Origin of the sequence: Acaryochloris marina MBIC11017, assembly GCF_000018105.1 — a bacterium.
Classification (GTDB): domain Bacteria; phylum Cyanobacteriota; class Cyanobacteriia; order Thermosynechococcales; family Thermosynechococcaceae; genus Acaryochloris; species Acaryochloris marina.
Window position 1 is genome coordinate 57672 of record NC_009930.1, and the last position, 57671, is coordinate 115342.

Genomic DNA, 57671 nt, shown 5'->3' on the forward strand with positions numbered 1-57671 from the left:
TGTCTCTATCAACCTATACTGCTGCCTTTACCGATCAAGGGCAAGGAGCACCATTGATCTTCTTGCATGGTTTCCTAGGTAGTAGCGACTGCTGGCATCGCATCATCCCTGAGTTACAGATAGCTTACCGCTGCCTGGCACTTGATCTTTTAGGCTTCGGTGGCTCTTCTAAACCGCGACTACGCTATAACATCTGGCATCAAGTCGAGTTTTTGCAACAATTTATTCAAACCTTAGATCTGCAAAATTTCCATTTGGTTGGTCATTCCTACGGTGGTTGGACAGCGGCAGCTTATTCCCTTGCCTCAACAGGGCTTGGTTGGACATCACAGGGTTGGTCCTCCTTTACACCAATTTCAACCTCGATTCCACCTCCGACTTCCCTAAATTTGATTGCACCAGCAGGAATTCGAGACGATAGCTTTGCTGGTCGCTACACTTACATGAAGCCTTTATTATGGGAGACCCCGTTGGTTGATTGGGGATTAAAATTGATTGCTCCCATGGCCAGAGTTGTCAACCAGCAATCGGCATTTCAAAAAGTTTTTCAGGCTCGTCAAGAACTTTTGAGGCAGCCAGTCGCCAAGTCTTTTCTGGTAGATCGCTGGCGGCCTGAAGATGCCATAGATACTGTTGACCAATATTTACAGCAGTTACAGATTCCTACTCAGGTCATTGCGGGTCAGCAAGACACCACTATTCCGCTCTGGCACTGTCAAACCTATGCCGAGAAAATAGCGACATCGACCATTAATGTTATCCCCAATGCAGCTCATGATCTAATCCAAACTCATAGTTTTGAAATTGTCCGAATTATTAACCGTTTTTTGGAACAGTTTCAGAACCGGGTAGCGGGTTAGCAGTCATAATGCCTGAGTTAAGACAACTTAACAATTACTATCTTTTTCCTATCTACTCCATCTTTGACTAGAACGGCTCCGTAGAGTGAGTCTCCCTTTTTCGACTCTTCAATTGCCATACGCATGAAATCGCCATCGTTCATAGTTGTCTTCAGAAATGCTATGAAGCAATATGTCTAGACAGACCATAAATTGGTAAACGTATTTACAAAGCATGCTCTTAAACTATTCAAGCAATATTTGAATTGAAATATTCACTTTATTAATGAGACTTTGCATTTATCTGAAGTAAACATTCAAAAGAGTTTCAGAGTGAAATAATTGCATGTAAGTAATAATTAAAGTATATATCTTGATAAGAATATGGAACTCAACAAGGAGTATGTTCGAAAAATTATTAAATGGTTGAAACTTGCTTACCCTGAACTACCATTCACTATGTATGACATTGGTGTCAGATATGGAATCCATTACTTATATATCGACCTGCTGAGCTTAAACCATTTTAAAGTAATTGGTTTTGAAGTAGACAAGAAGGAGGCAGAAAATCTTACAAAAAATAGCAAATCAGGTATTTCAGAAGTATGGCCATATGCTGTTGCTAAATCAAAAGGAAGGAGGAAAATATATATTACGAAGCATCCAGGCTGTTCTTCATTTTATCCCCCAAATCAAGAACTCTTAAGTCAATATTCGTCATTTGATTTCTTCAAAATATCTGAAACGAAATTCGTAGAGACCATCTCAATTGATGATTTCATAGAAGGACATGAAACAACTGCACCAGATTATTTAAAGATAGATGTACAAGGTGCTGAATATGAAATCCTTGAAGGTAGTGAATTAGCCTTAAACAATATCACTGGAATATTTTTAGAAACTCAATTGAGGGAAATATATTTAGGTGCCCCGCTTTTCCCAGAAATTCATATGTTTCTCAACAATTTAGGATTTAGGCTAATCTTCTGTGAGTATAATGCTGATCTTGGCGGAGAACTGATAGAGTTTGACGTAGCTTATGTGAGAGATTATAAATCGGTTACATCGAAAAAAGATCTACTCAAGTTGGTCTTATTCTGTTGTATTCATAAAAATATTGATTATGCAGTTAATGCAGTAAGAAATTCATCTCTTACAGATTCTGAAAAGCAAGAAATACTGAATTTATTTTCACGACCTTTGCAACCAGAGAAAATGCTTGTCAAATCAGACAGTCCATATATTAGCAGTAATATTGAACTTAGGAAAATTCATGAAGACTGGTGGATTAATAAGCCCTAGAGTATCTGTTGGGTAGCAAATTAAGGATGGCAATTGAGATAATCAGAGGGTACTAGGAAGTATGTGGACATCCCGAATCTGTGACACAGGACTAAATCCAAGGATTGAGCAGTTTGACTCCAGTTCCTTGAAAGTCATTCGTATTTCTGGTGACGAGAGTAAGGCCATGTTCTAAAGCAGTTGCTGCTATTAACGCATCGTAAGCAGGCATTGGATCTGGTACGTGAAGCTGAGCAGTCCTGATGGCGATACTCGTACTGATGGGAATGATGCGTTCAGCATAGTTATTTAGTACATGATCCGTTAACCAAAGACGTAGCACTTGGCCCTGCTTTTTATCACGGCGTTCAGTAAGGAGTACCCCTCGCTCAATTTCAAATACAGAGATTGCAGAAATGTAGGTTTGTTCTCCAGGTGTGCTGGTTGCCCATATTTCAACCTGCTTGTTGGCTTTTCTAGAAGCAACTTTACGGAGTTCAGAGATAACATTAGTATCCAGTAAGAACATCAAGACAAATCTACCTCTCTCAAGGTTGAATCCGCATCCCGTACTGATTCAAACTCAATCTCAGCACAATCAGGCATCGCTAACAAATCAGCTACGCTTTTAGACGAATGGATTAACTTATAGTATTGATCCACCGTTAGCAACACATGGGCAGGTGTTCCCCGATCTGTGATGAAGACAGGCTCTTTTTCAGCAGCCCGTTTAGCTTTGCCCACATCTTGATTAAATTCTCGACTAGAAATGCTTTGCATATGCCCCTCTGCAATGTAGATATGTAACTACATTATAAATCCTTACCAGATGTATAGAGAGACACCAGAGTGTCAGGCAGGGCATCCTAAAGGAAGAATAATATTCAGATAAGATTTCAATCATTAACAATGAGTGCCAATCAACCCGTCCCTTTGCTTTACAGTGGTCAAGTCGGAGACTATTTTGGAACGGAGTATGAAGGGCTGCCAGCCAATGTGCATCCCAGTATTAATGACGTTGGGGTGCAACTTATCCACCGCGATTTAATCTATCTTGGTGTTCTCACTTGTTCAGAGTTTTCCCAAGTTCAAATTTACGCATTCGCTACTCCAGATCGACAGACAGTCGTCTCGGTGATGGCAGGTGTATCTGAATTATGTGGAATTGATTGTGTTTGTAAGTTTGAAGACGGTAGTTTTCTGACCACAACGACAACTCAAATCGCTCATAACGCCTACGATGAGCAGAGACTATTCCGTATTTCTTTCCCAGAGCTTAATGCAGTAGAACTTTTGGAACAACATCAGAGTTTTGCTCAAGAATTTGAGGATCGATGTGGTGGTGTTCAGGCGATCTTCATTGATCTACTATCACTCGCTCAAATGGTCGATGAATATACGCTCAGGCAAAGATCTAATCCTGGTCATGGAATTCTTCAGTTCACGACAAGCGTTGCTCAAGCTGGGTTTACCCAGATGATGATGGACGATAACAATGAAGATGATTTGGATGAAGGCGACGATGATAATGTAGATCAAATTGAATACGATGAAGAAAGTATTGCTCCTTTAATTCAGGCAATACTTCAGGATGATTTAGACCAAATAGAAACGCTTTTAGCCCAAGGTGCAGAATTAGATCCCAAAGATTGGCAAGAAGAAGTGCCACTTGTAGCGGCGGTCTATCGACAAAATCCCAAGGTGATCCAACGACTTATTGCCGCAGGAGCAAATCTGGATAGGCTTGACCTAGCTGTGGATTGTAGTCCGGTTGGTATGGCCATTAAACAAAATAGCCCTAATTTGGTTACACTCCTATTACATGCAGGAGCTTCACCAGATTCTGGGGATCTATCTTGGACCGGATTAACTCTGGCCATTAACCAAGACAACTTACCGATTTTAAAAATACTTCTTGAGGCAGGGGCTGATCCCAATGCTGACATGGAAGATTATGATCGCGCCATTATGCATGCAGCATCTCAGGGCAACTTAGAGATGGTGCAGCTACTTGTAACTCACGGCGCAGACGTCAGTGCTTGGAGTCAAGGCGATACCGCCATTATGAGTGCAGCTCATAATGAACATAAAGCTGTGTATGAGTATCTGTATCCATTGGTTGATGATGAAACCCGTCGCTATGCTGATAAACATGGACAGGCAGTAATGGCTAAAGCAGCTAAGCGTAAAGCCCGCTTATCCAATAAAGGAGCTGAAAAGCTTGGAGATGCGGCCTTGTATGGGAAATTAGCTCAAGTTAAGCAACTCTTGGCGGAAGGTATCAATCCCAATGTCATTACTGAATGTGGCAAAAGCCCTCTTATGATGGCTGCTATGTATGGCCACAAAGTTGTGATGGCCGCTCTGTTAGATGCAGGTGCTGATCCTAATCTAGGTAGTGATGAAGAATATGCAGAAGGCACGACGGCACTGATGTATATTGCCAACAGCTTCTTTGCGACCAATCGAGTAGAGGTAATTCAGTTTCTTGTCGAGCATGGTGCGGATGTAAATGCAAAAAATCACAAAGGCCAAACGACACTGATGGTCGCTGGCGAAAATGTGGATGTAGTGAAAGCATTAATTGAAGCAGGAGCAGATGTTGATCTCCGAGACAATGAAGGTAATACAGCGATGATGCTTGGGAGTTGGGCAGTACAGCAATTACTTAAACAAGCTGGTGCGTCAGAAGAGGGCTTGAATGATATAGCCCTAGTTAAAGCTGCCCGTAAAGGTGATCTATCTATCATCGAAGTCCTTTTACAAGAAGGAGCCAATGTAAATTATGGCGATGGTAGTGCATTAGTCGCTGCTACTGGTTCTGGGCACTTAGCCGTCGTTGATCGCCTCATCAAAGCAGGAGCTGATGTAAATTTAGGCTGGAGAAGTGGATTTACACCTATTGCTGACGCTGCTTACTCTGGTAACTTGGAAATAGTAGAGCGACTACTCAGTGCTGGGGCCGATCCTTTTCAGAAAACCCATGATGAGGAATTCCATGATGCGTTGGGTTACGCTGAACTTGGACAGGCTGAAGGACACCATCGAGACAAAGATTATGGAGCCATCATTGAACGATTAAAACGCTAACAACTTTAATGTTGACAGATGTGAAAACTATCGTCCCAGCAGTGTGGCAGTATCCAGTATCCCTCGCCTAAACCCTTCATTGATCTTAACCATGATCGATATCAGGGGCTTTTACTATTCCAACACCTCATCATTTTCTTAGGGATGTTCTTAGATCGTCACTTTAGGATATAGACCATCTTTAAACACACAGCCTTCAAGAATGTGCTGGCCCAGCTCATAGATTAAATCCAACGCATTACAAGATGCCTTCACAATTGCCGGGGTGCAGTTGGCCGCAAGGTAAGCATAAATAAATTGCTTCACTTTATTTAGACCCTGAGCTTTATCAGAGAGCTATCCTATCAAGGAGTATACTTTCTGGGAAATAAACGAATCGCACAAAAAATGATCATTACTTTGGCATCACTTAAAGGTGGGAGTGGAAAAACTAGCTTAGCCGTTCATTTGAGTCACGCTATATCTTTAGAAAAGAAAAAAGTATTATTAGTAGATGCAGATCCCCAAGCTAGCGCGCAGAATTGGGCCGCTGCAAGGGAGACTAAACCTCCTTTCACTGTAGTGGGTATGGCCAGAAACACTCTCCATCGTGACCTACCTGATTTGTTAGATAATTTTGATCATGCTGTAATTGATACCCCACCAAGGGTGTCTGCCCTCGCTAGAACATCAATTCTGGCTGCTGACTTAGTAATTATACCTGTTCAACCTTCTAGTTATGATGTCTGGGCTGCGGCTGAAACTGTTGCTTTGCTTGATGAAGCTAAAGGATTCAAGCCAGAATTGAAAGCAGTTTTTGTAGTGAATAGAGTACTAACTCGTACTTTAATATCTAAAGATGTAGTTGAAGCACTAGCTGAATATGACGTTCCGACATTATCGAATAAGATTACTCAGAGAGTCGCCTTTGCTGAAGCATCTTCAGGTTATACAGTTCTTGAATCTGAGCCCAAAAAATCTGCTGCCAAAGAGATCAAAGCATTAAGCAAGGAAATACTGAAATTTCTTGAGTTAAAGAGATGGTGAAGAAGAGTAGGATTGCGAGTAAACCAAATATTCCTAAGAGTGCTGATGAGTGGGTGAGTGCTGGAGGTCTTGATCCAGACTCTAAATCAACTGCTAATGAGAATGTGGCAAGTTGGGACTTTAGTTTAATTCAAGATAGAGACAATGATACTAGGGAAATAAATCAGTCTCATGTTGAATCTTTAGCAGATTCAATAGCAGTTCTTGGTTTAATTGAGCCTCTCGTAATTGATAGAGATGGGAAGCTACTTGCTGGGGGACATAGAAAGGTCGCTATTTCACTACTAGCAGAACTAAATCCATCTGCTTACAAGACACACTTCCCAGACAATCTTGTTCCTGTTCGTGTAATTAATATTTCTTCTGACGAAAACCCTGATCATGCTATTGAAATCGAGATATCTGAAAACGAACTAAGGAAAGATTATTCTAAAGCAGAGATATTGGCTATTGCTGAAAGACTTCGAAAGGCTGGATATAAGGATAATCCTGGAAGACCTAAAAAAGGGGAAAAGCGACTTAAACCTGCTTTGTCTACTATATTTGGAAAATCTATTCGAACTGTTGAACGATATCTTGCCGAAGAAACCCCGTCAAATGGCGAGGTTTTGAAATTAAGCACCAATGTTCACTTAAAGAAAGCCCTAACTCATTTAGATACATGGCATAAAACAAGAGGCAGGACAAAGAAAGAACAGGCTCTAGCAAAAAAACTACTTGAACTTAAGCCACTGATGGAAGAAATTTTGGATGCTAAATCTTAGAGTAGGGTCTCGTAGAATATATCACCCATAGACATCACCTAAAACTGTCTTATCAGCAACAGGTTTAATCAATACCAAGCACTGTCAGGCTTATTAGTGCAAGAACTGACGTTGAAAAAAACTAGCAATAGCTGAAGATACTCTTGGTCCACTCACATCTAGTAGCATCGAGTGCCCAGACTCATCAAACCAAGCAGTTTCAATCTCAAATGGAATGTTTTCTTGCATCATTCCTAGCACAATAGGCGGCACCATTAAATCTTTATGGGAATGGACTGCAAATACAGGACATTGAATATGGGATAACCTACGACGAGCATAGCCACTTAGTTGCCAGAGTGTTCTCAAAGCTTTGGAGTGATAAAACTCATAGACGGGTAAATAAAATGGTTCTTGAGGTGGAGCTTCTATGGAAAAGCTTGCCCAGCTTAAAAGCGGAATCAAAATCTCGGCTTTTCGAGATAATCGTAAGGCTGGTGCAGCTACGGCACAGGCATCTATCAATCCTTCGGAAGCCATAGTTAGCGAGATCGCACCGCCCATTGAAAATCCGAACATACCGACCTTAGAATAATGCTCCCTTGCCCGAGCAATTTCTTGTCGAGCTGCGGAGAGCATCCCTTCCGGTGTGATGTTAGAGAATGCTTGCTCTTGTTTATGTCGCTCTCGATAGCCATGCCCTGGTAATAAGGGGGCTACTACGGATAAACCCATGTTTGAGAGTGTAGAGATTGCTGGAGACACATCATAAGGATTTCCGGTAAAGCCATGCACGCATATAACCACTGCATCACCATTAGGCTTGGCCTTGCAGAACTGAGGCTTTGCGTCAGGCATCAACAGTTTTTCAATATCTGATGAGAGAAGGTCAAATCCTGAGAAATATGATGGCTGGTGCATAATCTCAACATCTCATTGAGTTAAAGCAAGGTTTGTTGGGTAGTTAAAATGATTTTAGTTGGTGCGGGTGTTACTCCAAATTTTAGAAATAAAACCTGTCCTCATGACTCAATACCCATTAAGCACGGACTTCGATTTCATATCCGGTAAACTTCCGAATATTGATGACACCCGAATCAAATATTAAATACTGTCCCTTAATACCCATCAAAATTCCACTCACTAGTGGTGTTTTGTCAAAATTAAACGAGGATATTTTTTTCGGAAATCTTTTGACTGGGTAGTTTATCTTCGTGACTGTGGCATCTAACTGATGTATCGCATTTTCACCGTATTTCTTTAAAAGCGCAAAGATGGTTTCTTGAATCTGCGGTCTAACCTCATGAGCTTTCTCATCCAATGGAATCGGATCGTTATTACCCTTTAGCATGGCTCGCCAGTTTGTTTTATCTGACATGAGTTGAGCTAACTTAACTTCAACTAAACCAGAAATATGTCGCGACTTTACTTGGTAGATGGGTAATGCTTCCGTAGCACCTTGATCAATCCAACGAGTGGGAATCTGTGATTGTCGCGTGATACCCACCTTCAATGCTGAAGTGTTGGCAAGGTAGACGACATGATCAACCATACAGTTGTGTTGACCCCATTCTGGTTCTCTACAAGTTCCCATATGAAAGTGACATTGCTCAGGTTTCAAGATGCATATATCACAAGCAGCAAGGCTTTTCATACATGGATAACAGTACCCTTGCGAAAAACTTTTACTTGTTTTTCGCCCACAATTTTGGCAATAGATTTGACCTAAAAACTCTAATTCAAGATTTTGATTGAGCAGTGGATTGAGTTGTAGCGATTGATCGCCCACTGGTAAGGTATATCCAACAACCTCATTGAGTTTCGTTTTCATTTTGCGCAAGGTACCTTGCATAATCAATGTTTCCACTCTGTTTCAAAAGTCGGGCTATCCTTCCCGACGTTATATCAAAGATTGTGATTTGGGTTGCCACCACTAGCATATATTGCATTGCACTTATAAAGACATTGATCAGCAAGCTGCAACCAAGGATTCGTCTTGGGCTAAAGTTTTCTGAAGTTGCTCTACCACTGGCCTTGCAGCTCTATGCTTTGCCGTCTTTTTACTAGAGGCAATGCCACTACCGATAATAACTTCGTCATCAACCTTGAGCCGACATTCACAGTGAAAGCCTTGCTCATGCTCCACAATCTCAAACTCTGCCTGTGGCCACTGAAGGCCCTGGCATAACTCCATGAGCAGACTCAGACAATTGTGCCCTTCCTGGTACTGCCTTAATTTATGGATCACGGGTGGAGGCTTAGGTGCAGACGGTTGGGGAATCGGAGGTGCTTCTCTATGCTCTGGATGAACTAAAGTACCTTCAAACTTAGCCTTGAGCCAAGCTAAACAAGCCTGATGTTTTGCACCCGTTTTATTCATAGAGATCCCCGGTTTAGCCGTCGTCCATAGCTGTTCGCCAATGAGAATCTCTAACCATGTCATAAAAGGTGGTTCCTGACTGACTTCAACATAAGCAGAACTGTGCCAAGCTTCTATTTGATTGAGAGCAATACTGACAATGCTGGCAGCATCATAGAGATGGTCTCCCAAGTACTCCAAGACCTGCTCTTGTAACTGCAGCTCATCCCCCAACAAGAGCAAGACAAATAAATCTTCCACGGTGACATTGCCAGACTGTAATCGAGTTTCAGCCTCAGCTTTAAGGTTTTCTCCTTGTTGATCTTCTAGGGCAAATCGGAGCAGAAGCGAGAACTCTCCTTGGGGCAGCTGGGCAATGATCTCGGGTGATTGTAGCTGAGCTTCATAGAGTTGTCGCTGCTGGGCTTTGCAATAGGTTTTATGAGTCTCCTCCTGGGCTTGAATTGTTGCTTCAATATGTTGGGAAAGCGCTTGTATGTCTTCTATGGAATAGGGATAGGATTGCCCCTTCAGGTGAGCTTTGACCATACGATGGTTGATTAAGTCTGGATATCGACGAATCGGGGAAGTGAAGTGGCAATAGGCAGATAGATTTAGGGCAAAATGCCCATGGGGTTCAGGGCCATACTCAGCCGGATTTAGCCAACTCATTAGGACGCGACGAGTATCCTCCTCAGATTGAGCATTGACGAGAGCTGCAAACTGATGGGTTTGTTCAGGGCCAATGGCTCGATGCATGTGATTCCGATAAATGGCAGGGATATTGTGCTGGTCTAACCATTGAGCCATGGCCGTATTCGCCAGAATCATAAACTCTTGAATAATCAGATAGCTCTGATACCGAGCGAAGTCCGTGGAGAGGAGATTCCCATTTTCATCTAGGTAATACCCTTCTGGCAAAGTGAGACCATCAAAATTCTTGGATTGGATTCGTCTTTGATAAAGCTGTTCTGCCCATTGCCAACACCGATAGATAAAGTTGGAGTCCGGTCGGCTGATATCCATGAGGGCTTCATCCGCTTGTTCATAAGTGAAGCGTTTATGGCTACTCAACCGGGATTCATAGACTTCAACGTTCTGAATCTCAGCGGATTGATTCAGGGTGATCTCTAGGGTGATCGTGGGTCGAAGTTGATGTTCTAGGAGACTGAGCTTATCTTCAGATAAACACCGAGGCAGCATCGGAGTGTTGTTATGGCGAAAGTACAAGGTTTGGATGCGTGACCTTGCTTCTTGATCGACGAGGCTTCCGGGTTGCACGAGTTCGGCAACATCAGCGATATGGACTGAAAGGGTTGTGAGATGCTCTTTTTCTTCAATCCAGATGGCATCATCCAAGTCTCGGGAGTGTGCTCCATCAATAGTTATCCCTGGCACTTGTGGCCGTTGATTGATGGAGGTGTGAAGGGCAATGGTCTCTGCTTCTTCAATAACAGACTTAGAGAAGGGTTTTCGAGGCATCTTGGCTAAAAGGTTGGATTCTCATACACTTTAGCGACAAAAACGGAATTGAAAGCATCATGCGGGTAATTGGACCATCTCCCGAATATTTCCCTTTACACCACCAACACCTGCAGTGAAGTTACGATCTGGGTGGTGTAAGTGCATTGGTAAACCATTCTTGGGCGCAATTGTGATGATTCCATATCGGTCAACAGAGACAGATGGTACAAACTCCATCCGAAAGGTTTGGAGCATAATAGACAGTACGATTTTGAGTTCCATCATTGCAAAAGCTGCTCCCATACATAGGCGTGAACCCGCACTAAACGGCATGTACTCCCACATATCAGGGTTGATTCGCTCCCATCGGCTTGGGTCAAAGCAATTTGGATTCTCATAGAGGTCTGGCATGTGGTGGGTGGCATAAATACTGCAATACACCTCTGTTCCAACTGGTAGGGAATATCCGCCCAAATCCACGATCTGATTGTTATACCGCCAGGTGAAGGGAGCTGGTGGGATCAGCCGTAAGCTCTCCTTGATCACGCGTTCGAGGAGCGGTAACTGGTCCAATTGGTCTAGGCGGGGAGGATCTCCTTGCAGAACGGCACCTAATTCATCCATCAGATCAGCCGCAATGTCAGGATGCTGAGAAAGTAATAACACCGTCCAACCGAGAGCAAGAGAGGTCGTCTCATGTCCTGCCGCAAACAACGAACCCACATGTCCTAACAACTCGGTTTCGCTCAAGCTTATTCCTGTCTCTTCATCCCGCGCCTGGATTAACATGGAGAGGACATCATTATCCTTAGACTGGCGTGCTCGTTTCGCTGAAATAATGCCCCTCATTTCCCTGTCAAAGCAGGCAATCAAATTTAGAAACCTTCGATAAGGTAAACCTCCAATGTCGTAAGGCATCAACGTCGTCAAAGGTTGGGAAAGGACTGCTAATGCTTGCTCCAGCAGGTGACCAACCCCTTGGCCCGCTTTACCGCTATCTTCGCCAAAGAGCGTCTTGGTGACAATCCGCATCGCAAGTAATCGTGTCTCTTCAACGAGGTTGACCGTGGTGCCAGGGCGCAGATGTGACAAGGATGATTGAGTGATATTAACCATATCTTGCCAATAGCTTTGAATGTGGCGGGTGTGAAAGGCAGGCATCATCAGCCGACGTTGAAGGCGATGTTCATCACCATTGACGCCCCAGAGGCCAACCAGAAAATGCTTGAGTGGCTGCTTCCGGTTTGAGACTGCTTCCATCGGATAGAGCGTCATGGAAAGAGGCGTCAGATTCCATTGAGAATGAGGTGTGCGGGCTTGACGAATTAAATCAGGCCCGTGGACGATAACAGTACCTGGACATTTTTCAAAAGGCGTGAACAGATTGGTCCCCCCTTGTTCGCACAGGGAGACCATTGGGCCATAGTCTTGAAATAGCTGGTTGGAGTAACCGATGGGATCTTGGGTAAATCGAAAGGTATTACCTGTTGTCCCAACTATAGGTGTAGATTTTGGTCCCGGAACGGTCCAGGCCATCTCTGTGTTGGTATCTGTAGGTGGTTTGATATTCGCCATATTTCCACTTGAACAATACGGTTGAACCAGAGTTTATCGACTTGATCTAATGAGTAGGAGCATTGAACTTTTCCAATTCTCCATTGAGTAAGTTAGAAATCCATACTTGTGATTGCAGGACCTTAAACTAGGGTACTTAAGAAGCTATACGCTGAAAACTAAGGAATGGATCTATGGATTTCCATTGTTTCTAATTTGCCGAGGCGGGACAGTTCCGCAAGCTAGTAACCCGGAAAGGGATCCGGTAGCTAGATGGCGTCAACTTAAATGATAAAACTGGGGAGATATCCGCGATGCACAGTACTCAAGAGTCTTTCAGAATAGTTCCTCTGAAAGTCAAACCAGAAGGAAAATCTGATTTTTTTAATCAAGAAACAGTCAAGGTATGCTTTGGGGATCGTTTCATTTCGAAAAATGAAAGACAAAGAGGTACTGGCAAAACTAAAAATGTATATAGATTAGCTAAGGCTTGAATGAATGCTCTATGTGTAGGATTAGTAGTTGGTTCTAAGAGTGGGTATCCAAGACCAAGAGAAAGTCCGATAATTACATATAAAAAAGTCACTACAAGTAAGAGAGAAAGATATCCTAAAGCAATTGAACGATTGTTCTTAAAAGGAAGTGCTTTCATTGCGTAGAAGTATAGGAAGTTTTCAAATGCTACTAAGAATAACAAAATCTGAAAACCGACATAAGGGAGGTAATGGTTTAGGAAATTTACTTCAGGACTCCAGACAAAGACAATTCTGAACCAGACAGTTAATAATATTTCAAGTGGCAGAAAATACAAAGCAATTAGAAAGGTATACCGAGGTGCTCTATTTTCGCGATAGGCATCCTGAATCCTTAAGAAGTTGAAGATAACATAGAGAAGAAAAGGAACCTCCCAAAATGGTAGAAGCATAGCTGAAACAGTTCGACTAGGCTCATGATCAATCACATTGCAGGCATGGTTGAACCCAAATATTTTATAAATGACTATAGTTTCTGGATCAACATCAACAACTGTGTTTGTTAAAACATATCCAATCACAAGTAGTGTGATTAAAGAGACATAAGCAATAATCCTGAGAATTTCTGGATTAAATTCCAAACTAAATGAATAATTTGGAGATGATTTCTTCCTCGAGTTCATGGCACCCATAATATTCCTTGAGACAATAAAATAAATAAGGCCTAAGGCTTTCTATAGTTGTACTGGATATATTCATACTAGCCTTTAGAATTAAGATATAATTGTCCCATTATTTGTAATTTAGAAATTCATATTGTCTCCTAGAAAATAAGTTATGTATCGGCTTGAGTCGAGGTAGACAATTTTTTCTCAAGAGATTGATAATAAGATTTATATTTAAGAATAATAGGGATACAAGTCTAAATTTTTTATCACAAGCGTAACCATTTCATCTGAAATCAACGAATCATAAGCTATAAGCCTGGATATTAGCCCAAGATTAAATCGGCTAGAATTCTCATTGACCATTTTGATCGACGGGATGGCAGAATTAATGGTCTTGACCAAAGTTTGTAGACACTTGAAAAAGGTCAACAAGAGAATATTGGATAGTACTTGCTGAATTCTAACTTGAGCACAGAATAACTTTTTGGTGTTCGCAGGCAGCCTTTCGGTGGCAGTATGCATTGCGGTAGTCCAGGTCGGTATGAAGTCCCATGAATGACTCAAGATTAGGATAGGACCCGATCGCAACTAAATCCCAGTCTTCATCCTGACCCAAGAACACTCCCTCATAGGGGCCAACCAGAAGAAACCGGCCACCCACCCTCTCCATCGTCGAGATGCTGATCGATGCGTATTGATTGAATGCGTCTTGACCTGAGATGTTTTCGCTGATCTGATGATTATCTTGAGGGTATTCCGCAATGGATCTGAACTTGAAGAAGTTAATCAGCGTAATGGGCTGATTCGCTGGTCTTTCGAGAATCAGCCGCCACTGATCGGCTTTAGGGCTTAAGTCATCGTGTCCATCTCCATACCAAACACATAGTTGTTGTACGCTTTCATCAATTTGAGAATTGACCTGCATTGCAAAAGCTCCCTGTACACTTTGGTCTATATCATGAATCAATTGATTGCTACCCTATTCGAGAACATGGCCACCTGAGCAATTGAGAACGGTGCCAGTCATATAGGCTGCCAAATCAGAGGCGGCTAAGACCATGACACCTGCTGTCTCTTGGGCTGATGGTAGTCTTTTTAACGCCGTCTTGTTTTGTTCAATAAAGGCTTGCATCTGTGCTCGGGTCAACTTCAGATTCTTACCCATTTCTGTGAACGTATAGTTGATGGTTGGCGATTCTGGCATTGCCTCTGATCGCACACCAACCACCCGAATACCGTCAGGCCCCCATTCGTTAGCTAGGGATTTTAAGAGTCCTTCCGTAGCGGCATGGGAGGCAGTAAGGGCTGGACTCCAGGGTGATCCGACTTTTGATAAGGTCGAAGTGATAAAAATAATCACGCCCTTATGTTGATGGGCCATGTGTTTATATGCGGCTTTTGCCGTCACAAACTGAGTTGCAGTTGCCGTTTTTTGAGGGATCAAAAATTGTTCCAGAGAAACGTCCACGGCTGGCTTGCCGTGATTGAAGTCGGCAGGATTGGAGCCAGTCAGGTTTGTGACAATATCAAGGGTGCCGGTCTCAGCGACGACTGCGTCTAAATAGGTTTGTACCTCATCTTCGTTCAAGGCATCGACTTGCGTCACCTCCTTGATATCGGATTGCCCAGAGCCAGAAACCCCATTCAGGCTAGAGGCAAAAACATTTGCACCTTGTTCGGCATATGCTCTGGTGACTTGCTGACCGAGATGGCCTCCAGCACCAAAGATGACCGCTGTTTTGTTGGCCAATAAGTTGTTGTTCATTTTTTGTACCTACTTCAAAAATTCAGGTGCTCCATGCTCGCGTTTGGCCCCCTGAAGATAGTGCGTTTTGTGATCTACTCCCTGGAGCGTCAGACCCACCAGTGCCCGCCACCCGCATGGAGAGCCACTGATGGTGTGAACTGTTAACGTCATTGACTGACCTTTGTTTCAGTGAGTGTCACTAGCAAGAATCATAGCTGTTTAGTTTTTAAATTCAAGTAGGCAGTTTTATCGCATATACTCATACAAATAGTACTTAGTCTAAAAATTAGAGTAAGCATGGTTTCTCAAAACAAGGCAAGCGAAAAAGTCCTAGAACCCCCTATCCCTATTATTGAGGGCGTTTGTCCGATGCCAGATATTGCTCAGCTTATTGGCGGCAAGTGGAAGCTGATCATCTTACAAATTCTGATTTTTCAAGGAACCAAGCGCTTTGGCGAACTGCGAAAGCTGATCGATGGAATCACGCAAACAATGCTCACCAATCAGCTCCGAGCCTTAGAACGCGATGGTCTCGTCAAGCGCAAGGTCTATCCTGAAGTTCCGCCCCGCGTGGAGTATTCAGCAACAAAGCGCGCGCTTGATCTAGAGGAAATGTTTCACGCTATGCATGCATGGTGGGAAAGAAACTGTTGAGACCAATTGTTCTCTGTCTCTTCTGATAAGGCCATTTCATATGTTCCTCAGGGATATGTCGTTCATAGACATCCCACCCATATCCCCTGCCCATAGAACCCTCCTCGCTGTTCCACCCGAAAGCCCCCTAAAAGCACCCCGATCAACACAGCCACAGGAGCCAGACCAAGTCCTCGTACTAAGTCACCGAACAACACAGCATCCTCTTTACCCTCAAGGAACTCTCGAATCGCACCCACCCATGCCCCCACATCTTCGACATGGCTGATCTTCAGTGCCACTTCCTCCCCACTCTCCAGCTCATCCACAAACTCCAGCACCGAGTCTTTGCTAACCTCACCCACGACCGACTCAACAGACTTCCCCGTGAATCCTTGGCGTCGCTTCCGTGACTTCGGCTGACGACAAAGATCTGACACATCCAAAAACATGGTCTGCTGAACCATCCCAGCTAAGAAATCCTCATCCAGCACTGGACCTTCAGAGTTGTATCGTTCCTCCCAACCCTGGATCATCAACTCTGCCCGCTGAAGACAAACCTCAGCCATATCCTTGATCGCATCCCCAGCTACCCTGAGCTGTTCTTGGGGAGAACGACCTTGCAAATGCTGATCCAACGATGCACACATCAAGGAAATATCAGCCTGCTCTGGTTCATCCAAAGCAGAAGCCAAAGCACTGACAAAATCTAGCTCAAGCTGAGTGTACATGGCGCTTATCCTTTAGCGGACATTCCGTGATCTCACACTCAGTTGGCTCCAAGCGGATCGGGGGTTCAAACTCCGTGATTCCGAATCGTTCTCGTAGTACCCTCAGTACTTCCCGCAAATATCGATTGACTTGAGTATTCGTCATGCCCATACAGTGTATAGGCTCAATATCGGCTAACTTCTCGCTCCCTTGCCAGACACTCACGGCTAGGGCATGGAGATGAGCATCCTTGGGCTTCTCCTTATACAGATAGAGTTGTGCCACAGGTGGGGCTTGGACTGGAACCACGATAGTTTCAACGGTTTCAATCTGTTGATGGGCCACTTTAAGATCCCGATAAAGCCCCCGTTGTTTATCGTTATTGGCTTTGCGATTCCGGTAATGAGAGCGCTTGCGAGGACAAGTCTTAGGATTCCAGCAAGCCGTTTCAGTTCCCGGACCATGCAGCCGGATCGCCTCTTGCTGAGAACGTTGTGAACAGTCCAGACATTTTTTGTTGATTGGACGAGCCACGAGAACAACATTTAGAACGACGACAATTAGACCAAACTAGATGGGAAGATTCTTGGGTTCTTCTCCATCTCCATACGCCATCAAGCCACTTGCAAGGTTTGAGGCTGAGGTAGCTCCTTCCCTTCCTGTTCGTACCAGAGACAGAGGGAATCAATCATCTCTTGCCCGTGTTGAGCTGCCTCTGAGTAAGTGGCCCCATCCGTACAGGGCTGGTTTATTTCTGGGAAGTCCGGTAGGGAAACCACATAACAGGAATCTTCATCGGACCACTGAATCAACATTTGGAACTTGCGGTTATCCATCAGGTTTCTCTTTTAAGGTTTTCAGTGCAGCGTCAACTTCTTTCTCTATATCGGGGTGCATCATCCCCATCCTTGCGAGCAATGACGATATAAGTGTCCAGTGCTGGATGCTTCCACTTACTGTGACTTCCCTTTCCGGGTTGAGCAGAAAAGCCTGCCTTGAGCAGCATGGCCTTGATGTCACGGATTTTTTTGGGCATGGCAGCTCAACCAACTGTCCTATCTAGTTTACAGGCTAGCCAGGGATAGTGACCGTTTTTTATGTAACTTTTAATGTAATCCAGATAAGAGCAATTATTTGGAGTAGGAATTTCCGCAAAATTACCTCTGCTGTCAGAGCAAGGGTTTTGAAAAGTCAATTCTATATTTGGACGACACTTCTGGAATTAGCATCATGAATCTTATGTATCTAAATTAGTGATCACTTGAGCATATTTTGTAGTGCAATCTATGTCGTGTATTAGATGTCGTGTACAACCCTAATCTCTGACATCCCGCCAGCCCATCTAGTTGAGTTTGATATGGAGATATCAGCGCTGAGCAAGCCTAGAATTCCCCACTTCCAAAACGGTTTGATTAGAGAACGGTTGAGGAGCTCCACCCCAACCGTTCTGGGATTTAGAGGGTAAAGTTGGCCTCATCAATGGAGGTGATGCTGTCAAAAGTGATTCGACCACCGCCCAAGGAAGCAAGATTTAACCGTAAGTTACCTCCCACTAATCGAGCATTGGCATCGTTAGAGTCAATAACACCATCACCATTGGTATCAATATCCGAGATGCCGATGGCAAAGCTACTCAAGTCGATCTGGTCGGCATTGCCATTGAAGTCCACGACAGTATCTCGGCCAAAGTCTCCGGCAAAGATAAAGGTATCATCCCCACCATTCCCCTGAAGCAGGTCGTTGCCTGCCCCACCGTTGAGGCTATCTGCTCCACTACCACCAACGAGGGTATCACGACCATCCCCTCCTGTGAGGACATCATCATTCCCACCCCCGAGAAGGCTGTCATTACCTGAACCACCATTGAGGGTATCATTCCCACGGTTGCCTTCAATTATGTCAGCACGGTTAGACCCAGTAATGTTGTCATCACCACCGCGACCTTGGATAGTCGCATTCGTCAGATTGATATCGGTAAAATCCCAGGTTTCTCCCACAGTTCCAGCCCCTCGAATGTTAAAGGCTAGATCCCCTTCACGGTTAATGACTTCAATCCCAGAAGTTGCATCAAAGGTGGCGGTGAGGCCATTAAAGTTCTCCACTAGGGAGGTGATTCTATCGGTGCCAGTGGTCCCTGTATCTTGGTAGATATCCCGGTCATCACCAGCATCCCAGAGGTAAGTATCTGCCCCATTGCCGCCATCTAGAATATCTGAGTTGTTACCCCCATCTAAGGTATCTCTGCCATTGCCCCCATTGAGGGTATCTAGACCATTACCTCCATTTAGGCTATCGGCACCGGACCCACCATTGAGAATGTCATCACCATTACGACCCTCTAGGGTGTCTCTACCACCATCACCATTAAGGATGTCATTATCTCCTCTTCCAATGAGGGTGTCATTTCCACCCCGACCGTTGATGGTATCCGCTAGACCAGTCCCTAGGAGGAAATCGGCTTGGGAGGTGCCCTCTAATAGTTCATTGAGGCCATTGATGGTAATGGTGACGGTGCCCGCGCCTGTACCATCAAGGGAAGTAACGCTGAAGGTTTCAGTGAGGCTCTCTCCCAAGCCTAATTCCTGAATCGCTGCTTGGGTATTGTCTGCCGTGTAGTTCCAGAACCCGTCAGCATCTACGGTGAAGGTGCCGTAGGTACCTATCAAGGTTTCTGCGGTTGCAAAGGCTTCACCTGGATCTGAATCTGTGACAATTACTTGGCCGGAGGTAGTTAGGGTATTGGGGTCATCATCTTCGGTGACGGAGCCAGAGTCATCTGTGACGGTGGCGATGTCATTGGTGCTCCCCACAGTAATATTGACTGTTGCAGTATCAGTGCCCCCATTGCCATCACTGATGGTGTAGGTAAACGCATCTGATCCTGTGTAGTTGGCATCAGGGGTATAGGTATAGGTGCCATCGTTGTTATCCACCAGGGTGCCATTACTCGGAGTGGTAACGCTATCAATGGAGAGTGTATCTCCATCAATATCGGTGTCATTGCCTAGGAGTAGAGCAGCATCAATAACAACGGCAACATCTTCATCGGTGGTGACCGTGTCATCGGCAGCAATGGGAGCATCGTTGACGGGATTCACGGTAATGTTGACGGTGGCCACGCTGGTGCCACCATTGCCATCACTGATGGTGTAGCCAAAGCTGTCTGTGCCAAAGAAGTCAGGATTTGGGGTGTAGGTGAAGTCTCCATTGGCGGAGATAGAGACGGTGCCATTGCTTGGATCCGTGTTGTCAATAACGGAGAGAGTATCCCCATCAAGGTCTGTATCCAGTCCTCCGCTGCTGCCGTCTAAGACATTGCCCGTGATGGCAACATCTTCATCGGTGGTCACGGCATCATCTACTGCAACGGGTGGATCATTGGTGCTTCTCACAGTAATATTGACTGTTGCGGTATCAGTGCCCCCATTGCCATCACTGATGGTGTAGGTAAACGCATCTGGTCCTGTGTAGTTGGCATCAGGGGTGTAGGTGTAGGTGCCATCGTTGTTATCCACCAGGGTGCCATTACTCGGATCCGTAACGCTACCAATGGAGAGTGTATCTCCATCAATATCGGTGTCATTGCCCAGGAGTAGGGCGGCATCAATAACAACGGCAACATCTTCATCAGTGGTGACTGTGTCATCGGCAGCAATGGGTGCATCATTGACAGGGTTGACTGTGATGTTGACGGTGCCTGTATCAGTGGCAGTGCCATCCGTGACGACGTAGTCAAAGGAGACTGAACCGTTGTAATTAGCATCTGGGGTGAAGGTGATATCCCCAGTGGCTGAAACATTGACGGTACCGTTGGTGACGGCTATCGATTGAGCAGTTCCTGGGGTTAGTGCAATCCCTACAATCGATTCAATACTCAGGGTATCGCCATCGAGGTCTGTGTCGTTGCCTAGTAAGTCAAGGACGGCTGTGGTTGTATCTTCGGCGATGGTGAAGGCATCATCTACTGCGACGGGCGGATCATTACTATTCTCAAATCTGAATTGGGTACCATCTGATGAAGTTAAGTTAATTCCTAAATCATCAGAAGTAAAATCGATAGTGTTGACTAAAGTAATTAATAAAGTTCCCTCACCAAAGCTAGCACCATCCTGGGCATGAAATTGAGTACGATCATTGAATGAAACAACATCAACACCTTGAAAACCATTGAAGCTCAGAATATCTCCACCCACACCTCTAACAAATTGATTAATGGTATCTGTGCCATCCCCAAGGTTGTAAGTAACTGTATCGGTATCGGTATCAGCGCCTAGATTAATTAAGTCATCCCCAGCCCCCCCATCAATAACATCATTACCACCAAACCCATCTAAGGTGTCATCTCCATCTCCACCATTGAGTGTGTCAGCATTGGCGTCGCCTTTTAAGGAATCAGCTTGGTTGGTACCTGTGATATCAAAATTCTCAAAGTTAGCATTGACGGAAGTTGTGTTGCCTCCAGTAATAAAGGAGGAGCTCATAGTGATGCCTGAGGAGATTAAATCCGAAAAGTCTGCAACTAAGAGATCTGTACCCTCTCCTCCATCTGCAGTGTTTGATCCTAAACCGGCATTGACGGTGTCATTCCCTTCTCCAGCTCTAATGACATCATCACCAGCACCTGTGTTGATGACATCATCACCAGCACCTGTGTCGATGCTATAGTCTCGGAAGTTGACATAGTTAATCGTATCGTCGCCACTACCAGTTAACAGGTTTTCAATCGTTTCGATATTGGCAATGGATAAGCCACCTGTATTGATGGTTTTGCTACTCGTATCATCAATATTGAGCGCGTCAGTAGTACTCGAGAAATCTGCCTCGATGAGTAAGTCATCCCCAGCCCCCCCATCAATAACATCATTACCACCAAACCCATCTAAGGTGTCATCTCCATCTCCACCATTGAGTGTGTCAGCACTGGCGTCGCCATTTATGGAATCAGCTTGGTTGGTACCTGTGATATCAAAATTCTCAAAGTTAGCATGGACGAAAGTTGTGTTGCCTCCAGTAATAAAGGAGGAGCTCATAGTGATGCCTACGTTTAATTCCGAAAAGTCTGCAATTAAGAGATCTGTACCCTCTCCTCCATCTGCAGTGCCTGAACCTAAACCGGCATTGACGGTGTCATTCCCTTCTCCAGCTCTAATGACATCATCACCAGCACCTGTGTTGATGACATCATCACCAGCACCTGTGTCGATGCTATAGTCTCGGAAGTTGACATAGTTAATCGTATCGTCGCCACTACCAGTTAACAGGTTTTCAATCGTTTCGATATTGGCAATGGATAAGCCACCTGTATTGATGGTTTTGCTACTCGTATCATCAATATTGAGCGCGTCAGTAGTACTCGAGAAATCTGCCTCGATGAGTAAGTCATCCCCAGCCCCCCCATCAATAACATCATTACCACCAAACCCATCTAAGGTGTCATCTCCATCTCCACCATTGAGTGTGTCAGCACTGGCGTCGCCATTTATGGAATCAGCTTGGTTGGTACCTGTGATATCAAAATTCTCAAAGTTAACATGGACGAAATTGAAATTTGAGCTGCCTGCAGTAATAAATGAGGAGCTCATAGTGATGCCTACGTTTAATTCCGAAAAGTCTACAACTAAGAGATCTGTACCCTCTCCTCCATCTGCAATGCCTGAAGCTAAACCGGCATTGACGGTGTCATTCCCTTCTCCAGCATCAATGGTGTCATTCCCACCACTAGAGGTGATGATGTCATCTCCGGCACCTGAGCTGATGATGTCATCTCCTGCACCAGACTCGATATTATTGTTACCATCACCACCATCAATAGTGTTATTACCATCACCAGCATCAATAGTGTCATCTCCGGCACCAGACTCGATAGTATCGTTACCATCACCAGCATCAATAGTGTCATCTCCGGCACCAGACTCGATAGTATCGTTACCATCACCACCATCAATAGTGTTATTACCATCACTACCTACGATAGTGTCATCGCCACCACCGCCGATTAGCGTATCAGCATTAGTTCCCCCTATCAAAGAATCATTTAGATTAGTTCCAGTAATATCAAAATTTTCAAATTCAGAGCTGCTATAAAATTCAGTATTTATAAATTCCTGGAATGAACCTGGTGGGTCATCTTGAATTAGTGCACTCGAACCACTGGTAGTGACGTTAACACCAAATTCAACCAAAACTTCGGTTGGAACCCCTAGCAAATTTGTTAAAAAAATTGCCCTTACCCCTTGTGAGTAATCAGCAATCAGCAGGTCAGTACCTTCATCGCCATTAACAGAATCAGTTGGAATAGGGTTATTAATGGAATCACCAAACCCAAAACCACTGCCACCCCCAACTATAGTGTCATTTCCACTACCCCCATCAATGCTGTCAATACCTGTACCCCCATCAATGCTGTCGTTTCCAGCACCACCATTAATCGTGTCATCTCCGCCACCACCCAAAATAGTGTCATCGCCGTTACTACCATTAAGGACTTCATCTCCAGGCCCACCAATAATTTCAGCCTGTTCAATTTGAATTAATTGACCATCTAAATTGATGATTGCGGTATCATCCTCGGCTTTCAATTGCTGTAATGCAGATGGACTCAGCTCCTGTCCCAACACCAAAGCAGAAAAAATTGCCCCTTCATCCCCAGGACTGTCCACAGAATTCAGTTGAGAATCAATAAAATGACCAATCTCTTCTAGCAAGACTTGAACAATGGTTTCAGGGTTCGCGGCATTGAAAGATATAAGTTCCTGAGATAAATAAATCGTGTTGGTATCGGTCGAAAAAGCTCCATTCGCACCGTTAATCTCAGCAGCTACCCGAATTTCAATATTAGGTAGTTCACTGTAGTCACCATCAGCCCATGCTTGCTGCAAGTCTGCCGCCGCATCATTGCTGAAAGTACTACCAAACGCCAACTGAAGCTTGTCTAGGAAGTTATCGTCAAGGGCAAATGATTGAAGACGTTTGAATGTTTCTGACATCACTACTGCAGAAAGCTCAGTCCCCATTGCTTGATAATTACTTTTCATGAATTATTTCCTAAATTAATTTAGTGCTAATGAGAAATTAAAGATCTTACTTTCGGGTTAGAACTCCGGATTCTGACAACGAGTTAGCTTTGAGGCAGCAAAAACTCTAACTACAGCAATTCCCATGAATATTTATTCCGCTTCCTTTAAACTTCCATTAACCGGGTAAATTGCCGATATACATTGATTATGAACTGGAGGACTCGGGTCTCAACGGACATAGTATTTATTCCAGAAAATACATATTAGAAATAAAGACAGCCCAAGATTACTCCCGTAAAACCAGCAAGATAATTTAGTACTGTTAATAGCAACAGCACTAAAAAAATTACGAGGACAAAAATAATTTCAAAAACCTCCGGGTTACTGATATTTCAGCACCTTCAGCCCTTAAATAAGCCTCGATTACCAATCCAATAAAGAGAGAGAACGACGCTCCTAAAGTCTGCTCTTTGTCTCTGGCTTGGGCGATGGAGATAACCTATCCTTAATGCCTTAACAAGCATTAAGGATAGGTTATCTATGGGGTTAAGAATTCAGAAAAACTCTGATAAAATTCGCATAAATAGCATGACAATGTTCGATTTACTAACAGCAGATAAAAAAGAAACACACATTTAGTACTCTATTTTGCAAATGGGATGTAATAATCACCAAATCATTCCAAAGTATCAAGAACCCATCATTATTGAGTATATCGCTCAGAAAACTCTGAAAATCATATCGAATTCTAATTGAACAGTTAAACGAAAGAGATAATTAATTTTATTTCATTGCTAATTATTTAATTACGGATTGTAGGCTATCTTACATTGACCTAGGAAATAATCGAGTAACTAAAGGTATCCAAAAGTAACCTCTTGAGAACCAGGAGATGTTAATTAATGTTTCTTCGTTCTTCAAAAGTCACTAGAATACTTGTGAAGAGATTAACAATATATGGATAGACTTTGCCTAAATTATGCCCTTTACCCCTGAAGAAGCTGTTATTTCCTTAAATAGAATCCTGTCAGCGAAAAATATAGATTTTAGGCTGAGTGACGTCCAATCTCTTATTTTCTCGGGGTGCTGGGAAAATAAATCCTATGCCCAAATAGCGATGGATTCAGGGTATGAGGCGAATTACATCAAGAAAGTTGGATCTAATCTTTGGCAACAACTCTCCACCGTCTTTGCAACGAAAGTCACGAAGAACAATATCCGGGTGATCCTAACAACGCACCTACAAGATACTCATAACCTTTCCCTTCCCGCTGTCACCCCTGATCATCACGCCCCCCATCTAGACTGGGGAGATGCCAATCCCCTCTCCACATTCTGGGGCCGTCAGCAAGAATTGATGACCCTTGAGCAATGGGTAACGCAGGATCGATGTAATCTCATTACCATTCAAGGCATTGGCGGTATTGGCAAATCAGCCCTTGCGGTGAAGTTGGCCCACCAGTTACAAGATCAGTTTAATGTCGTGATCTGGCGCAGCCTTAAAAACTTACCCCCCTTAACGGAGTTGATGGCTGATCTGCTTCTTGGGGTCTCTCACCAACAATTGACTGAGATCCCAAATACGCCATCAGAGCTGATTTCGCTGTTTGTGAACTATTTGCAGCAACAGCCCTGCCTGATTGTTTTGGATAATGCAGAAAGCCTGCTCCAGACGGGGGAACAGTTTGGCACCTATCAACCCGGTTATGAAGACTATGGCAAGTTCTTACGGCAGATAGGTGAAGCAGTCCATCAGAGCTGTCTGCTATTGACCACTCGGGAACTCCCAGAAGAAATCGCCATCCTGGCCGGAGAGTTGCTCCCGATTCGGGTTCTGAAATTGGCGGGGCTGGGGACGGCCTCTGCCCACCAGTTATTAGAAGCTAAGGGATTGATGGGAACACCTGAAGGGACAACCGCTTTGATCAATTTTTATCGAGGTAATCCCTTAGCGCTGAAAATCGTAGCAACGTCGATTCAAGATATTTTTGCGGGGAATATTGCAGAGTTCTTAGACCAGGGCAACATTGCTTTTAAGGGGATTCAGCGACTACTCCACCAGCAATTCCAGCGCTTATCTGACCTGGAAGTAAAAGTGATGAACTGGTTGGCCATCCATCGAGAACCGATGACGCCCAAGCAGCTATTAGATGATTTGACTGAAAGCTTTTCCCCAGGGCTCCTCTATCAAACTCTGGAAGCGTTGAGTCGGCGATCGCTGATTGAGCAGGGTATCCCGATTCAGCATGAAACGGAGGCACCCTCCCTTGGGTTCACGCTTCAACCGATGGTGATGGAGTATATCATTGACCAGCTGGTTGCTGAATTTAGTCAAGATATCGTTAACCATCAATTCAGCTCCCTCAACCAATATGCCTTGGTCCAAGTTATAGCCCATGAATATGTTCGTGAAACTCAAATTCGTTTGATGGTTGAACCTATTCTGCAACGCTTGGAGAAAACCTTTAAAGATTCAACCCGATTGGTGCAGCACCTCAAGCAATTCTTGGCCCAGATGCAGACCTCTTCTCTCACAATCCACTATGCTGCGGGGAATGTTCTGAATCTCCTGCGCCGTTGTGAGGCGGATATATCTGATCTGAATCTATCTCAGTTAACCATTCAGCAAGCTGATTTGCGGTCCTTGAAATTGCACCGGGTCAATTTTGCTCAGGCTGATCTAAAAACGACGCTGTTCTCTGAAACTCTGGGCAGTATTTTTGATCTAGCTTTTAGCCCTGAGGGTGATGTTTTAGCCATTGCGACGAATGAAGAGGTAAAGCTATACCATTACCCTCAGCTTCGTGAGTTTGCATCTCTGGTTGGCCATCGGATATTGGTCTGGTCCTTGGCTTTTAGTGAAGATGGCTTGCTCCTGGCTAGCAGCGGGATCGATCATACGATCAAAATCTGGAATGTCAGCACAGGGCTCTGCCTCCATACGTTAGAAGGCCATCAGGCTGGCGTATTTTCTGTTGCTTTTGAACCACAGGGGAGCAAAGGATCTGAAGATTATATCCTTGCCAGTGCAAGTCACGATGGCAGTGTGAAATTGTGGAATGTCAGCCAACAAATATGTCTCCAAACCCTCCAAGTGGAGAACAAGCTACCCCGCAAGGTTTCTTTTGACAGCATTGGCGAGAAATTTGTAGTGGGTTATGTGGATGGGAGTATTCGTGTTTCGAACTCAGCCTTGAGTGAAGAATGTTGGCTCCCCTCCGATATTGGAAGCCCAGAGTCTCCTCTCAGTTTCAACCCTTCAAATCAGACGCTTGCGATGGGGTATGGGAACGGGCTCATTAAGCTCTGGAATGTGTCGCTCCAGCAATGCGAGAACGTCCTCGAAGGCCATACCAGCCCCATTTTGTCATTGGAATATTGTGCGAATGGTCAAATTTTAGCCAGTGGTTCGGCAGATAATACGGTCCGACTATGGGACGCCCAAACTGGGCAGTGTCTTAAATGCTTACTGGGTCACTTTTCTAGAGTATCCGCTATTGCCTGGCACCCTAGTACTAGGTCTCTGGTAAGCGGTAGTGAAGACAGCACGGTTAAGGTTTGGAACAAGCAGTCAGGACAATTAATGAAGCATATCTATGGTCATAACGATTGTGTCTGGACCATCGCCTTCAGTCCAAACCAACCGATCATCGCGGTTGGAAGTAACGACCGAGGGTTGAGAATTTGGGATACCCAAACAGGGCAATGTTTGCACGATCTAGCGGGCCATACAGGGCGAGTTAAAACCGTGGCGTATAGTGCTGATGGCCAGTTGTTAGTTAGTGTCACGTATGGCTACGAGATCAAGGTATGGGATCCAGAAGAAGGGAGGTGTTTACAGACGCTTCAGACCTCGGGGAAATGGTGTTGGGACACGGCTTTGAGCCATGATGGGAGGACCCTTGCTATGTCTGGGGGAGATAATGAGATCCAACTGAAGAATCTGGGTACAGGACAACAGTTGGCCCCTCTCGTTGGCCATCAAGACTATTCCCTTGGAATCGCCTTTAGTCCTGACAGTCAGCGAATTGCTTCAACTAGCTGGGACCAAACGGTCAAGCTATGGGACCTATCAACTGGCGAATGTCTCCAAACTATTCCTGACGATGATTGGGCATGGACGTTGGCCTATCACCCCTTTGAGCCACTGGTAGTGACAGGGTGCAATGGGGGCACTGTGAAACTATGGGATATCACGAATGGACAGTGCCTAAATGTTCTAAAAGGACATCAAGGGCTTGTTATGACCGTCTGTTTCAGTCCTGATGGTCAAACTATCGTCAGTGGTAGCGCAGATCGCACTATCAAACTTTGGGATCGGCATACTGGACAATGTCTTCAAACTCTTGTAGGTCATGCTGATGGCATTTTTACGGTTGCTTTTTCATCGTTCAATCAGACTTTGGCGAGTGGTAGTGTTGATGAATCAGTTAGGATATGGGATTTCAAGTCAGGGGAATGTTTGCAGACCTTACGCTTCCCCAGATTGTATGAAGATATGAATATAAGAGAGGCTCGGGGGTTGACTTCAACTCAAATCAACCGATTGAAGAAGTTAGGCGCAACTGTGTAGGGTAAACATCAGTATGTTTCAACGAAGAATTTGGAAATTGTACTAAAAGCTCTCGAAATTATTTGATTTTTAATATTGTGGTCTGTGGGTGCCATTGCGCCTCAAACAATTCGCGCCAACATAAAATATTGGGGCCATATCTTATGTTGACGCGAAACAGCTGCTCAGTTATTTGGAGTACAATCTCCATTGATGGCATCCCAACCCGTTACAGCGTCTTGCTCCTAGACTTTCCCAAATGACCGTCCCCGAAGTAAAGCTCATCGTATTGGCAGACCAGGCCGCCACTCCCATTGATGCTGCCAGGTCCCGTACCCAACCTCCAAAAAGTACCCCAGCAGATCTACGACGGACGCGAGTGGAAGAGTTCATGAGGTCTCGCGAAATTAGCTCCAACACCCGCAAAGCCTATGAGCGGGACTTGAAGCAGTTCATGGACTGGACGGATAAGGGTTGGCATGAAATTTCAGCCAGGGACTTGGATCGGTACAAGAACCATCTGAAGGTGGAACCCAATCAAAGAGGCCAACTCCGAAAGAATGCAACCATTAACCGCAACTTGGCCGCATTACAGAGCTTCTTTAAATGGCTAACCGTTCGGGACTACATCACTAAAGATCCAACTTTGCTCCTAGAAAAGCTCAAGGCCGATCCCGTGCTGCCCCAGGAATTCAGCCAGGATGAGGTGGATAATCTCTATCAGGCTATTTGCGATCGCGGCTTCCATACGTTCCGAGATCGGGCCTTACTGCACCTGATTGATCATGGGCTGAGGGCATCGGAGATTCACAGGTTGAACGTTGGGGACTATGACGGGCAGCGCATCATCATCCGAGTTGCTAAAGCTGACAGTGTGGGTACGGTGCCACTGCTGAAGAAAGCTCGAAAAGCCATTGATCAGTACAAGCAGTGGCGAGAGCAGCAGGGGGATGTACTGGGAAATGATTCACCGTTGTTTGTCTCCCACTCCAACAACAGTAAGGGGCAGCGATTGCAGTATTGGGGCATTTACAAGATCTTCAAGGCCATTGCTGATATTGCCGAGGTGGAGAATGCCCATCCACACCGGGGACGGCATACCCTAGCGACTCGGCTGGTGATGAAGGACATGGATTCCGTTCTGGCTCGACGGATTACCCGGCATACTTCGGAGCAGTCTTTTGTCCGGTATTCGGATCGGGGGATTGAGCTGAAGGCAGAACAGGAATTCTATGAGGTACATGGGGAGGTACCAGGGGATGGAGTGGCTGCTGATAAACCGGAGAGTATCCAAATTGAGGCCATTGGTGAATAATCAATGACGTGGCCCAAGATTAGTTTTTATAGGGATACCACTGAATAAGATATCCATTCTTTCTCAACTGGAAGTCACCCTAGTTATTCAACTCTTTCTTGAGAGGGTTACCGTCCTGGCGACTATCAGTAAGAAAATCGGGAATTAAAAGTGGATAAAATGTGACGTAATGGAACATTTTTAATTTAAAAAAATTAAAAAATAAAGAAATAACCGAATAGAATCGTAAAATAGAAATACTCTGAATATCACCTATCAATCAACAAGTTAAGATCAGCGTTTAGCATTGATATTCTCAGAGGATCTTGAATACCGAAGCCATTATTGAATAAGAATTTAGGTCTTGTTTCTCCATGAACTTTGAAGCCCATTAAATATAAAAACTTTGAACGTGTAGATCCTGCTATTGGATCGTGCCTAGCTTATAAACTTCAGATAAATATTATTTGAGAATTATAAACTAACAGCCAATAAAATTGCAGGTTTAAAAGTAAGTCTCACAATGGATTTCAGAGTGTAAACCTAAGGCTTCTAATTTATATTTACTAGAGTCTTTTTGACTTCTTTATTAGTAAATTATATAGAGTCTCCCACTTATTACTGCTTTTCTTGAAAGTCTAAATGGCCCTAAAATATCTCACCTAATTTCATCTTTCTTTACTCAAAAGCTCCGAATATTTTTAGAGCCTTGTTGTTATCTATCATCTTTATGAGATTAGTCGACTTTGGTTTTAGTTGTAGATATTGAGTAGGTTTTGTCCATGCATGCTCCAATTATTAAGTTGCACCCAGAAGAGCAGTTTTTCCCCATGGATCCGCTCCTCTTTATTCAGACTTCTCGATTCCGTCACCATAGAGGATTTAATGTTATCGATGCTGGAATAGATGAAGGCTTTAACACTGAAACCCAGACATGGGATAAGAACAACTCTAAAGATCCCAAGTATTTCAACGTTCCAGTTGACTTCATAAATAGCCTTACACTTCATTCAGATGGACGTAATCGCCGCCCACGCGACTCGAACGCTGGGGACGACTTAAATGTCTTTCTCCAACCCGAAGGAAAGCCGACAGGTCATTCGACTCCGACCAATAATGTACCCGTGTTTCTGTTCGAGAGTGCTGGCGGTTCACATCGGTTCTTACAGTTTTGGATCTTCTTTGGTTTCAATGGTTCATTATTGAGTCACCAAGGGGATTGGGAAGATATAACTATCAAAGTCAATGGTGATGATCAAGTTGAAGGAGCCTTTCTAAGTGCTCATGGGGACAGACCGTTTTTCCCACAGAGCGAGCTGATGATCGAAAATGATCGTGTAGTTGTATTTTGCTCACGCGAAACCCATGCCTTTTATCCTGCTCCCGGTACACATGGTCCCATAGGCCAAGATAAAACCGCAGCAGGGGGATTTTCTTGGGATACTGCTGGCAAAGTCGAAGATTTATCTGTGCAACCCTGGCGCGACTATGCAGGTGCTTGGGGTGAAGTAGGTGAATTGGTCCATACTACAGGACCACTAGGCCCTTGGTTCAAGCGATTTGACGTGGAAATCTGATACACCTTTTTGTTAAAAAGCTAGCCTTAGACTTCAACAGCAGGAGTTAAGTACAAAAAACTTAAAGACTACATATCATATTTTTCCCATAAACAACATCTGGATTTTCGAGGATTACCTGATGAAAATTGCTTTTCTATAGAAAACACCTTGAATTGTTCTAAAGCAGAGTCATAAAAGCATCCAGAGCCATGAAGGAAGCGAGGGCCAGAAATGTTGCGGTGAAAATGTTTATTCGGAATGATCTGAGTCAGGCTAATGCCACTTCCAGTGGTTTCCACCTTGTACAAGTCAGCTCTATCGTGATTTCCGAGCCTTGTATCAGATGACATCGCAATAAGCCAGGCTGTCCCACTGCTTACTGGATCAGTGAATAAATTTATATTTTGGTAAGCACCAGACTCGTTCGGTACAGAATTGATAGGTGTGAATACAGAAGAAGTTTGAGCAGATAGATTTTGAACGGAGACACCAGCAGTATAAAAATCTAACCGTTCCGCATCCCAATTCGCAACCACAAGCAGAGAACCACCCTCAAAGTCACAAAGTCCGCAAGCTCCTGCTGTGTCATTAGCTCCAGAACGGTGAATGGTCAATGGATCAATACTGATGGGGTTTAAAGAAGTAGGATCTGATGGATTATCAAAAATTCTGTAAAACTTGACTTCTGATCCGCCCGTTCTCTCACCTATTATCTCTAAGCCAACCACTAGAATATTGTCAACAATTTGGAGCCCCCCACCGTGATTAAAAGTACTAGATGTTAGAACCACTTTCTGAACATGAAGGGACTCATCGGTAAAGTACAAATACGATTGACTGTTGGCACTGCCTGAAACAACATACCCCCCCTGGGGCAGCTTCTGTATTCCCCCTTGATGTCGATCTGAAAAGAAGGAGAAATTTGAGATTGAACCATTCGGTAACGGATGATAAGGAGAACCATCACGATTAGTTGTCGTAATAAAAAGCTCAAAATTCCCTGCATTATCCTCATCGGATAGTAATTTATCAAATGCGTCTTTAATGCTCATAATTTTTGGGTTGATATTGAAGTATTGACAAATCTCAAGTACTTTGATGGAACGATAGAGATTCAATTTTTGCGGAAAAATATAATGAAGAATCACACTTCTGAATACAAAATACGCAAGCCATAGTTTTGAATTGATTGAGATTTGAGTGAAAGCTATTGCAGAAAAAAACTTTAAGTCAGGGGAGAAGGACGGTAGGAAGATACTTCAATGTTCAGATTTGAGTGAATCGTCACCAAGTCATTAACAGAGATATAAGTAGAGTTAGTCCTATCAAATTTCACCTTCACTCCACTATCTAGATATTCTTTAGGCATCATCCAGGCTAGATCTGCTTTTGGAGGTACCGTCAAAGCTTCCAAATTTACAGTTGGAGCAGCTTGATGCTGGTCAAAGGTCAGGGTAACGGGCGATGTCGTGAGGTTCCTGAATGTAATTCTCGGCAATGTAGTTTTGGGCGTTATAGATTGAGGTCCTATACCAGGCGAGACCAGTTGCCCTTGCTTCATGGCAGCAGCTAATTTTCGGAATTCTTGCTGATACGCCATCAAGGTGTATGGGCCAAACAAAGTAGATGCCCCTTCATAGTGCTGCCCCTGGTATTCTTCAAAGGTTGTAATGTATTGCGAGAAGGCATTGGAGTAGGCGGCCAAGGCTAAATAGTCCGCATTCAATTCAGCCTGGACCGCTGCCTTTAAACGACGTCCAGCCATGGTGGTGATTTCGCCAGGAATACCCGTCAAGACCAAATTACCAATTTTAAGAATTTGAATCGGCAATTCTTTTGGAGTAATTGGGAAAAAATCCGTTTCAGGGTTGGCTAAACCGGGAGCGAAGGCAATTGGTTTGGGAGCATGCCCATCAATAAAATCTGGAGTCAGCTTGCTATCAAATTGTCCTGGCAGTTCAGCACCGGGCACTTCAATCGCTGCAATTAACCCAGAAAAAGCTAGGATACTGGCTTCGTCTTCCGTGATTGAACGGATGGTAATGCCTTCTCTAATGGGAATGGGTGGCTTACTGTCTTCGCTACTACCTGCAGCAAAGGAGATTCCTAAAGCTGCTGGCCAAGTTCGTTTTCCAGGCCGATCTTTTATCTCAATATGGGACATATCGATAAAGGTATGTCGATAGTCAATGCTGCCGTGTAGTTCTTCCGTTGCCTGATCAAATAAGGTTTGAGCCAGTTGATATTGCTGCCCACCATGTTTTTTCATCCGCTCGATATCATCAGCACCCGTCGGAATAGAACCGAAGGCGACATTACCAGATACATCACCACAGTTGGCGTTAGCAAAAGCGGCAACGATGGGTTCATATGCCTTTTCTTCAAATAGCTCTGCGGCGTATCCTTTGTTATCCCCCGTCACTAAAGTGTTGTATTGTCCACGATCTGTAGGGTGAATGGCATACCAGTTCAGTAGACCAAGGGGCTTTTCGTTTGTATCAGTCAGATGCACAAATTTCAGCAGCAACATCTCATTGTCCGTGTCGCTTCCATACTGATAAAGTTCAGACTCAGGGTTTCGAAAGTATGCTTCAGGCGAGCGTTGCCTTCCACAATCTTCGATATGCCCCCGATTAACGTAAATTTTACCGGGGGCGAGTTGATTATGAGCTTGCTCAATGGCTGAGACAATCCCAGCGACAATAGATTCAAAATTATGTCGATCAAACCCACCCGTTTTATTCGGTCCACCCAGAGTATGGTTGTACAGATAATAGTGGGTATATCCGCCAGGACCACTATGGGTGTGGGTGCCACTAATTAGGAGGTTATCTAACTGGTAGAGTTCAGGACCGTATATTTTTTGGAGGCGTTCAACAACCTCTTGTTTGACGATATGCGTACCAGACCAGAGATCAGTGGATACAATTGCGACTCGTTTGAAGGACACTGGTTCAGCCACAATAAAAACCTTTGCAAACAACCGAGATTCAACTCCCGTTGTGCGCTGGTTCTTATCCGCCATGCCCTGCATACCTAAACCAATAGCAGGATCTGTTATGTCACTTTTACCGACTCCAATAAGATAGTTAGAAATAGGCTGGCTAGCTACTTCAGGTTGATAACTATGACCACTGAGTTGATTTAGAAGGACTGAGCCCATCGCCATACTGGCAGTGCTCAGAAAGTTGCGTCTAGAGATGTTTGTTTTCAACGTCATTGGTTGCATCACTTAGATTGATGTACCAGATAATTCCACTAGATAGGTATTGCTCAACTCAATAAAAGTGAGACAAAGTTTAGCAATACTTTTTGGAATTAAGTATCAGTTTTTAGTTCAAATAATTGTAATTAACTCATAGAAATTTCTAAAGATTGCCATTATTAGCTAAAAACTATTATTGCCATCATTATTTTTGGAGTTAAATAACATAGTTCAATTGCCAATAGAGATCGGCTAGACTTAACTGAATCACCTTGAGTTCTACCTTCGTTATTACTTCTGAAAGACGGCCATTATTTATTCATTACTTAATATTTCTTTATTTTTATGTAGCTAAGAATATATTCGAATGGCTTTTATCTAGTAGTTTCAGCTACAAGAGAATTTTAAAAAAATTGCATGCCAATACTAGGTTGGTGAATGACGGTCAACTAAGCATTTGCGTGCGTCTTTGGACGGGCTATTGCATCGGTGAAGACTGTCAGCTGCGTACTAGTGATGTTGACAAGGCCCCATACTCTCGGTGTTATTTTCTGGCACCAAACTAAGAGCAAGCGAGATACGCGAGAAGTGCTGATACATTTCCATTTAGGGGTTTTTGGTATAACTTCTCAGAAAAGTGTATTCCAACTTCAAACCTTTTTATCTCATTTTCAGAAATTATTTTTATAGGCTTGAAAAGACTCTAACTTAATTTGATCAAAGATTTATTGAACAAGAGTTTCAATTTCTCAGAACTTCTAGGTTTCTGCACCCAAAAGAGAGTATTTTCTGTTGGCACAGGAGATCAAAAATAGGTATGCATCTGAAAAAGCTTGCAACAAAAGAATATAGCCCTATCCCAATACTACTGCTCGATCAAGACCTCAATTATTCGTGTCTGGACTTGCCTTCACCTCACTATCAATCGAATCAATTGCAAGGAAAGCAGTTGATTCGTCCGTTTCTCCGACTCGATCAACAAGCAGGATGATGGTGGTCTGTAATGATTGCCCTGCAGGAACCAGAGTTGAAATATGAACAATGAAGTCGTCGAATTCGCCCACTCGTTCAGAGTCTTTTAATCCGTCTTCAGCAGCAGCCTGCTCAGCTTGCTTTCGAGTAGGAAAGTCTTTACTCACAGCACAATTTTTTGCGTCTTCAATTGCCTTGACTAGATCAACAACTGCTGTCTGAGAACCAGAGTGAACGATCATCGCTGCACTGGCATTACCCTCTCTTGCAACAAAGCCTCGAAAATCTTGCTCCACGAGGCTATCTTCGGTACTCTCAATTTCTCGGACATAAGTGAACGTTCTTGTCTCTACATCTGGTACTGATGGATTGCCCACTCCAGTTTCAATCGATAAATTATCAAAGATCATGGTTGAAGCTTGACTATCCTCGCTTGTGACAGCCACAAACCTTATTGTGTCAGTCGGGATACTCTTCTTGAATTTTGGGCCATCAAGTACCTGTTGCATGCTGATAGTCTCCTAAAGAACGACTTTTATAAAACCAACGATAAAAAACATTTTGTCTATTGCTATTCTCCAACCAAAAAGCCATGATTAAATAGGCGAGAACACTCATCGGCAGTGGTCCCTTAAAAGGCTCTAGATTTCCGTAGCCCCTATTCTATAAACATTTGAGACTTCCAACTCCATTTATTCTGAAGTTTATAACCTAGAAAGGTTTTGAACTTTTAGATCCTGCTAAGAGACCAGCGCCAACACCTCCAAATATAACTAGACCCGTAGTCTGGCGGGGAGACTAGTAGCAATATAAAAGTAATGAATCAGGATAAAAATGCTATTTTGTGTTGTCTTAAATTGTTGAGTTTAGTGAAGAATGTGAGCAATGTACTTCGACAGGAATAAGTGTCAAGCACTTTTTTCAAGTATTCAGATGAGATGAATTTCGTTGTGAACACTCTGCACCAAGGCACTTGGGCTGTCCGACTCTGAATTTAGCTGGCTTGACCGACCACATAGCAATGCTCTAGCGGAATCTTCTTAATCGCCGCTTTCTGCCGTATATCTCTTTCTGCTTTCTTTCGAACAGCAATCCTAGCCCTAGCAGCTTTAGCCCGCATTGCCTTGGCATCGCTGTTGTAGTTCTTCTGAATTTCTTCAGTATTTCGAGAGGGGGGATGGCGTATTGATTTTGATCGGTCAAAGGGAAGTTAGTGTCCCGATTTATTCGCCATGGTTATTGAGACGATCATGCTTGGCATGATCTCTGCGTGAGACGAGGAAGAAAATCGCTAAACAGCTCTCCTCATTGGGGAAAGCACCAATCTCATCAGCTTTGGTTCGGAATTCTCGGAACAACCGTTCTAGCGCATTGGAAGTACGAATCAGCGAATGAATGGATTCATCAAAATCATAGAAACTCAAGGTCAGGGCAAAATCTTTGGTAAAGGTTCTGACCGCATCGGGTTCAAGGCCCAATTGAAGGGTTGCTGACACCAGATACAACGAAGGCTAGAGGCTATACAGAGAAAGGATTCTAAGGCTTGATATTTCTCAATATTCTTTAGCTTTTAGTAATGATTTAGTTTCTGGTCGAACGTATTTGCGTCGTTTCAGGCCCCTAAAAGTGCTTGATTGCACCTGGTGTCAGCAACCCTTCAATTGGGCCTTTTCGGGCCTTTCCCCCATACTCAATGTCAGTAGTATCCCTACGAGTATTGATTATTATGTCAATGTTCTTGGCTTTCAAAAAGATTGGGACTGGGGCGATCCACCGACTTTTGCATCTGTTTCCAGAGATGACGTTTGCATCTTTTTATGTCAGGGGGCACAAGGGCAGTCTGGAACATGGATATCAATAAGTACCTATCCAAAATCAATTACATAATCTTTTCCGAAGCCCTTAAGGATTTTGTCGATGTACAGACTCAGGCTGCCTAAACACTTGTAGGCAGCAAATTCAATCCACTCATATTTCATAAAACGCCAGAAAATCTCAATCAAATTCAGATGCGGTGAATAGGTAGGTAGCCAGAAAATTTCGACATTCTTGGCTTTCCAGTCCTCAATTTTTTCTTCAATTTCAGCGTTTTTATGGACGCTGGCTTGATCCATCACCACAACCGTGTGTTGATCACAGGTCCTACTAAAATCATCGATACAGGCCACCACCACAGCACTGGTAATACTCTTGTCAAACACATAGGAAGTGAGGTCATTGTGCCGATTCATCAACCCCAACACGTTGAATCGACTGCTGCGTTGACTGGGAAGTCCTAGTGTTTCCCCTTTCTCCTGCCAAGCATAGGGGACATACGGCACTAAGCAAAACCCGCTTTCATCGAGATATCTCAGGTCCAGCTCACCTTTTTCCTCTTGGCGCTTCAAGACCTCTAACTGATGACGTTTGGTTTCATACTCCACTGGGTCTGGCTGGCCTGCAACGACCCGCCTGAGACGACGCCAGCTCATGGAACATGATTTGAGGATGCGCTTGAGGGTGGTTTTGCTCACCGCTATGTTCCAGGCTTCTTTGATCTTGGCCAACACAGCATTGAGGTTATGCGGAGTCATTTTTGCCCACGCTCGGATTTGCTCCTTCTGCACGTCATTCAACTTAGGTTTACGGCCCCGGCCTGGCTGATCATACAGACCCACTAAGCAGTGGTTGTCCCAATCATCTAACCAGGTATAAACCGTTTTTCGGGTGACGGCAAAGATGCTCATTAACTCTGTGACATTGAACCCTTCAAAACTCAACAGAATGCAATGGGCACGTTGACGGACTTGGTGGTGATAACTATGGCGATGAATCCGGCTGAGTAAATGGATGGTCTCTGGGCTCAATCCCTGAATAAAACGTTGTTTCATTGGGCTACAAGCTATTCGCTATCAACTGAACTGAAACCACTTATTATGATGTAAATATTTCTGGCTATCTACTTATTCGTGGCTGATGTTGATGCGTTGTTCACTGAGTTCAAAGCGAAAGGAGCCAGGATTCGGCAAGCACCTACTAATTTCTCTTGGGGAATGCGAGAAATGAATATTGAAGATCCTGATGGGCATCGATTGCGGATGGGAGCTGCAACGAATGAGCCCAGTGATGGAGTGCCATTATGTGAGGATTGATATGGGGGGATTGCGGGAAATTCAAAGCAATCTTTTCCGTACAGCCTGTGCCGTGGCACCGTATTGCTCTGCGATCTCTTGATAGTCAAATCGTCAAGTCATTGATCAGAATCTGCAAGTCTGGTTTAAATTTTGTGGGGGAGGTTCTGTGTAACCGGAGTTTTTTACAGCGATTGAACTGCAGAAATGATTCTAATTCCTTGCGTAGAGCAAGGAACAACTCCTCGACTTTTAAGACAATCGGTTCCAGTACGAGATGATGAATATGCAGCAGCGATTTACTTCTCTCAGTACTGCAGTCCATTCGAGCGACCAGTTTTCCATCCCACAAAATGGGGAGGCAGAAGTAGCCGTATTGGCGTTTGGCCTCAGGCACATAGCACTCAATTAAGTAATCAAAATCAAACAGCGCTTTGAGGCGCTTACGCTGAATGACAAGATTGTCAAATGGTGAGAGTATTTTCAGTTTGCTGCGGGCTAAAGGTTTACTGAGCAACTCCAGTGAATTTGGCAAGGCATAGTAGAGACGATCACCGACATGAATCTGCAATAGCTCACCGGAAGAAACCATGTCCTTCAATGTCATATCAATAAGCGGCTTGGTACCCTTCAGCAAATAGGCAATTTCAGCAGACTGGCCTAACCCGTTTGCGCGCAAATATCGCGTAATCAAAAATCGAGCGTATTCCTCTGGAGCTGGTAGGGTGATATCTGTCCCTTCAGGCAATACCCGCTCGGTGAGATCATAAACTTTTTGAAAATTGACACGGTAAGGAATCATGAGATCCCCCTGCATAAACAGATATTGCAGGGCGCGCTTGGCAGGCTTGGTTTTCCATGCACCGATCCTTGTACCAGTATGCTCAAAATCTTTAGCCATCAAAGGGCCTTCAGTGGCAATGCGTTTGAGCACCCATTTCAACATCTGCTCATCACGTTTATACCAGTGGCTTAGTTCACCACTTGCCAGCGCATACTTGCGAGGCAGACTGAAGCGGTAGTCCCGAAAGGGCAGGTAGGCGGCTGCATGTGACCAGTACTCAAAAACCTGTTTGTCAGAAAGCAGCTGATCGAGCTGGGAAGCCTTGTAACGAGGATTGCGATTCCACAGGGTATGGTGATGGGCACGTTGAACAACGGAGATGGTATCAATTTGGATATAGCCAAGGTGCTCAATCGCCGATAGGGTCGCTTCAATGGCACGACCAGATTGCTTTCTCGGAGGTAATCTTTGTGAGAGCAGGACCAGTTTTCTGGCTTGTTGAATGGACAGGGATTCTTTCATAGCCTAGTAATCACCAGCATCCCTCGCCTAAGTCTTCCATAAATCTCATCCATGTTCGACCTCAGCAGCTTCAGTTTCCCCACCCCTCATCTTTCTTTCACAGATGACTCTGAATAGTCGTCTCAGGGCAAAGATCCACTATCAGGATGCCAGTCTTCTAAAATTCTCGACCTGGCTAAAGATTCGCTCCATAGCATAGTGGACTGCATCCAAAAACTGGTGGTAATAGCGAACACACTGTTGCAGATTGGTGAATTTACCCCTCATTAAACGGACTCGAGTGGACACACACAAGCGTCGCTTCTGGCACCTGCTCCTCAGCCTATAGCTTCAGGCTCTCCCTAGCCTAATTAGGGCTTGCTGGCGTTTATTTATCAATGGACCTGTTTTGGTCGCTAAGGTGTTCAGATTACTGAACGGTACTTAGGTAGCATCTGCTTCTTCCAGGTGAGTCTCTTCAATTTCTATGGCATTGTTAGCATTAACGTCCGCTTCACCTCCTAGGTCAAGCTTTTGACGCACCTGCTGTTCTACATCTTGAGCAAACTCTGGGTTATCCAAAAAATATTGAATCGTATTCTCCCGACCCTGGCCTATATTGCTACCGTCATAGCTATACCAAGCCCCTTTGCGGACAATGATATCTTTCTCTTCCGCCATATCGACCAGGCAACCCATGGTTGAGATTCCCTGGCCAAAAAGGATGTCAAACTCGGCTATCCGGAAAGGAGGTGCAACCTTGTTCTTGGCAACTTTGACCTTCGCTCGGATGCCATACATATCGGTCCCTTTCTTCAAGGTCTGGATCCGACGAATATCCAGACGAACCGATGCATAGAATTTGAGGGCGTTACCTCCCGTGGTCACCTCAGGGTTACCATAGGTGACCCCAATCTTTTGGCGAAGCTGATTCAGGAAAATAACGGTGCTGCCAGACTTAGCAATATTGCTCGTTATCTTGCGTAGGGCTTGACTCATCAACCGAGCCTGCAAACCCATATGAGAATCTCCCATGTCTCCCTCAATTTCAGCTCTGGGAGTGAGAGCAGCCACGGAATCAACCACCACTAGATCCACCGCACTGGATCGGACTAACTGATCCACAATTTCTAAAGCCATTTCACCAGAGTCAGGCTGACTTACGAGTAGCTCAGATACATCTACACCTAATGCTGCTGCATACACTGGATCAAGAGCATGTTCAGCATCCACAAAGGCAGCGACGCCCCCAGTTTTTTGGATCTGGGAGATCGCATGGAGGGCTACAGTTGTTTTACCGGAACTCTCAGGGCCATAGATTTCAATCACCCGTCCCCTAGGAAGTCCACCTCCTAAGGCTAGGTCCAGGGTCAATGCACCACTAGAGATGGTCTCGACCTGCATCCGAGTGGCATCCCCTAGTCGCATGATGGCCCCTTTCCCAAACGTCTTCTCAACGTTCTTCATCACCAAGTCGAGGGCTTTTTGCTTCTCGTTCATTTCATTTTTGGCACTCATGAGTGAATCTCCAAAGGGGTGAATTGGGGGGATGCTAGACCAATATAGTAATTCTGTACTAAAATGGTGTCAATAAGATACTTTTGTTCATGTTTTACCTCCACATGGTGAGGTTGTAATGGCAACAGATACACTTGCTGAATTGGTTGGATTCCCTGGTGGGTGGCTCGTAGGCGTCTCTCTTGATTTGGAGTGGGGCTATCAATGTTGGGTGATCACACCAGAAAGACAGGTTCACACTGATGGAGAATTCTACGAGAACAACGTTATAGCGTTGTCAGCAGGCCGCTTCCTGGTGGAACATTCCTTGGAAGTGGAATAGGGCTATTGATCAGCAAGCTGCAACCAAGGATTCATCTTGGATCAGGGTCACCTGAAGTTGCTCTACTACTGGCCTTGCAGCTCTGTGCTTTGCCGTCTTTTTACTAGAGGCAATACCACTACCAGTAATAACTTCGTTATCAACCTTGAGCCGACATTCACAGTGATAGCCTTGTTCATGCTCCACAATCTCAAACTCTGCCTGTGGCCACTGAAAGCCTTGGCATATCTCCATGAGCAGACTCAGACAATTGTGCCCTTCCTGGTACTGCCTCAATTTATGGATCACGGGTGGAGGCTTAGGTGCAGACGGTTGAGGAATCGGAGGTGCTTCTCTATGCTCTGGAGGAACTAAAGAACTTTCAAACTTAGCCTTAAGCCAAGCTAAACAAGCCTGATGTTTTGCACCCGTTTTATTCATAGAGATCCCCGGTTTAGCCGTTGTCCATAGCTGTTCGCCAATGAGAATCTCTATCCATGTTACGAAAGGCGGTTCGTGGCTGACTTCAACATAAGCAGAACTGTGCCAAGCTTCTGTTTGATTGAGGGCAATACTGACAATGCTGGCAGCATCATAGAGATGGTCTTCCAGGTACTCCAAGACCTGCTCTTGTAACTGCAGCTCATCCCCTAACAAAAGCAAGACAAATAAATCTTCCACGGTGACATTGCCGGACTGTAATCGAGTTTCAGTCTCAGCTTTAAGGTTTTCTCCTTGTTGATCTTCTAGGGCAAATCTGAGCAGGAGGGAGAACTCTCGTGGGGGCAGCTGGGCAATTATTTCCGGGGATTGCAGCTGAGCTTCGTAGAGTTGTCGCTGCTGGGCTTTGTAAAAGGTTTTATGGGCCTCCTCCTGGGCTTGAATCGTTGCTTCAACATGTTGGGAAAGCGCTTGTATGTCTTCTATGGAATAGGGATAGGATTGCCCCTTCAGGTGAGCTTTGACCATGCGATGGTTGATTAAGTCTGGATATCGACGAATCGGGGAAGTGAAGTGGCAATAGGCAGATAGATTTAGGGCAAAATGCCCATGGGGTTCAGGGCCATACTCAGCCGGATTTAGCCAACTCATCAGGACGCGACGAATATCCTCTTCAGATTGAGCATTGACGAGAGCTGCAAACTGATGGGTTTGTTCAGGGCCAATGGCTCGATGGGTGTGATTGCGATAAATGGCGGGGATGTTGTTCTGGGCTAACCATTGAGCCATGGCTGTATTTGCCAGAATCATAAACTCTTGAATAATCAGATAGCTCTGATAGCGTGTGAAGTCCGTGGAGAGGAGATTCCCGTTTTCATCCAGGTAATACCCTTCAGGTAGAGTGAGTCCATCAAAATTCTCGGATTGGATTCGTCTTTGATAGAGCTGTTCTGCCCATTGCCAACACCGATAGATAAAGTTGGAGTCCGGTCGGCTGATATCCATGAGGGCTTCATCCGCTTGTTCATAAGTGAAGCGTTTATGGCTACTCAACCGGGATTCATAAACGTCAACATGCTGAATCTCAGCGGATTGATTCAGGGTGATCTCTAGGGTAATCGTGGGTCTAAGTTGATGTTCTAGGAGACTGAGCTTATCTTCAGACAAACACCGGGGCAGCATTGGAGTGTTGTTATGACGAAAATATAAGGTTTGGATGCGCGACTTTGCTTCTTGATCGACGAGGCTTCCGGGTTGCACGAGTTCGGCAACATCAGCAATATGAACGGAAAGGGTTGTGAGATGATCTTTCTCTTCAATCCAGATGGCATCATCCAGGTCTCGGGAGTGGGCTCCATCAATGGTGATCCCTGGGACTTGGGGTCGTTGATTGATGGAGGTGGGTAGGGAAATTGTCTCTGCTTCTTCAATAACGGGTTTAGAGAAGAATTGTCGAGGCATCTTGGCTGAGGGATAGGAGCTTCAGTACACGATTAGGGGTTGAGAACGAAAAGAAGATTAGTCTGGCTTTGCATCTCTGAAGGGTGCCCCCCAATGCTTCCGTGATTCTCTGTTGAAAGGGGGTTTCCATTTTTGGATGAGGGCTTGCTCTAGCTGTTGCCGGGGATGATAGTCTGCAGGTGCTTCTCTCCAAAAACTAATGGTGACTCGCACGGGTAATTTGTGGATTCGGTGGGCTGCCACGTAATTATGCAGGTAGTCTTTACAATCATGAACGCCTTTCCATCGCTGGTTGGATTTTGAGGTTTCACCTACGTATAACAGCAATGGCAATTCTTGATCAATGACAAAGTATAGGGCTGCAATGCCTTCATCAAAGGTGTCTCGCCAAAATTCGGTGTTTTGTTGCTTGAGGCTAAAGGGATCGATGCTGGCTGGATCTGTTGAGGGTTGGGCTAAATCAAAAAGTGACCCTTGCTGAGTTGGGGCAGATTCATTGACTTGAGTTTGGTATCTGAAGATCCGAGCTTTCCATTCTTTGAGGGCTGTATCACTCATTTGTAGAATGGGGGGGCTGGAACTAGAAAACCGGATATCTCGGAGTTCTAGGTCATTGAAGAGTGAGGATTGCTCAGCCATAACTGGATTATTTCAATTTTGTGGATTAGCTTAGCGCAACTCAGCAAACTCCAGTTGATTTGACTAAGTTAGGGAGAGGATAGAGATTATGGGAAAAAAGTTTGAGCTGAAGGTGGCGGCTAACAACCAATTTCATTTCAATTTGAAAGCAGGCAACGGCCAAGTCATTCTCACAAGTGAGATGTATACCACTAAAGCGGCGGCCCTCAAGGGCATCAACTCAGTCCAGACAAATGCCCCTCATGACAATCTGTATGATCGGCGGGAATCCAAGAGGCAAGAACCCTATTTTGTCCTCAAAGCCACCAATGGACAGATTATTGGTAACAGTGAGATGTACTCTTCCACTTCAGCAATGGAAAATGGTATCTCATCTGTAAAGACCAATGCGCCTGGGGCACCCGTCGAGGATTTGACGGTAGATAATTAGGTTTCCATGTCTAATCGTTGCCAACAATGCGATCGCTTTAGCGGATACCTTGGCTCCCAGTATTTAGTCTGCGCCATCCATCCAAGTGGCCCCAATCAAACTCCTTGCCCAGACTTTACAGAAGTGATTGAGGACTGGCAACCGCTGGGGGCATTCTATGAGGGTGATCAGTTAATAATAGATTGGGCGGGTTATCTCACCTCATCGGAGCGGCTAGAGGTACTAGTGTCGCACCCGTACTTCTCAGGTATCTGTCCAAAGTGCGGTGCAAGGTTTGGGGATAGCAGACCCATCCACTACGATTGCAGGGAATGTGGTTGGATTGATGATTCGATCAACTGAGACAAATAACTAACCCCAGCTTTTACCTTTGACTATTCTAAACAGTAGCTAATGAACTGGATTATTCTGTTAATTTGCGTGATTGTATTCATCGTTTACTGGAGTAAACGGAGGCAAAGCCGAGGCAACCTCGGCAAGGTCATTGACTACAGTAAAGGAAATCAGGGTGTGCGAAGGGAGCAATGGCAGAACTACTCTTCAAGCGAAGCAAAGCTGATTCAGAGGATTGGCCATGAAGCTACAGAGCGTCTGATCGTCAGCGTACTTCTGGATAATCCAACCAAATCGAGAGCCTGGTGTATGGACAAAGCCTTACGTGACCTGGAACGAGATCAAGGTCTGTAAGACAATGGCAACCCCAAGACAGCTACTCTGTATTCTTTTTCCCATAGCAGTGTTGGGATGCAGCCCTCCCCCCAGCAACACGACCCATGAAATTACTTCAGCGAACACCGCTCCTGTCAAAGTTCTCAGCACGAGCGACGGGGATACTTTAAAGGTGCAATTTCAAAACGGTAAATCGAGTAAAGTCCGTATTGGCTGCATTGACGCTCCTGAGTATTCACAAGAATATGGCTTAGAAGCAGGCCTACGACTCAAGGCATTGATTCCAACCGGAGCAACTATCAAGCTTCGGAAAATCACCACTGACCAGTATGACCGCACAGTGGCAGAGATTTACTCGGAGGAGAAATCAGTGGGGTTACAGCTAGTGAGGGAAGGATATGCGGTAGTGTATCACCGCTACCTTGATGGTTGTTCCGATACAGCAAATCAGTATGTTGACGCAGAGAATGATGCGCGATCACGAAAGCTCAATTTCTGGAGCCAGAGTGATCCGGTTATGCCGTGGGATTATCGCAGGAATCGGCGATAATATTGGACCGAGGGTTAAGGTTTAATACATCTGATCTACTATGGACTTATGCGCTAACACACGCCCATGTCCTATTCCCTGTCAGCCACCAAGCTCAAAACCTACGGACAGTGCCCAAAATCCTATCAATTTAGGTATGAGCATAAATTACCTTCACCAACCATATTCGGCTCCACCAAGCTTGGCAATGCTCTCCATGCAGCGTTAGCCAATGTCTACAAGGATTGGAACTACGCTTACCCTCTTCCTTCCCTGGACTGGTTTGCTGTTTGTTGGCAGCACCATACCAGTGAATTGACTCCGACGCAGATCCATGAGGGGTGGGCAGCATTGCAGCTTTACTACGAGCGGTACATTGCCCCACTTCCTCAAATCCGTAAACCGCTGGGGATAGAGACAAAAGTCAGGGCAACCCTCCAAGTCCGCAACATCGAATTTACCCTGTCTGGTCGGTATGACCGCTTGGATTATATTGATGATGGTCTGGAATTGATTGATTACAAGACCAGTAAATCCGTCAATCCTCCTCCATCCGTGGATATCCAATTGGGTTTTTATTATCTGATACTGGAACAGATCTACAAGAAAGCGCTCAAACGTCTGAGTCTAATCTACTTGCGTTCTAATGAGAAACTGATCTATGAGGTCACACCTGACCATCACCAGCAAGCCCAATCTCTGATTGAAGATATGGCGATGAAGCTCAGATGTGATCAGGAATGGAAACCCGTGGCGGGACAGCATTGCGATCGCTGCGGGTATCAGAAATATTGCCCCGCGAAAAATACTAGACCAGAACCGCTACCGCAAGATGCTAAGGAAGTTACGCAAGTGCAGTTGGCTTTGGGGTTTTGATTGAAACTATTCAAGGAGAATTAGGAGCCAGCATCAGAACCTGAAAAAGCGACTCAGGCAAGGGTGGCATCTCTATCGCCTCTCCTTGATAGTGGATCTGAGAGAACGAGGCGAGATTGAATACACCATGAGGAACATCCAGTTTGTTGTCTCTAATCCACATTCCTAGCCGATAATCTACGCGCCATCCCTCCAGACCTTCCATTAAGTCGATCCAAAAGTGCAAGGGAATCAACTGAGTATCCACCCGGCAAGACCCTCGATAAACTTGGTGGGGAATGTTGTGCCGAAAGAGTTGAGTATGACATAGACGGGTCATACCATCACACTCAGTAGGAGAGGCATCTAATGGGTTTAATAGTTGGCGTAGTTCGTCAATTGTCATATCAAGAAAGCTAAGGTTAGTCAGTTGGAGCTTACGATCTCAGAAATTCCTGATTCGCTAACCACAAAGCTTCATCTGTCGGCTGATCGATCATCCCTAGTGCCGCAAAGACGCGCAGTTGGATATCCCGTCCGCCTCGACAAGCTAGTTCCGGGTTGGTGTGGCAGATATGCTGTTTTCCGCTACACAGATACTCAGTGATTTCTGTCGTTCGATCATCGCCAAGGACTAAGCCTCCATCCTCTGGAGATCGGAAGATGCAGCTTTTGCACTGAGCGGGGTTGGGTTCAAGGAAATGGCTTCTCATGATTTTTCGGATAGTTCATTTAATGCTTTTATAAAATCATCAAGATTGTATTTATTCTGCTGTTAGAAAAAGAAAATATTGCTGATAGGGAAAAATGCTCTATCTTCATTGTTACAGCACAACATAAACCCATAATTAAGTTCATCAATTCCATAAGATAGAGTAAAGCTATTCCCATTATCCTTAAAAGATACACTGGCAAAATCAAAGGGATTAAACCTTAAACTAAAGAATGTTGCGTCGATAATCTCGAAAAGGCTTACACCGAAAGTATCAATAAATCTTATGCATAGTCTTTCTTGAGATGGTGTCAGCGGTTTATGACTAACTTTAATCTTTCCAGGTTTATTCATTTACATAATGGTGATAGTGGGCCAAACCAATATTCAGGTGTCCCTGGCTGCATAGACCTTGGGCTAGTAAACAGTAATGGGCAGTTACTATCATCGGCTTTCGAACTACTTGAACTTGATAGGACCAAAGCAGTTCATCCAAAGGTAATTAGACCCACGAAAATCATACAAATATTGCCAAATATATTCCTTACCCTATGATTCGTTTGAGCCTCTTTGACTGTTAGGTTTAATTTTCGGATTTTCTTAGTCATGATTAGTCATTTTTAAGATGATTAACAGATTCCCGGTAGAAACTGAAGTTAATTTTCCTGTCGCTGAAGCTCTGCCACATTATCCATGGCCTTTCGTGCGATCAGCCTCCAATCCGTCCGATCATCCCACCGCTGAAAAATTCTCTGATTCCCCAACCAGACTGCACAAAAAAGAACTTTGTCATCATCAGCGGGAACAGCCTCAATGGTGATCCGCTGTTTGAGTTGGTCTGGAGTCATACTTGAGATCGCAATCAGGAACCCCTTCGCAAAAGTCGAATCATAGCCCGCCTCCAAAGTACAGGGACGATGGGCCAACATCTTGAACCGCAGCTTATATGAAGTCTTTCCTCTGTATTCCTTGGGAACGAACTCGATACTGATCAGGTAACCTGTCAAAGCAGGTTGCTGTAGCTCAACAGGTTCAGAGTCTTTATCGAGGATATACCAAGTGCTTGTTTTGGAACGATTACAGAATATAGCCAAAGCCGATGGACTATCACCAAATCCCAGTGCCCTTTCATGGCTAGGATCTTGGGATTGGAATTGATATTGCTGTGATAAGGGTTGCAATACAGCTTTGGGCTGTGTTGATGGGGTTACTTTGTTTGTGTTTGTGTTTGTGTTCATTTTTCAGGTTCCATAGGGATTTTGATAACTCTGTGCATTTGTTCAGCGAGACTCCAGCAGTGATCGCAAATTTCAGGGTAGTCATCATCAGCACCTTTACACCAGGGCTGAAGATAGCCACAGCACTGACACTCGTAGTACTGCCCAGGTTCACATCCAGAGCAAAAGGACGGGCTGTGATTACTCAGGCACCCCAATGGCTTTAGTTGCAAGACACCTCGGCCTCTTTGAATGAAGTTCCACATTGCTCTATCCATTGGTCAAATCCTCCAACTTCATCTGCCCAAACCATTCCTGCTTGGTGTAAGCATTGGCTTTTCGGAACGGCGCATCAAATTTCAAATGGCAGGGCGCACAGAGGGCCTTGAGATTGTCTGGGTGATTGTTCTGGGGATCTTGGTCAAGGTGCGCCACTGTGAGAGTGAATCGCTGAGGCTTCTGTTCCTCCCCCTCTGAAGTGATCGGGAACCATTCAGGGTGGGTAATCATCAGCCAGAAAGCGAAGTGTAACCACTCAACCCCCGGTTTTCGACAGGGTTTGCCGCACTCAGTACAACGCCAGTTGGCGTCTTCTTTGACTTGCAACGCAATCTCGTCCCAGTTATCGGGGTATCGTGCCCGAATCATCGGCATTACAGAACCTCCAATGTTTGCTGCTCTGGGGCTGGATACTTCCATTCGAGATAGGACTTAATGCAACGCCCTGGATCATGGTCTGAGGTGACGAAGATGGTGAGGTCTGTCTTACTGCCCAACTCTTCGAGACAGGCCAAGATTTCATCTCGACTAAAACCTTTGTATCGAGTGCTAATCAACACACCACACTGTTTAGCAATGCGCTTTGCAGCTCTCACAGGCTCTTTCTCGCACAGCACCACTTCATGAAGCCATTCCCGATAGGCGTTGTAACAAGGTTCGGCATCCTTTTCTGGGTGGAAGGGATGAAAGGGGCTGACTAGGGGGGACTGGGCAATCCTGAAACCGGGCTGGGATTGGTTTGTACGAGTTGATTGAGTGATAGTGATATTCATGGCGATTCCTCCAAATCTGTAGCGGTTGGGGATTAGCAAGCAATAACGGTCATGTTCTCGGCCATCTCATGAGCAAGAGCGACCCTCAAACGTTGCTCATCCGTGAGTCCTGCATTGAATGCTTCTAAGACAGCCTCAGCGGCTTCCATCCTGCGAGAGTAGGGGCCGAAGAACTGATGTCTGAGAGTGGTGCCGACGTAATTGGATTGACGCTCGACAAAATTGATGTAGACATACCCGATCAACCGACTGCCATAGAAAACATTGAGCTTGCGGTCATTATCAGCAGTGGGTCTAGTGTGGAGTTCATAGGAAGGTAGATCAATGCCATCAATAACTTGTTGGGGAAGAGTTGTATGATTCATTTTGAATAACCTCGTTGAATGGTTCGTTCAATAAAAGGCATCGTTTGACTTGTCCCGAGCTTGGCGATGCCTTTTACTGTTCTGAAACGAATGGCACCTCGTCATAACCGCCATGGGTCAGTGCCTCCAGCATCAACGCCGCTTCCATATGTTTGAGGGCATCGATATGTCGCCGCTCCGACCTCAGCGTCGTCGCCTCGGCCATTAGATAGGCGACACAATCACGGAAGCACTGGGCTTTCTGTCGGTCAAAAGGAATCCGCTCAATCTCTGGTTCTAGCTGGGGCCAGACCGCTGGATTAAACAGTTTCTGGGCACCACTGAGTAATAATTCCTGGGATTGCATCAGGTTCTTAGCCGTCGCTACCGTCATGACTGCTACAGGAGAATAGGCCAAGTTAACCGTAGGCGGGTTGAGCAGAAATTCTGCCAAGTTAAGGTGATGAGCTTGCATGGGATTTCTCCAAGAAGAAATAGGGATGAGGAAAGGCCAGCCCTGATGGTTGGGGGGATATCGCCACAGGGCTGACCCAGGTACAGACAGGGGGAGAGGGTTAAGCTGCTTTGCTAACCTGCTCAAGCAAATGGTTGTGTGCCCAGTCCCACCAAGAGCGACGTTCCCAGTTAATGGCTTTGATGTCTTGGCCTTTTGCTTCGTTGTAGAGGGGCACAATCACAGCGTCGAGGTCTTCAACCGCCCCAGGAGAAACCCCCGAGAGTTCATACACGGTATCGGCCAGAGATTCCAGTTCAGTTCGCTTAATGGCAAGTTGCTTAAAGAAGGTCTCCCAGCTATTGATGCGAGTGACCGTGAGTTGATCCATCAGTTCGTTTAGGGCAACGATCATCAAAATGTCTTGGCCTGCTACCTGCTTAAGCACTTTGAATACAGCCTCTTTTAGGGGAGAGCATTTGGCCTTATTGGTTTTTCGCTGTTCTAGTCCCGTCGCTTCCAGGGTTAGCAATCCGAAGAGTTCAAGGACATGATCCCGGTTTCGCAGATTGCGATTGCCATGGTGTAATTCCCAGGCAAACTTAGCCAGCTTGTCTTGTCCTGTGGGGTCATCAGGTTTGTACTGTTTGACGATGTATTTTTTGATGTTGACCTTCTCAGGCTTAGCAGGATCGATATGCTCTTTGATGGCCTTGGTTAGAGCGTTGCGAGTGGCGTTGTTGTCTAGAGTGGCGGTCATGATTTTCTCCAAAAAGTGAATGAGGTTTGAGTGGTTATAAGAAACGTAGGCAGATTGATCCTCAGCAGCAAATGAAGTCCTGATCATCAGCTTCAACATCTGAGCGCACGGAGTTCAGCAGCTCCACGGGGTAAGAGGGCTTGGGTTCGGGCTGGGTTGGTAGAGCGGCTAGGGCTGTATATCTCAAAGAAAAAAAGATATCTCTGGGGGTGGAATGTTGGAAGGTGTGGACATAGGGGTTAAGTGACAACCAAAGATCCAAAGCTTGGTCATCGGTCAAATCTTTGCTACCTAGCACCAGGCGGTTGAGAATTGCCGTCTGCTGGTCATGGAGTTCAATCGTTGTGGTGAACTGAACTTGTGGAATGAGCTTGTATCTTGTTTTGGGTTTCATTGGTTTTTCCCCGTAGCGAATGGAATGAAGAAGGACAAGAACATGGCGAAGTAGATGGATTGCCAGAGCAAAAACCAAATGAGGGTGTAACCGTTCATCGTTGCCCCCTAAGTTTTCAAAATCTCTATGGAATCTGAACTGCTTGGATGATTAGTGGCTCACCCAGGCCAGGGAGATTAATGCTCAGACGGCAGCAGCACAACGCCGTATTCCGCATACAGCTTGATTTCTGGCAGGACGAAATCAGTGAAAGGAATATCTTGGGTAATGACAGGGCTGCAAGTACTGGGGCTGTCTTCGTAGCAGGCTAAGACAGCGCTATGGTCGTCGTTTACGGTCAGCAACCAAAGCTGGAATTCTTGGAGGTTGGGATTGCACTTGATGAGTCGCACCCGTTGATAACTTGCGATCTCGTCGAGGAGCCAGAAACATTCCCCTTTCTCTGCGAGTGTTTTGACGCCTTCTGTGTATCGGATGCCCAGCCAATGCTGATAGTGAGATTCACTGCAATGACAATGAGCAAGTTCAGCCTGAAGCTCTGAAGCTGTGATCATGGTATTTAGCCCCTGTGTAGCGAGTGGGTATGTGTGGTGTGGGAGGGGCAAAGGTGCCCCAGGATACTTCTAGAATTCTTCGTTTTCGGCTTCAATCTGGCGAGTGGTGGGGATGGTGCGCCAATCAGCTAGCCAGTGGTCATCACCAAAGAAAGTCTTGACCCAGCTCTCTAGGCGAGGCTGGATCAGACCTGGCTTAGACTTGACGGGTGCATAGACTTCAAATAAATCGCCACCCTCACGTACACCGGGGTATTTTTCAATCTGCATCTCGACTGCAATCACTTCAGGATGAAGGGGATCAGTGACTTGAGAGTCAACAAGCTGAAGCAGTTCAGTGACGGTGGTGGGTGCTTCGGTTAAAGTTGTCATAGTTATTGCCTTTGATTGGGTTTTAACTAGGGCATCCGAGAACTTACCAGGCGACCGGATGCCTTTGTTTGTATGTAATAACTATATCACACTGAGTGTGTAAAATTACACACTAAATAAAACTATAGACTTATTGCGTGTGTATAAAAAGTACACTATGATGCAAGTTGTCTAGCACTAATGCATCATAGATGTGTGGTGTTGGAATAGTTGCTATGACGAATAAATCACGAATGACGCGAATTAACATCACTGTCCCGGAAGATTTACTTGAAGAGTTCAAAGAATACTGTGACTCGCAAGTAAGATCTGTTTCTTCTCAAATTCAGTTTTTTATGAAACAGGCAGTTGAGTCTAATCAGAAACAGAAAGGGAATGAAAGTTCTTGATGCTGCTGAATAATCAATAAAAGCAACTATTACCAAGTGGTGAGATAAATGACCAACAGCAACCCCCAACGATGGACCGATGATCGGCTTGATGCCCTCGCTGCCTCTACCCAAAGCTTGCTAGAAGCAACACAGGCTAATACTAAAGCTATCGGGGAAAATTCTGAACTCATGCAGAAAGTGATTGAAGGTCAGCTAGCCATGCAGACTTTACATGGTCAATTGGCAGAGCAGACTTTGCAGCTGAAGCGGGCTGTTGACTACTTGCTGAGCAAAGATGGAGGGCAATCATGATCAATGGAATCTGAAGAGATTATCATCCGCTACTACCGCAATCCTATTCCTGTAATGGTCGATCCTGGTCAGAATCATCCACGACATGAGCATGATTTATTACTAGGTTGGATTTGTCAGGGTAAGGATAGAAGCCCTGTACTCAAGAACTTCCCAAATGCTGAAATAGTTGCTAAGGCTAAGTCTGAGTCTGAGGCTAAGCCTTATCTAACCCTAGTAAAGCAATAGTCTTCTTTATCCTGTCTTTCCCCGGTGCCCACTTATCCCCGGCAGTAATCCTCAACACTTCCCCCCAAGCCTTAAGCTGATTTGCCCTCGATAGCTTCACCAATGGCCGAGCCGCACTCTCAGACTGAGGCAGCACACTAAAATGCTCCTGCAAGAACAATACGAGTTCAGCAGCTTGAATACAGCGAAAAGCATGGATGTAAGTAACTCCAAGATTCTCTTCCACATAGACCTTGAATCCCTTGGAGTCTGGTAAATACAACTTGTTGTCTTGAATGACCTTTAATGCCAACCCAGAAGACAACAGAGCATCAGATCCAGTTTCAGTAGGTTCCAAAAATATTTCTTCCAGATCAGCCAAACTCTTATCCTGAAAATCGCGTAAATCCATCGCACCCAGAGTTTTAAGGTTTCAAAGCCAGGTGAATTATAGCAAGCCCTCCTTTGTCCGAAATCTTTACTAGGCAATATACAATCCATAGAGAAAGTGAGTTTTTCTCATGACTAAATTAATCAGTAAATTAGTCTCAGCCAAGACCTCAGACCCCAAAGGCGACTCATCGGCTAAGGCCAAAATTGATACCGCTCCGCAACTCTCAGTTGAAGATATCTGGGATACCCTGGCAGACCGTGACCTGTATCGACTCTCAATCGAAATTGATTCAGGCTTAAGACTCTCAGCCCGTCTAGATGCCGAAGATTTGGGCTTAGATCCTCATGTCGTTGATGAACTAGCGGGAGGCTACCGCAAAGCCTTCTCAGAGGCATTCACAAAGGCTCGAAATCAGCTCTCTGGCCTACAGAAAAAGTTCAATAAGAAATTCACCATCTACGTGAAGCCCTTCCGATTTATAGATGGCAGCATCATCAATGACGCCGTTGACTTTGCGCAGGAAATCAAGAATGAAGCGGCATCCTTACGCCAAGGCTTAGTGGATACCTACACAGATCAGCTCGAAACCTTCTTAGTGGAGCTGGAGCAGAAACTCAATGAAACAATACCCGGAAAAAAGAAGCAGATTGAAAAAGCCCTGATTTACTATGCTGGAGAATTCCCCAGTATTGACGATTTTTCAGGTAGCCTCCAGGTGATTATCGATGGCCCGGTCCAGCTCACCTCCCTGAAAAATAAGCTCAAGGCCGATGCTGATTTGCAAGCTGAGTTAGCCAAAAAGAAACGGCTGACAGCTAAGCAAAAGAAAGAAGCTCAGGAGATTCAAGAGCGGATCAAAACCAGTCAGCTTATGCTCAATGGCATTGCTCAAGCAGTGCAACAGTCTCGTGTGGCTTGCCTGGATGAGGGCTGGGAACTGCTAGCTGACCTGATCGACCGCTTCGGTGCTAGCCCTGATGGGAAGCTCACAACCAAGGACCAGTCTGCGATTAACTCTACCTTTTCCCGACTGGAGCTACTAGAGAAGCACAACCCAGAGATATCAAAGCACTTGGCCGAGGCCCGGAAGCTGCATGAAGTGATGCAGGGCACTCCCACCCCAGAGCAGACCAAGGATGCCTATGATAAATTCTCTGCATTCCTTGCCAAGCAATCCAAGTCAGCGAGTGGTGAAGGGGCTGAGAAACTTCAGAAATCCCTTCAGTTTGCCAATGATTACAAAGCTTTGGTAAGCAGACTGGAGAAGCTGATCGAGACGCCCGATGCCGAAACATTGGCCGAACTAGAGGCAGGGCAACTCGCCAATATCGAAACCACGCTTACCCGCCGAGTGACGAACCTCAAACGCCTCACCAAGAAAGCCCAAGAGTCAGCCAAATATGCCAACGAACAGGCAGCAGCTCAAGGGGGAGTGGACCCCGTAGCAGGCTTCTAAAGCTGGAAATACTTTCAATAACTGTAAGGAATTTATATTACCTAGGCTATCTAGATTCTGTAGAGAAATCAAAAATATAAGCTGATGAAACCTCTTCAACTCAAGCTTCAGACGCTACGAAAAGAACTCAACGCCGCTCACCTGGAACGCAAGTCTGTGATTGATGGCTTGCTGGCTACATTACTGGCAAACCAAAACGCCTTGCTGTATGGGCCTCCGGGAACTGGGAAAAGTTTGATTTTGAGAGAGATATGCTCTGCGATCGCAGATGCGAACTTCTTCCAGCGCTTGCTTCACAAGGCCATGTCCCCCGATGAAGTCCTAGGGCAAATCAGTCTTAAAGCCTTGGAACAAGACATCATGAAGCGCAACACCAACGGCAGGCTTCAAGAGGCTCACTTGGCCTTTCTGGATGAAGTCTTTAGAGGCAATGGGGTACTGCTCAATAGCTTGCTGGAATTGATGAACGAGCGCACCTACGACAACCCAGATAAGCAGAAAAGCCCCCTCCGCTCGATAGTCGGTGCAACGAACTCGATTGATTCTGGGAGTGATTTGGAAGCCTTTGCCGATAGATTCATTTATCGACCCTGGATCTTTGATCTGAAGACCCCCAGCTCTACTAAAAAGCTATTGAGCTGGACAATCAACGGTAATCGTCCCCAGGTGAGCCAAGGGTTGATTACATTGGCTGAACTCGATCAGATGTGTGCTGAAGCCCAACGGGTGAAAATCACCAGTGGAATGGTGGATGCATTCACTGAGATGATTCACAACTTGATCCGGGATGGCTTTGTGATTAGTGCCCGCCGACGAGTGAAACTGCTGCAACTGGTTCAGTGTTATGCCTACGTCCAAGGCGATGAGCAAGTTTATCTAGAGCATGTGCATGAGCTATTACCCCAGTGCTGTTGGAAATCCAAGATAGAGGAAATCAGAGAAATCAAGAAGCTGATTGAAACCACAGCACCCATCGCGAAAAAGAAATTAGCGGATATTGTCAAAGCCGCTCAGGGTGAAGTATCAAGGCTAGAAGAGAAACTGAATGATCCACGATTAGGCCATACTGATCATGTCTATGCTGCTGACTTTGCCAGAACACAGCTCAGCAACTTATCGAACAGCTTGAATAAGGTTCAGGCTGATTTATGCAGGAATGGGGCCAGCCAAAGAACTAAAGCAGAAGCTGATTTGAAGGCGAAAGCCCAGCGAGTCAGTGAACTAGTTGAAGGCTTATATTGATATGTTCACCCAGCTCAAGGCAGAACTCACCCCCATCACCACCGAAGTCAGCGAAACCTCAAAGCTGTTTTGGCAAGACTATCTCAACTCAAATCCTACAATGGTGGAGGTGACCCAGGACACGAATATCAAAACCCTCAATCGTTTTGCCCTGGAAGTCTTTCATCGGTTGTATTACTCCCCCATACCGGAATGGCTACCGGAGAAACCAGAACATCAATGGGCGCGAGTGTTGCACAACCAGCTCAGTGAATCTGAAGAGTTCCAAAATCTAACCCTGACTTGTACGGGCGATCCGTTAGGTTCTGCCATCGCTGCCCAATCCATGATCACCAATCTGTACCGACAGCTTGAAGAGGCCAGCGACGATCTGGAGATAGACGAACTCGACACCCTTAGAGCTAAGGCCCGCCGCGCCAAAATGGAGGGTGATGAGGAGCTATTCAAGGAACTCCAAGCCCAAGGGCAGGCCATGTCCCAAGCAGCACAAACCTTTGCTCAAAATTTGGAAGGCATGGAAGGTGAAGGCATTGGTGAGAGCGTTGAGGATGCTGAGGGGAATGTACAGGAGAAGAAAGACGAGCTGGAAGCCTTGGGGATGAGCTGGGGAAATGAGCCAGGTGACCGCAACCCCACACCCACCGGAGAGAAGCTAAAGCTTGCGGCTTTGATTGAACAGCGGCCACAACTCAAGAAGATACTAGCCCTCGCTGGAAATGCCTTGGAGACAGCCAACCGCAAACGCCGACAGCACCAGTCCGAGACGGGATATGGTGAGTTAGTGGGGATTACCACGGGGAATGATGTGGCTCAAGTCCTGCCTCAAGAGTTGGCAAGGCTTTCAGATTCCAGACAGAAACTGAGTTTTTATCGAGACTTTCTAGAAGGTCAGTTGTTTCAGAATGACTTACAGGCCCCAGAGGAGAAGGGGAAAGGTCCGATGGTGATTTGCCTGGATTGCTCTGGATCGATGGTTAAGGGCAATCGTTTTCTCTGGTCAAAAGCCCTGATCGTTGCGTTGGTGAAGTTGGCCCATGAGCAGGATCGGGTGGTTTCGCTGGTATTGTTTGAGTCTGTTTGTTACGACCCTATCTATTTCCATCCCAGAGAGGACATTGACCAGCTGATCCGATTGCTGGTTACGAGTCCCACGGATGGAGGGACAGAGTTTCAAAGACCACTGGAAACAGCCAGGGACATCATTGAGCAGGACAACAACTACAGCGAGGCCGATATTGTCTTTATCACGGATGGGATTGCGCCTTTGAGTTCCACTTTTGTTCAAGAGTACTCAAATTCCCTACAGAATTTGAAAACGGATTTCTTTTTGCTAGAAATTGAACCGAAACAGGGATGGTCAAGCGAACTCAGGACGTTGGCGAGTCAGTCTTGGGCAATTGATGCGG

57 protein-coding genes and 1 pseudogene (2 of these 58 cut by a window edge) are annotated in these 57671 nt (G+C 45.1%); 21 read left to right on the plus strand and 37 right to left on the minus strand.

Translation table 11 applies throughout. The features are described 5' to 3' along the window. Both AM1_RS34880 and AM1_RS34885 read left to right on the plus strand, forming a co-directional pair. On the plus strand, window positions 1-860 hold the 3' portion of the coding sequence (locus AM1_RS34880; protein ID WP_012167999.1) for an alpha/beta fold hydrolase. The gene continues 16 nt to the left of window position 1, outside the view; the window shows 860 of its 876 coding nt (coding positions 17-876); the start codon falls outside the window, past its left edge; its stop codon occupies window positions 858-860. Between the two features lie 363 nt (window positions 861-1223). Further along, window positions 1224-2141 (plus strand): FkbM family methyltransferase, encoded by a 918-nt coding sequence (locus AM1_RS34885; RefSeq protein ID WP_012167997.1) that lies wholly within the window; start codon window positions 1224-1226, stop codon window positions 2139-2141. 91 nt (window positions 2142-2232) lie between these two features. Here the strand turns inward: AM1_RS34885 and AM1_RS34890 are convergent, their stop codons facing one another. Together AM1_RS34890 and AM1_RS34895 are read right to left on the minus strand one after the other, a co-directional pair. Then, the gene (locus tag AM1_RS34890) at window positions 2233-2649 is read right to left on the minus strand and encodes a type II toxin-antitoxin system VapC family toxin (protein WP_012167996.1); all 417 of its coding nucleotides are present in this window, start codon (window positions 2647-2649) and stop codon (window positions 2233-2235) included. Then, window positions 2649-2900 (minus strand): type II toxin-antitoxin system prevent-host-death family antitoxin, encoded by a 252-nt coding sequence (locus AM1_RS34895; protein WP_012167995.1) that lies wholly within the window; start codon window positions 2898-2900, stop codon window positions 2649-2651. Before AM1_RS34895 ends, AM1_RS34890 begins: the two co-directional genes overlap by 1 nt. 153 nt (window positions 2901-3053) lie before the next feature. On the opposite strand from AM1_RS34895, the gene AM1_RS34900 reads away from it, so the two are divergent. The 3 genes from AM1_RS34900 to AM1_RS38105 all read left to right on the plus strand — a co-directional run bounded on the left by AM1_RS34900 (window position 3054) and on the right by AM1_RS38105 (window position 7000). Continuing rightward, window positions 3054-5210 (plus strand): ankyrin repeat domain-containing protein, encoded by a 2157-nt coding sequence (locus AM1_RS34900; protein WP_187153000.1) that lies wholly within the window; start codon window positions 3054-3056, stop codon window positions 5208-5210. A 387-nt stretch (window positions 5211-5597) separates the two neighbouring features. Next, entirely contained in the window at window positions 5598-6236 is a 639-nt protein-coding gene (parA, locus tag AM1_RS34905; protein WP_012167992.1) for a ParA family partition ATPase, read from the plus strand. Beyond that, window positions 6230-7000 (plus strand): ParB/RepB/Spo0J family partition protein, encoded by a 771-nt coding sequence (locus AM1_RS38105; RefSeq protein WP_049783905.1) that lies wholly within the window; start codon window positions 6230-6232, stop codon window positions 6998-7000. Before parA ends, AM1_RS38105 begins: the two co-directional genes overlap by 7 nt. 93 nt (window positions 7001-7093) lie before the next feature. Here AM1_RS38105 and AM1_RS34915 read toward each other — a convergent pair whose 3' ends face one another. From AM1_RS34915 to AM1_RS42720, 8 genes are all read right to left on the minus strand, one after another. Beyond that, a complete protein-coding gene (locus AM1_RS34915) occupies window positions 7094-7837 on the minus strand; it encodes an alpha/beta hydrolase (protein ID WP_187153001.1) in 744 nt (247 codons plus the stop codon). Between the two features lie 181 nt (window positions 7838-8018). Next, the gene (locus AM1_RS34920; protein WP_012167989.1) at window positions 8019-8831 is read right to left on the minus strand and encodes a DUF2797 domain-containing protein; all 813 of its coding nucleotides are present in this window, start codon (window positions 8829-8831) and stop codon (window positions 8019-8021) included. A gap of 117 nt (window positions 8832-8948) precedes the next feature. Next, window positions 8949-10820 carry an RNB domain-containing ribonuclease gene (locus tag AM1_RS34925; RefSeq protein WP_012167988.1) on the minus strand — a complete coding sequence of 624 codons (1872 nt, stop codon included), beginning with the start codon at window positions 10818-10820 and terminating at the stop codon, window positions 8949-8951. Window positions 10821-10877: 57 nt separating this feature from the next. Next, a complete protein-coding gene (locus tag AM1_RS34930; RefSeq protein WP_238549390.1) occupies window positions 10878-12377 on the minus strand; it encodes a cytochrome P450 in 1500 nt (499 codons plus the stop codon). 367 nt (window positions 12378-12744) lie between these two features. After that, a complete protein-coding gene (locus AM1_RS34935; RefSeq protein ID WP_012167986.1) occupies window positions 12745-13521 on the minus strand; it encodes a hypothetical protein in 777 nt (258 codons plus the stop codon). Between the two features lie 436 nt (window positions 13522-13957). Next, window positions 13958-14422: a DUF1330 domain-containing protein gene (locus tag AM1_RS38110; RefSeq protein WP_012167984.1), complete on the minus strand. Its 465-nt coding sequence runs from the start codon at window positions 14420-14422 to the stop codon at window positions 13958-13960. Window positions 14423-14476: 54 nt separating this feature from the next. Then, window positions 14477-15262: an SDR family NAD(P)-dependent oxidoreductase gene (locus AM1_RS34945; protein ID WP_012167983.1), complete on the minus strand. Its 786-nt coding sequence runs from the start codon at window positions 15260-15262 to the stop codon at window positions 14477-14479. Between the two features lie 9 nt (window positions 15263-15271). Then, on the minus strand, window positions 15272-15415 hold the full coding sequence (locus tag AM1_RS42720; protein WP_012167982.1) for a glutathione S-transferase family protein: 144 nt from the start codon (window positions 15413-15415) through the stop codon (window positions 15272-15274). A gap of 126 nt (window positions 15416-15541) precedes the next feature. On the opposite strand from AM1_RS42720, the gene AM1_RS34950 reads away from it, so the two are divergent. After that, a complete protein-coding gene (locus AM1_RS34950; RefSeq protein WP_012167980.1) occupies window positions 15542-15898 on the plus strand; it encodes a winged helix-turn-helix transcriptional regulator in 357 nt (118 codons plus the stop codon). Window positions 15899-15960: 62 nt separating this feature from the next. On the opposite strand, the gene AM1_RS34955 is transcribed toward AM1_RS34950, so the two are convergent. The 5 genes from AM1_RS34955 to AM1_RS34970 all read right to left on the minus strand — a co-directional run bounded on the left by AM1_RS34955 (window position 15961) and on the right by AM1_RS34970 (window position 23622). After that, window positions 15961-16608 carry a hypothetical protein gene (locus AM1_RS34955; protein ID WP_012167979.1) on the minus strand — a complete coding sequence of 216 codons (648 nt, stop codon included), beginning with the start codon at window positions 16606-16608 and terminating at the stop codon, window positions 15961-15963. Then, complete coding sequence (locus AM1_RS34960; protein ID WP_012167978.1) at window positions 16592-17122, minus strand: hypothetical protein; 531 nt, start codon at window positions 17120-17122, stop codon at window positions 16592-16594. The genes AM1_RS34955 and AM1_RS34960 overlap by 17 nt, the downstream gene beginning before the upstream one ends. An 80-nt stretch (window positions 17123-17202) precedes the next feature. Beyond that, window positions 17203-17424 carry a type II toxin-antitoxin system HicB family antitoxin gene (locus AM1_RS34965; RefSeq protein WP_012167977.1) on the minus strand — a complete coding sequence of 74 codons (222 nt, stop codon included), beginning with the start codon at window positions 17422-17424 and terminating at the stop codon, window positions 17203-17205. A 32-nt stretch (window positions 17425-17456) separates the two neighbouring features. Beyond that, window positions 17457-17624 carry a type II toxin-antitoxin system HicA family toxin gene (locus AM1_RS39375; protein WP_071820032.1) on the minus strand — a complete coding sequence of 56 codons (168 nt, stop codon included), beginning with the start codon at window positions 17622-17624 and terminating at the stop codon, window positions 17457-17459. Window positions 17625-18042: 418 nt separating this feature from the next. Then, window positions 18043-23622 (minus strand): tandem-95 repeat protein, encoded by a 5580-nt coding sequence (locus AM1_RS34970; protein ID WP_012167975.1) that lies wholly within the window; start codon window positions 23620-23622, stop codon window positions 18043-18045. A gap of 1099 nt (window positions 23623-24721) precedes the next feature. Between AM1_RS34970 and AM1_RS34975 the strand changes: the two genes are divergently transcribed. The 3 genes from AM1_RS34975 to AM1_RS34985 all read left to right on the plus strand — a co-directional run bounded on the left by AM1_RS34975 (window position 24722) and on the right by AM1_RS34985 (window position 31027). Further along, window positions 24722-28177, plus strand: coding sequence for a WD40 domain-containing protein (locus AM1_RS34975; protein ID WP_238549391.1), 3456 nt, complete (start codon window positions 24722-24724; stop codon window positions 28175-28177). Between the two features lie 238 nt (window positions 28178-28415). Next, window positions 28416-29471 (plus strand): tyrosine-type recombinase/integrase, encoded by a 1056-nt coding sequence (locus tag AM1_RS34980; protein ID WP_012167972.1) that lies wholly within the window; start codon window positions 28416-28418, stop codon window positions 29469-29471. Window positions 29472-30232: 761 nt separating this feature from the next. After that, the gene (locus AM1_RS34985; RefSeq protein ID WP_012167970.1) at window positions 30233-31027 is read left to right on the plus strand and encodes a Vps62-related protein; all 795 of its coding nucleotides are present in this window, start codon (window positions 30233-30235) and stop codon (window positions 31025-31027) included. A gap of 68 nt (window positions 31028-31095) precedes the next feature. On the opposite strand, the gene AM1_RS34990 is transcribed toward AM1_RS34985, so the two are convergent. The 5 genes and pseudogenes from AM1_RS34990 to AM1_RS35015 all read right to left on the minus strand — a co-directional run bounded on the left by AM1_RS34990 (window position 31096) and on the right by AM1_RS35015 (window position 38056). After that, window positions 31096-32157, minus strand: a complete 1062-nt coding sequence (locus AM1_RS34990) for a hypothetical protein (RefSeq protein WP_012167969.1) — start codon at window positions 32155-32157, stop codon at window positions 31096-31098. 77 nt (window positions 32158-32234) lie between these two features. Further along, window positions 32235-34229: a neutral/alkaline non-lysosomal ceramidase N-terminal domain-containing protein gene (locus AM1_RS34995; RefSeq protein ID WP_238549386.1), complete on the minus strand. Its 1995-nt coding sequence runs from the start codon at window positions 34227-34229 to the stop codon at window positions 32235-32237. Window positions 34230-35098: 869 nt separating this feature from the next. Then, window positions 35099-35695, minus strand: coding sequence for a hypothetical protein (locus AM1_RS35000; protein WP_012167967.1), 597 nt, complete (start codon window positions 35693-35695; stop codon window positions 35099-35101). 714 nt (window positions 35696-36409) lie between these two features. Continuing rightward, window positions 36410-36658: pseudogene (locus AM1_RS35010) on the minus strand (transposase); the annotation flags it as partial. 393 nt (window positions 36659-37051) lie between these two features. Next, the gene (locus AM1_RS35015) at window positions 37052-38056 is read right to left on the minus strand and encodes an IS630 family transposase (RefSeq protein ID WP_012163122.1); all 1005 of its coding nucleotides are present in this window, start codon (window positions 38054-38056) and stop codon (window positions 37052-37054) included. Window positions 38057-38122: 66 nt separating this feature from the next. Here AM1_RS35015 and AM1_RS35020 point away from each other — a divergent pair, with 66 nt between their 5' ends. Next, window positions 38123-38317, plus strand: coding sequence for a VOC family protein (locus AM1_RS35020; protein WP_269150246.1), 195 nt, complete (start codon window positions 38123-38125; stop codon window positions 38315-38317). A gap of 85 nt (window positions 38318-38402) precedes the next feature. Here AM1_RS35020 and AM1_RS35025 read toward each other — a convergent pair whose 3' ends face one another. Both AM1_RS35025 and recA read right to left on the minus strand, forming a co-directional pair. After that, window positions 38403-39602, minus strand: coding sequence for a winged helix-turn-helix domain-containing protein (locus AM1_RS35025; RefSeq protein WP_012167960.1), 1200 nt, complete (start codon window positions 39600-39602; stop codon window positions 38403-38405). Between the two features lie 423 nt (window positions 39603-40025). Beyond that, complete coding sequence (recA, locus tag AM1_RS35030; protein ID WP_012167959.1) at window positions 40026-41099, minus strand: recombinase RecA; 1074 nt, start codon at window positions 41097-41099, stop codon at window positions 40026-40028. Window positions 41100-41217: 118 nt separating this feature from the next. Between recA and AM1_RS35035 the strand changes: the two genes are divergently transcribed. Then, the gene (locus AM1_RS35035; RefSeq protein WP_012167957.1) at window positions 41218-41421 is read left to right on the plus strand and encodes a hypothetical protein; all 204 of its coding nucleotides are present in this window, start codon (window positions 41218-41220) and stop codon (window positions 41419-41421) included. 9 nt (window positions 41422-41430) lie between these two features. On the opposite strand, the gene AM1_RS35040 is transcribed toward AM1_RS35035, so the two are convergent. Continuing rightward, on the minus strand, window positions 41431-43302 hold the full coding sequence (locus tag AM1_RS35040; protein ID WP_012167956.1) for an RNB domain-containing ribonuclease: 1872 nt from the start codon (window positions 43300-43302) through the stop codon (window positions 41431-41433). A 57-nt stretch (window positions 43303-43359) separates the two neighbouring features. Next, window positions 43360-43941, minus strand: coding sequence for a GIY-YIG nuclease family protein (locus AM1_RS35045; RefSeq protein WP_012167955.1), 582 nt, complete (start codon window positions 43939-43941; stop codon window positions 43360-43362). An 88-nt stretch (window positions 43942-44029) separates the two neighbouring features. Between AM1_RS35045 and AM1_RS35050 the strand changes: the two genes are divergently transcribed. The 5 genes from AM1_RS35050 to AM1_RS35065 all read left to right on the plus strand — a co-directional run bounded on the left by AM1_RS35050 (window position 44030) and on the right by AM1_RS35065 (window position 46445). After that, window positions 44030-44371, plus strand: coding sequence for a YegP family protein (locus AM1_RS35050; protein ID WP_012167954.1), 342 nt, complete (start codon window positions 44030-44032; stop codon window positions 44369-44371). A gap of 6 nt (window positions 44372-44377) precedes the next feature. Next, window positions 44378-44713, plus strand: a complete 336-nt coding sequence (locus tag AM1_RS39385) for a hypothetical protein (RefSeq protein ID WP_012167953.1) — start codon at window positions 44378-44380, stop codon at window positions 44711-44713. Window positions 44714-44764: 51 nt separating this feature from the next. Beyond that, complete coding sequence (locus AM1_RS35055; RefSeq protein WP_012167952.1) at window positions 44765-45058, plus strand: hypothetical protein; 294 nt, start codon at window positions 44765-44767, stop codon at window positions 45056-45058. A gap of 4 nt (window positions 45059-45062) precedes the next feature. Continuing rightward, window positions 45063-45590, plus strand: coding sequence for a thermonuclease family protein (locus AM1_RS35060; RefSeq protein ID WP_071820033.1), 528 nt, complete (start codon window positions 45063-45065; stop codon window positions 45588-45590). 66 nt (window positions 45591-45656) lie between these two features. Further along, window positions 45657-46445 carry a RecB family exonuclease gene (locus tag AM1_RS35065; protein WP_012167950.1) on the plus strand — a complete coding sequence of 263 codons (789 nt, stop codon included), beginning with the start codon at window positions 45657-45659 and terminating at the stop codon, window positions 46443-46445. A 10-nt stretch (window positions 46446-46455) separates the two neighbouring features. On the opposite strand, the gene AM1_RS35070 is transcribed toward AM1_RS35065, so the two are convergent. The 12 genes from AM1_RS35070 to AM1_RS35130 form a co-directional block, all read right to left on the minus strand. Then, entirely contained in the window at window positions 46456-46830 is a 375-nt protein-coding gene (locus tag AM1_RS35070; RefSeq protein ID WP_012167949.1) for a hypothetical protein, read from the minus strand. A 31-nt stretch (window positions 46831-46861) separates the two neighbouring features. After that, window positions 46862-47137 carry a hypothetical protein gene (locus tag AM1_RS35075; RefSeq protein WP_012167076.1) on the minus strand — a complete coding sequence of 92 codons (276 nt, stop codon included), beginning with the start codon at window positions 47135-47137 and terminating at the stop codon, window positions 46862-46864. Window positions 47138-47199: 62 nt separating this feature from the next. Beyond that, a complete protein-coding gene (locus tag AM1_RS35080) occupies window positions 47200-47490 on the minus strand; it encodes a hypothetical protein (RefSeq protein ID WP_041661229.1) in 291 nt (96 codons plus the stop codon). A 302-nt stretch (window positions 47491-47792) separates the two neighbouring features. After that, window positions 47793-48374 (minus strand): hypothetical protein, encoded by a 582-nt coding sequence (locus AM1_RS35085; protein WP_012167947.1) that lies wholly within the window; start codon window positions 48372-48374, stop codon window positions 47793-47795. Between the two features lie 249 nt (window positions 48375-48623). Beyond that, window positions 48624-49007 carry a hypothetical protein gene (locus tag AM1_RS35095; protein WP_012167945.1) on the minus strand — a complete coding sequence of 128 codons (384 nt, stop codon included), beginning with the start codon at window positions 49005-49007 and terminating at the stop codon, window positions 48624-48626. Continuing rightward, window positions 49007-49405 carry a hypothetical protein gene (locus AM1_RS35100; protein WP_012167944.1) on the minus strand — a complete coding sequence of 133 codons (399 nt, stop codon included), beginning with the start codon at window positions 49403-49405 and terminating at the stop codon, window positions 49007-49009. The genes AM1_RS35095 and AM1_RS35100 overlap by 1 nt, the downstream gene beginning before the upstream one ends. A 32-nt stretch (window positions 49406-49437) precedes the next feature. Further along, window positions 49438-49770 (minus strand): hypothetical protein, encoded by a 333-nt coding sequence (locus AM1_RS35105; protein ID WP_012167943.1) that lies wholly within the window; start codon window positions 49768-49770, stop codon window positions 49438-49440. Between the two features lie 73 nt (window positions 49771-49843). Continuing rightward, window positions 49844-50224, minus strand: a complete 381-nt coding sequence (locus AM1_RS35110; RefSeq protein ID WP_012167942.1) for a hypothetical protein — start codon at window positions 50222-50224, stop codon at window positions 49844-49846. Between the two features lie 100 nt (window positions 50225-50324). Beyond that, window positions 50325-50963, minus strand: a complete 639-nt coding sequence (locus tag AM1_RS35115) for a hypothetical protein (protein ID WP_041661438.1) — start codon at window positions 50961-50963, stop codon at window positions 50325-50327. 61 nt (window positions 50964-51024) lie between these two features. After that, window positions 51025-51357 (minus strand): hypothetical protein, encoded by a 333-nt coding sequence (locus AM1_RS35120; protein WP_012167940.1) that lies wholly within the window; start codon window positions 51355-51357, stop codon window positions 51025-51027. 176 nt (window positions 51358-51533) lie between these two features. Further along, the gene (locus tag AM1_RS35125; protein ID WP_012167938.1) at window positions 51534-51911 is read right to left on the minus strand and encodes a DUF6876 family protein; all 378 of its coding nucleotides are present in this window, start codon (window positions 51909-51911) and stop codon (window positions 51534-51536) included. 69 nt (window positions 51912-51980) lie between these two features. Further along, a complete protein-coding gene (locus AM1_RS35130; protein WP_012167937.1) occupies window positions 51981-52283 on the minus strand; it encodes a hypothetical protein in 303 nt (100 codons plus the stop codon). Window positions 52284-52516: 233 nt separating this feature from the next. On the opposite strand from AM1_RS35130, the gene AM1_RS35135 reads away from it, so the two are divergent. Further along, window positions 52517-52672: a ribbon-helix-helix domain-containing protein gene (locus tag AM1_RS35135; RefSeq protein ID WP_012167936.1), complete on the plus strand. Its 156-nt coding sequence runs from the start codon at window positions 52517-52519 to the stop codon at window positions 52670-52672. Window positions 52673-52720: 48 nt separating this feature from the next. Further along, window positions 52721-52966 (plus strand): hypothetical protein, encoded by a 246-nt coding sequence (locus AM1_RS35140; RefSeq protein WP_012167935.1) that lies wholly within the window; start codon window positions 52721-52723, stop codon window positions 52964-52966. Window positions 52967-53162: 196 nt separating this feature from the next. Here the strand turns inward: AM1_RS35140 and AM1_RS35145 are convergent, their stop codons facing one another. Then, window positions 53163-53585 carry a hypothetical protein gene (locus tag AM1_RS35145; RefSeq protein ID WP_012167934.1) on the minus strand — a complete coding sequence of 141 codons (423 nt, stop codon included), beginning with the start codon at window positions 53583-53585 and terminating at the stop codon, window positions 53163-53165. 109 nt (window positions 53586-53694) lie between these two features. Here AM1_RS35145 and AM1_RS35150 point away from each other — a divergent pair, with 109 nt between their 5' ends. The 3 genes from AM1_RS35150 to AM1_RS35160 all read left to right on the plus strand — a co-directional run. Beyond that, entirely contained in the window at window positions 53695-55023 is a 1329-nt protein-coding gene (locus tag AM1_RS35150) for a hypothetical protein (protein WP_012167932.1), read from the plus strand. 84 nt (window positions 55024-55107) lie between these two features. Then, entirely contained in the window at window positions 55108-56265 is a 1158-nt protein-coding gene (locus AM1_RS35155; RefSeq protein ID WP_012167931.1) for an AAA family ATPase, read from the plus strand. Between the two features lies 1 nt (window position 56266). After that, window positions 56267-57671 carry the 5' portion of a vWA domain-containing protein gene (locus AM1_RS35160; RefSeq protein WP_012167930.1) on the plus strand. Its footprint extends 44 nt past the window's final position, so only the first 1405 of its 1449 coding nucleotides appear in the window; it begins with the start codon at window positions 56267-56269; the stop codon falls past the right edge of the window.

Excerpts from the sequence above, each read along its gene's own strand:
- AM1_RS34925 (WP_012167988.1), bottom strand. The coding sequence starts at position 10,820 with ATGCCTCGAAAACCCTTCTCTAAGTCTGTTATTGAAGAAGCAGAGACC.
- AM1_RS35050 (WP_012167954.1), top strand. The coding sequence starts at position 44,030 with ATGGGAAAAAAGTTTGAGCTGAAGGTGGCGGCTAACAACCAATTTCAT.
- AM1_RS35120 (WP_012167940.1), bottom strand. The coding sequence starts at position 51,357 with ATGAAACCCAAAACAAGATACAAGCTCATTCCACAAGTTCAGTTCACC.
- AM1_RS38110 (WP_012167984.1), bottom strand. The coding sequence starts at position 14,422 with ATGCAGGTCAATTCTCAAATTGATGAAAGCGTACAACAACTATGTGTT.
- parA (WP_012167992.1), top strand. The coding sequence starts at position 5,598 with ATGATCATTACTTTGGCATCACTTAAAGGTGGGAGTGGAAAAACTAGC.
- AM1_RS34970 (WP_012167975.1), bottom strand. The coding sequence starts at position 23,622 with ATGAAAAGTAATTATCAAGCAATGGGGACTGAGCTTTCTGCAGTAGTG.
- AM1_RS34995 (WP_238549386.1), bottom strand. The coding sequence starts at position 34,229 with ATGACGTTGAAAACAAACATCTCTAGACGCAACTTTCTGAGCACTGCC.
- AM1_RS35140 (WP_012167935.1), top strand. The coding sequence starts at position 52,721 with ATGACCAACAGCAACCCCCAACGATGGACCGATGATCGGCTTGATGCC.
- AM1_RS35000 (WP_012167967.1), bottom strand. The coding sequence starts at position 35,695 with ATGCAACAGGTACTTGATGGCCCAAAATTCAAGAAGAGTATCCCGACT.
- AM1_RS35040 (WP_012167956.1), bottom strand. The coding sequence starts at position 43,302 with ATGCCTCGACAATTCTTCTCTAAACCCGTTATTGAAGAAGCAGAGACA.
- AM1_RS35055 (WP_012167952.1), top strand. The coding sequence starts at position 44,765 with ATGAACTGGATTATTCTGTTAATTTGCGTGATTGTATTCATCGTTTAC.
- AM1_RS35100 (WP_012167944.1), bottom strand. The coding sequence starts at position 49,405 with ATGAATATCACTATCACTCAATCAACTCGTACAAACCAATCCCAGCCC.
- AM1_RS35155 (WP_012167931.1), top strand. The coding sequence starts at position 55,108 with ATGAAACCTCTTCAACTCAAGCTTCAGACGCTACGAAAAGAACTCAAC.
- AM1_RS35125 (WP_012167938.1), bottom strand. The coding sequence starts at position 51,911 with ATGATCACAGCTTCAGAGCTTCAGGCTGAACTTGCTCATTGTCATTGC.
- AM1_RS34935 (WP_012167986.1), bottom strand. The coding sequence starts at position 13,521 with ATGGGTGCCATGAACTCGAGGAAGAAATCATCTCCAAATTATTCATTT.
- AM1_RS39375 (WP_071820032.1), bottom strand. The coding sequence starts at position 17,624 with ATGCCCAAAAAAATCCGTGACATCAAGGCCATGCTGCTCAAGGCAGGC.
- AM1_RS34950 (WP_012167980.1), top strand. The coding sequence starts at position 15,542 with ATGGTTTCTCAAAACAAGGCAAGCGAAAAAGTCCTAGAACCCCCTATC.
- AM1_RS35115 (WP_041661438.1), bottom strand. The coding sequence starts at position 50,963 with ATGACCGCCACTCTAGACAACAACGCCACTCGCAACGCTCTAACCAAG.
- AM1_RS34955 (WP_012167979.1), bottom strand. The coding sequence starts at position 16,608 with ATGTACACTCAGCTTGAGCTAGATTTTGTCAGTGCTTTGGCTTCTGCT.
- AM1_RS35105 (WP_012167943.1), bottom strand. The coding sequence starts at position 49,770 with ATGAATCATACAACTCTTCCCCAACAAGTTATTGATGGCATTGATCTA.
- AM1_RS35025 (WP_012167960.1), bottom strand. The coding sequence starts at position 39,602 with ATGAAAGAATCCCTGTCCATTCAACAAGCCAGAAAACTGGTCCTGCTC.
- AM1_RS35070 (WP_012167949.1), bottom strand. The coding sequence starts at position 46,830 with ATGACAATTGACGAACTACGCCAACTATTAAACCCATTAGATGCCTCT.
- AM1_RS34920 (WP_012167989.1), bottom strand. The coding sequence starts at position 8,831 with ATGCAAGGTACCTTGCGCAAAATGAAAACGAAACTCAATGAGGTTGTT.
- AM1_RS35110 (WP_012167942.1), bottom strand. The coding sequence starts at position 50,224 with ATGCAAGCTCATCACCTTAACTTGGCAGAATTTCTGCTCAACCCGCCT.
- AM1_RS35085 (WP_012167947.1), bottom strand. The coding sequence starts at position 48,374 with ATGAACACAAACACAAACACAAACAAAGTAACCCCATCAACACAGCCC.
- AM1_RS35095 (WP_012167945.1), bottom strand. The coding sequence starts at position 49,007 with ATGCCGATGATTCGGGCACGATACCCCGATAACTGGGACGAGATTGCG.
- AM1_RS35145 (WP_012167934.1), bottom strand. The coding sequence starts at position 53,585 with ATGGATTTACGCGATTTTCAGGATAAGAGTTTGGCTGATCTGGAAGAA.
- AM1_RS34895 (WP_012167995.1), bottom strand. The coding sequence starts at position 2,900 with ATGCAAAGCATTTCTAGTCGAGAATTTAATCAAGATGTGGGCAAAGCT.
- AM1_RS35150 (WP_012167932.1), top strand. The coding sequence starts at position 53,695 with ATGACTAAATTAATCAGTAAATTAGTCTCAGCCAAGACCTCAGACCCC.
- AM1_RS35035 (WP_012167957.1), top strand. The coding sequence starts at position 41,218 with ATGGCAACAGATACACTTGCTGAATTGGTTGGATTCCCTGGTGGGTGG.
- AM1_RS38105 (WP_049783905.1), top strand. The coding sequence starts at position 6,230 with ATGGTGAAGAAGAGTAGGATTGCGAGTAAACCAAATATTCCTAAGAGT.
- AM1_RS35015 (WP_012163122.1), bottom strand. The coding sequence starts at position 38,056 with ATGAAACAACGTTTTATTCAGGGATTGAGCCCAGAGACCATCCATTTA.
- AM1_RS35065 (WP_012167950.1), top strand. The coding sequence starts at position 45,657 with ATGTCCTATTCCCTGTCAGCCACCAAGCTCAAAACCTACGGACAGTGC.
- AM1_RS34980 (WP_012167972.1), top strand. The coding sequence starts at position 28,416 with ATGACCGTCCCCGAAGTAAAGCTCATCGTATTGGCAGACCAGGCCGCC.
- AM1_RS34930 (WP_238549390.1), bottom strand. The coding sequence starts at position 12,377 with ATGGCGAATATCAAACCACCTACAGATACCAACACAGAGATGGCCTGG.
- AM1_RS34965 (WP_012167977.1), bottom strand. The coding sequence starts at position 17,424 with ATGGATAACCGCAAGTTCCAAATGTTGATTCAGTGGTCCGATGAAGAT.
- AM1_RS35135 (WP_012167936.1), top strand. The coding sequence starts at position 52,517 with ATGACGCGAATTAACATCACTGTCCCGGAAGATTTACTTGAAGAGTTC.
- AM1_RS39385 (WP_012167953.1), top strand. The coding sequence starts at position 44,378 with ATGTCTAATCGTTGCCAACAATGCGATCGCTTTAGCGGATACCTTGGC.
- AM1_RS34975 (WP_238549391.1), top strand. The coding sequence starts at position 24,722 with ATGGATTCAGGGTATGAGGCGAATTACATCAAGAAAGTTGGATCTAAT.
- AM1_RS34890 (WP_012167996.1), bottom strand. The coding sequence starts at position 2,649 with ATGTTCTTACTGGATACTAATGTTATCTCTGAACTCCGTAAAGTTGCT.
- AM1_RS42720 (WP_012167982.1), bottom strand. The coding sequence starts at position 15,415 with ATGACGTTAACAGTTCACACCATCAGTGGCTCTCCATGCGGGTGGCGG.
- AM1_RS34945 (WP_012167983.1), bottom strand. The coding sequence starts at position 15,262 with ATGAACAACAACTTATTGGCCAACAAAACAGCGGTCATCTTTGGTGCT.
- recA (WP_012167959.1), bottom strand. The coding sequence starts at position 41,099 with ATGAGTGCCAAAAATGAAATGAACGAGAAGCAAAAAGCCCTCGACTTG.
- AM1_RS35060 (WP_071820033.1), top strand. The coding sequence starts at position 45,063 with ATGGCAACCCCAAGACAGCTACTCTGTATTCTTTTTCCCATAGCAGTG.
- AM1_RS35130 (WP_012167937.1), bottom strand. The coding sequence starts at position 52,283 with ATGACAACTTTAACCGAAGCACCCACCACCGTCACTGAACTGCTTCAG.
- AM1_RS35045 (WP_012167955.1), bottom strand. The coding sequence starts at position 43,941 with ATGGCTGAGCAATCCTCACTCTTCAATGACCTAGAACTCCGAGATATC.
- AM1_RS34985 (WP_012167970.1), top strand. The coding sequence starts at position 30,233 with ATGCATGCTCCAATTATTAAGTTGCACCCAGAAGAGCAGTTTTTCCCC.
- AM1_RS34915 (WP_187153001.1), bottom strand. The coding sequence starts at position 7,837 with ATGCCTGACGCAAAGCCTCAGTTCTGCAAGGCCAAGCCTAATGGTGAT.
- AM1_RS34885 (WP_012167997.1), top strand. The coding sequence starts at position 1,224 with ATGGAACTCAACAAGGAGTATGTTCGAAAAATTATTAAATGGTTGAAA.
- AM1_RS35080 (WP_041661229.1), bottom strand. The coding sequence starts at position 47,490 with ATGAATAAACCTGGAAAGATTAAAGTTAGTCATAAACCGCTGACACCA.
- AM1_RS35075 (WP_012167076.1), bottom strand. The coding sequence starts at position 47,137 with ATGAGAAGCCATTTCCTTGAACCCAACCCCGCTCAGTGCAAAAGCTGC.